General features: G+C 66.0%; 48 protein-coding genes and 1 pseudogene (2 of these 49 running past the window's edge). 22 read left to right on the plus strand and 27 right to left on the minus strand.

Translation table 11 applies throughout. The features are described from left to right. A protein-coding gene (locus KVT32_RS09860) for an ornithine cyclodeaminase family protein (protein WP_152383195.1) crosses the window boundary here: on the plus strand, positions 1-438 show its end. 498 nt of this gene lie to the left of the window's left edge; the window shows 438 of its 936 coding nt (coding positions 499-936); the start codon falls outside the window, past its left edge; the stop codon is at positions 436-438. Further along, positions 423-644, plus strand: a pseudogene (locus tag KVT32_RS09865) (alcohol dehydrogenase catalytic domain-containing protein); the annotation flags it as partial. The gene KVT32_RS09860 and the pseudogene KVT32_RS09865, both read left to right, overlap by 16 nt. Before the next feature lie 40 nt (positions 645-684). On the opposite strand, the gene KVT32_RS09870 reads toward KVT32_RS09865, so the two are convergent. Continuing rightward, positions 685-1,620: a LysR family transcriptional regulator gene (locus KVT32_RS09870; protein WP_056319404.1), complete on the minus strand. Its 936-nt coding sequence runs from the start codon at positions 1,618-1,620 to the stop codon at positions 685-687. A gap of 96 nt (positions 1,621-1,716) precedes the next feature. Here KVT32_RS09870 and KVT32_RS09875 point away from each other — a divergent pair, with 96 nt between their 5' ends. Continuing rightward, a complete protein-coding gene (locus KVT32_RS09875; RefSeq protein ID WP_152383194.1) occupies positions 1,717-2,937 on the plus strand; it encodes an MFS transporter in 1,221 nt (406 codons plus the stop codon). 30 nt (positions 2,938-2,967) lie between these two features. On the opposite strand, the gene KVT32_RS09880 is transcribed toward KVT32_RS09875, so the two are convergent. Both KVT32_RS09880 and KVT32_RS09885 read right to left on the minus strand, forming a co-directional pair. After that, entirely contained in the window at positions 2,968-3,861 is an 894-nt protein-coding gene (locus tag KVT32_RS09880) for a DUF4261 domain-containing protein (protein ID WP_152383193.1), read from the minus strand. A 96-nt stretch (positions 3,862-3,957) separates the two neighbouring features. Next, the gene (locus KVT32_RS09885) at positions 3,958-4,860 is read right to left on the minus strand and encodes a LysR substrate-binding domain-containing protein (RefSeq protein ID WP_056319409.1); all 903 of its coding nucleotides are present in this window, start codon (positions 4,858-4,860) and stop codon (positions 3,958-3,960) included. 124 nt (positions 4,861-4,984) lie between these two features. On the opposite strand from KVT32_RS09885, the gene dkgB reads away from it, so the two are divergent. Further along, positions 4,985-5,788: a 2,5-didehydrogluconate reductase DkgB gene (dkgB, locus tag KVT32_RS09890; RefSeq protein WP_152383192.1), complete on the plus strand. Its 804-nt coding sequence runs from the start codon at positions 4,985-4,987 to the stop codon at positions 5,786-5,788. 48 nt (positions 5,789-5,836) lie between these two features. Here dkgB and KVT32_RS09895 read toward each other — a convergent pair whose 3' ends face one another. Further along, on the minus strand, positions 5,837-6,748 hold the full coding sequence (locus tag KVT32_RS09895; RefSeq protein WP_180099614.1) for a LysR family transcriptional regulator: 912 nt from the start codon (positions 6,746-6,748) through the stop codon (positions 5,837-5,839). Positions 6,749-6,868: 120 nt separating this feature from the next. Here KVT32_RS09895 and KVT32_RS09900 point away from each other — a divergent pair, with 120 nt between their 5' ends. Both KVT32_RS09900 and KVT32_RS09905 read left to right on the plus strand, forming a co-directional pair. Then, on the plus strand, positions 6,869-7,861 hold the full coding sequence (locus tag KVT32_RS09900; RefSeq protein WP_152383191.1) for a tripartite tricarboxylate transporter substrate binding protein: 993 nt from the start codon (positions 6,869-6,871) through the stop codon (positions 7,859-7,861). Next, complete coding sequence (locus KVT32_RS09905; protein ID WP_227741332.1) at positions 7,858-9,054, plus strand: amidase; 1,197 nt, start codon at positions 7,858-7,860, stop codon at positions 9,052-9,054. Before KVT32_RS09900 ends, KVT32_RS09905 begins: the two co-directional genes overlap by 4 nt. Before the next feature lie 74 nt (positions 9,055-9,128). Here the strand turns inward: KVT32_RS09905 and KVT32_RS09910 are convergent, their stop codons facing one another. From KVT32_RS09910 to KVT32_RS09920, 3 genes are read right to left on the minus strand one after another with little or no spacing between them, the layout of a single operon-like run. After that, complete coding sequence (locus KVT32_RS09910) at positions 9,129-9,785, minus strand: DUF799 domain-containing protein (protein ID WP_056319418.1); 657 nt, start codon at positions 9,783-9,785, stop codon at positions 9,129-9,131. Continuing rightward, positions 9,785-10,321: a DUF4810 domain-containing protein gene (locus tag KVT32_RS09915; RefSeq protein ID WP_056319421.1), complete on the minus strand. Its 537-nt coding sequence runs from the start codon at positions 10,319-10,321 to the stop codon at positions 9,785-9,787. Before KVT32_RS09915 ends, KVT32_RS09910 begins: the two co-directional genes overlap by 1 nt. Positions 10,322-10,332: 11 nt before the next feature. Further along, positions 10,333-11,010 (minus strand): CsgG/HfaB family protein, encoded by a 678-nt coding sequence (locus KVT32_RS09920; RefSeq protein ID WP_142051699.1) that lies wholly within the window; start codon positions 11,008-11,010, stop codon positions 10,333-10,335. A 367-nt stretch (positions 11,011-11,377) separates the two neighbouring features. On the opposite strand from KVT32_RS09920, the gene KVT32_RS09925 reads away from it, so the two are divergent. The 7 genes from KVT32_RS09925 (at position 11,378) to KVT32_RS09955 (ending at position 24,589) form a co-directional block, all read left to right on the plus strand. Next, positions 11,378-12,685 (plus strand): chloride channel protein, encoded by a 1,308-nt coding sequence (locus KVT32_RS09925; protein ID WP_152383190.1) that lies wholly within the window; start codon positions 11,378-11,380, stop codon positions 12,683-12,685. Between the two features lie 15 nt (positions 12,686-12,700). Further along, positions 12,701-14,968, plus strand: coding sequence for an FdhF/YdeP family oxidoreductase (locus tag KVT32_RS09930; RefSeq protein WP_217618110.1), 2,268 nt, complete (start codon positions 12,701-12,703; stop codon positions 14,966-14,968). Positions 14,969-15,166: 198 nt separating this feature from the next. Further along, positions 15,167-16,618, plus strand: a complete 1,452-nt coding sequence (locus KVT32_RS09935) for a peptidoglycan recognition family protein (protein WP_217618111.1) — start codon at positions 15,167-15,169, stop codon at positions 16,616-16,618. A gap of 26 nt (positions 16,619-16,644) precedes the next feature. Continuing rightward, positions 16,645-18,669: a C1 family peptidase gene (locus tag KVT32_RS09940; RefSeq protein WP_175156408.1), complete on the plus strand. Its 2,025-nt coding sequence runs from the start codon at positions 16,645-16,647 to the stop codon at positions 18,667-18,669. 22 nt (positions 18,670-18,691) lie between these two features. Continuing rightward, positions 18,692-21,526, plus strand: coding sequence for a PAS domain-containing protein (locus tag KVT32_RS09945; protein ID WP_217618112.1), 2,835 nt, complete (start codon positions 18,692-18,694; stop codon positions 21,524-21,526). Positions 21,527-21,552: 26 nt separating this feature from the next. Then, complete coding sequence (locus KVT32_RS09950) at positions 21,553-23,217, plus strand: CHAT domain-containing protein (RefSeq protein WP_180099635.1); 1,665 nt, start codon at positions 21,553-21,555, stop codon at positions 23,215-23,217. 40 nt (positions 23,218-23,257) lie between these two features. After that, positions 23,258-24,589 carry a hypothetical protein gene (locus KVT32_RS09955; RefSeq protein ID WP_217618113.1) on the plus strand — a complete coding sequence of 444 codons (1,332 nt, stop codon included), beginning with the start codon at positions 23,258-23,260 and terminating at the stop codon, positions 24,587-24,589. A gap of 12 nt (positions 24,590-24,601) precedes the next feature. On the opposite strand, the gene KVT32_RS09960 is transcribed toward KVT32_RS09955, so the two are convergent. From KVT32_RS09960 to KVT32_RS09970, 3 genes are all read right to left on the minus strand, one after another. Next, positions 24,602-25,378, minus strand: a complete 777-nt coding sequence (locus KVT32_RS09960; RefSeq protein WP_152383183.1) for a fused MFS/spermidine synthase — start codon at positions 25,376-25,378, stop codon at positions 24,602-24,604. A 79-nt stretch (positions 25,379-25,457) separates the two neighbouring features. Continuing rightward, entirely contained in the window at positions 25,458-25,877 is a 420-nt protein-coding gene (locus KVT32_RS09965) for a universal stress protein (protein WP_152383182.1), read from the minus strand. Between the two features lie 14 nt (positions 25,878-25,891). After that, positions 25,892-26,884, minus strand: a complete 993-nt coding sequence (locus KVT32_RS09970) for a TerC family protein (protein ID WP_217618114.1) — start codon at positions 26,882-26,884, stop codon at positions 25,892-25,894. A 148-nt stretch (positions 26,885-27,032) separates the two neighbouring features. Between KVT32_RS09970 and nhaR the strand changes: the two genes are divergently transcribed. Beyond that, the gene (gene nhaR, locus KVT32_RS09975; protein ID WP_062840040.1) at positions 27,033-27,941 is read left to right on the plus strand and encodes a transcriptional activator NhaR; all 909 of its coding nucleotides are present in this window, start codon (positions 27,033-27,035) and stop codon (positions 27,939-27,941) included. A gap of 13 nt (positions 27,942-27,954) precedes the next feature. Here the strand turns inward: nhaR and KVT32_RS09980 are convergent, their stop codons facing one another. Beyond that, positions 27,955-28,455, minus strand: a complete 501-nt coding sequence (locus KVT32_RS09980; RefSeq protein ID WP_254607186.1) for a DUF2501 domain-containing protein — start codon at positions 28,453-28,455, stop codon at positions 27,955-27,957. A 286-nt stretch (positions 28,456-28,741) separates the two neighbouring features. Here KVT32_RS09980 and KVT32_RS09985 point away from each other — a divergent pair, with 286 nt between their 5' ends. Together KVT32_RS09985 and KVT32_RS09990 are read left to right on the plus strand one after the other, a co-directional pair. Next, positions 28,742-29,539: an alpha/beta fold hydrolase gene (locus KVT32_RS09985; RefSeq protein WP_152383180.1), complete on the plus strand. Its 798-nt coding sequence runs from the start codon at positions 28,742-28,744 to the stop codon at positions 29,537-29,539. A gap of 136 nt (positions 29,540-29,675) precedes the next feature. Beyond that, positions 29,676-30,488 carry a hypothetical protein gene (locus tag KVT32_RS09990; RefSeq protein ID WP_217618115.1) on the plus strand — a complete coding sequence of 271 codons (813 nt, stop codon included), beginning with the start codon at positions 29,676-29,678 and terminating at the stop codon, positions 30,486-30,488. A 171-nt stretch (positions 30,489-30,659) separates the two neighbouring features. Here KVT32_RS09990 and KVT32_RS09995 read toward each other — a convergent pair whose 3' ends face one another. Continuing rightward, positions 30,660-31,115, minus strand: coding sequence for a fasciclin domain-containing protein (locus KVT32_RS09995; protein WP_062840036.1), 456 nt, complete (start codon positions 31,113-31,115; stop codon positions 30,660-30,662). Between the two features lie 171 nt (positions 31,116-31,286). Between KVT32_RS09995 and KVT32_RS10000 the strand changes: the two genes are divergently transcribed. Next, the gene (locus KVT32_RS10000; protein ID WP_152383178.1) at positions 31,287-32,267 is read left to right on the plus strand and encodes a MerR family transcriptional regulator; all 981 of its coding nucleotides are present in this window, start codon (positions 31,287-31,289) and stop codon (positions 32,265-32,267) included. 100 nt (positions 32,268-32,367) lie between these two features. On the opposite strand, the gene KVT32_RS10005 is transcribed toward KVT32_RS10000, so the two are convergent. The 5 genes from KVT32_RS10005 to KVT32_RS10025 all read right to left on the minus strand — a co-directional run bounded on the left by KVT32_RS10005 (position 32,368) and on the right by KVT32_RS10025 (position 40,674). After that, complete coding sequence (locus KVT32_RS10005) at positions 32,368-35,346, minus strand: autotransporter outer membrane beta-barrel domain-containing protein (protein ID WP_217618116.1); 2,979 nt, start codon at positions 35,344-35,346, stop codon at positions 32,368-32,370. 464 nt (positions 35,347-35,810) lie between these two features. After that, a complete protein-coding gene (locus tag KVT32_RS10010; protein ID WP_152383176.1) occupies positions 35,811-37,187 on the minus strand; it encodes a cell wall metabolism sensor histidine kinase WalK in 1,377 nt (458 codons plus the stop codon). Next, positions 37,187-37,852: a response regulator transcription factor gene (locus KVT32_RS10015; protein ID WP_217618117.1), complete on the minus strand. Its 666-nt coding sequence runs from the start codon at positions 37,850-37,852 to the stop codon at positions 37,187-37,189. The genes KVT32_RS10010 and KVT32_RS10015 overlap by 1 nt, the downstream gene beginning before the upstream one ends. A 91-nt stretch (positions 37,853-37,943) precedes the next feature. Next, entirely contained in the window at positions 37,944-39,566 is a 1,623-nt protein-coding gene (locus KVT32_RS10020; protein WP_217618118.1) for a methyl-accepting chemotaxis protein, read from the minus strand. A 184-nt stretch (positions 39,567-39,750) separates the two neighbouring features. Beyond that, complete coding sequence (locus KVT32_RS10025) at positions 39,751-40,674, minus strand: LysR family transcriptional regulator (protein WP_152383173.1); 924 nt, start codon at positions 40,672-40,674, stop codon at positions 39,751-39,753. Between the two features lie 173 nt (positions 40,675-40,847). Between KVT32_RS10025 and msuE the strand changes: the two genes are divergently transcribed. From msuE to KVT32_RS10040, 3 genes are all read left to right on the plus strand, one after another. Further along, positions 40,848-41,429, plus strand: a complete 582-nt coding sequence (gene msuE / locus KVT32_RS10030) for an FMN reductase (RefSeq protein WP_056320695.1) — start codon at positions 40,848-40,850, stop codon at positions 41,427-41,429. A gap of 106 nt (positions 41,430-41,535) precedes the next feature. Continuing rightward, positions 41,536-42,516 (plus strand): DUF1852 domain-containing protein, encoded by a 981-nt coding sequence (locus KVT32_RS10035; RefSeq protein WP_152383172.1) that lies wholly within the window; start codon positions 41,536-41,538, stop codon positions 42,514-42,516. A 25-nt stretch (positions 42,517-42,541) separates the two neighbouring features. Next, positions 42,542-43,570, plus strand: coding sequence for a methionine synthase (locus KVT32_RS10040; RefSeq protein WP_142051778.1), 1,029 nt, complete (start codon positions 42,542-42,544; stop codon positions 43,568-43,570). A gap of 99 nt (positions 43,571-43,669) precedes the next feature. Here the strand turns inward: KVT32_RS10040 and KVT32_RS10045 are convergent, their stop codons facing one another. From KVT32_RS10045 to urtA, 9 genes are all read right to left on the minus strand, one after another. Beyond that, complete coding sequence (locus KVT32_RS10045) at positions 43,670-44,551, minus strand: DMT family transporter (protein WP_217618119.1); 882 nt, start codon at positions 44,549-44,551, stop codon at positions 43,670-43,672. Positions 44,552-44,572: 21 nt separating this feature from the next. Next, positions 44,573-45,529, minus strand: a complete 957-nt coding sequence (locus KVT32_RS10050; protein WP_217618120.1) for a helix-turn-helix domain-containing GNAT family N-acetyltransferase — start codon at positions 45,527-45,529, stop codon at positions 44,573-44,575. Positions 45,530-45,738: 209 nt separating this feature from the next. Continuing rightward, positions 45,739-46,071, minus strand: coding sequence for a zinc ribbon domain-containing protein (locus tag KVT32_RS10055; protein WP_180099676.1), 333 nt, complete (start codon positions 46,069-46,071; stop codon positions 45,739-45,741). A gap of 9 nt (positions 46,072-46,080) precedes the next feature. After that, the gene (gene fmdA / locus KVT32_RS10060; RefSeq protein WP_217618121.1) at positions 46,081-47,310 is read right to left on the minus strand and encodes a formamidase; all 1,230 of its coding nucleotides are present in this window, start codon (positions 47,308-47,310) and stop codon (positions 46,081-46,083) included. Between the two features lie 29 nt (positions 47,311-47,339). Continuing rightward, positions 47,340-48,032, minus strand: coding sequence for an urea ABC transporter ATP-binding subunit UrtE (gene urtE / locus KVT32_RS10065; RefSeq protein ID WP_152383167.1), 693 nt, complete (start codon positions 48,030-48,032; stop codon positions 47,340-47,342). A 14-nt stretch (positions 48,033-48,046) separates the two neighbouring features. Continuing rightward, positions 48,047-48,790, minus strand: coding sequence for an urea ABC transporter ATP-binding protein UrtD (gene urtD / locus KVT32_RS10070; RefSeq protein WP_108696590.1), 744 nt, complete (start codon positions 48,788-48,790; stop codon positions 48,047-48,049). After that, a complete protein-coding gene (gene urtC, locus KVT32_RS10075; protein WP_217618122.1) occupies positions 48,787-49,908 on the minus strand; it encodes an urea ABC transporter permease subunit UrtC in 1,122 nt (373 codons plus the stop codon). Before urtC ends, urtD begins: the two co-directional genes overlap by 4 nt. Positions 49,909-49,918: 10 nt before the next feature. Further along, positions 49,919-50,836, minus strand: coding sequence for an urea ABC transporter permease subunit UrtB (gene urtB / locus KVT32_RS10080; protein WP_056320639.1), 918 nt, complete (start codon positions 50,834-50,836; stop codon positions 49,919-49,921). Between the two features lie 54 nt (positions 50,837-50,890). Then, complete coding sequence (gene urtA / locus KVT32_RS10085; RefSeq protein WP_056320636.1) at positions 50,891-52,153, minus strand: urea ABC transporter substrate-binding protein; 1,263 nt, start codon at positions 52,151-52,153, stop codon at positions 50,891-50,893. A gap of 197 nt (positions 52,154-52,350) precedes the next feature. Here urtA and KVT32_RS10090 point away from each other — a divergent pair, with 197 nt between their 5' ends. Together KVT32_RS10090 and KVT32_RS10095 are read left to right on the plus strand one after the other, a co-directional pair. After that, positions 52,351-55,743: an ATP-binding protein gene (locus KVT32_RS10090; protein ID WP_217618123.1), complete on the plus strand. Its 3,393-nt coding sequence runs from the start codon at positions 52,351-52,353 to the stop codon at positions 55,741-55,743. Beyond that, positions 55,727-56,620: a response regulator gene (locus KVT32_RS10095; RefSeq protein WP_254636834.1), complete on the plus strand. Its 894-nt coding sequence runs from the start codon at positions 55,727-55,729 to the stop codon at positions 56,618-56,620. The genes KVT32_RS10090 and KVT32_RS10095 overlap by 17 nt, the downstream gene beginning before the upstream one ends. A gap of 67 nt (positions 56,621-56,687) precedes the next feature. Here the strand turns inward: KVT32_RS10095 and KVT32_RS10100 are convergent, their stop codons facing one another. Then, positions 56,688-57,671 carry the 3' portion of a PLP-dependent aminotransferase family protein gene (locus tag KVT32_RS10100; protein WP_371825576.1) on the minus strand. It continues 378 nt past the right edge of the window, so the window shows 984 of its 1,362 coding nt (coding positions 379-1,362); its start codon lies beyond the right edge, outside the window; it ends in the stop codon at positions 56,688-56,690.

A 57,671-nucleotide genomic window follows, 5' to 3' on the forward strand; every position in this document is an offset into this window, starting at 1 on the left:
GCCCGCCTGCGCGGCGAGGGCTTCGATGCGCAAGCCGTGACCGACCTTCAGGCCGCCACCGGCCAGGCCGACATCGTCAGCTGCGCCACGCTGTCCACCGAACCGCTCATCCGCGGCGCGTGGCTGCGGCCCGGCACGCACCTGGACCTGATCGGCAGCTTCAAGCCCGAGATGCGTGAGACCGACCCGGCCTGCTTTGACGGCACCACGGTCTACGTGGACACCGACGAAGCGCCCACCAAGTCCGGCGACCTGCTGTCGGCGTTCGAGGCCGGCGTGCTGACGCGCGAGGGCATCGCCGGCAATCTGCACCAGCTGGCCGCGGGCGAACGTCCGGGCCGAAGCAACGATCAGGAAATCACGGTGTTCAAGGCGGTGGGCAGCGCGCTGGAAGACCTGACGCTGGCGACGCTGGTGTACGAATCCGTGAAGGACTGAAAGCCGGGCCCGGCGAAGCGCAGCTGCGCCAGACGGCCATCGGTTTCAACTACATCGACATCTACCAGCGCGCGGGCAAGTATCCGCTGCCCACGCCCACGGGGCTGGGCCATGAAGCGGCCGGCGTGATCGAGGCGGTGGGCGAAGGCGTGACGGACCTGCGCGTGGGCGACCATGTGGTCTACATGAACGCCGTCACCGGCGCCATCGTCATCACGCCCTGACCGGCAGGCGCGACGGCCGGCGTCAGTGTCCGGCCAGCTCCATCGGCAGATGCTCGCGCATGATCTCGATGAAACGCCGCAGCCGCGCCGGCTGAAAGCGCGACGGCGCATAGACCAGAAAAACGGGCAGGGCGTCGGCGCGCCATTGCGGCGCCAGGTGCACGAGACGGCCGGCAGCCAGATCGTCCTGCATGGCCCACGCGGATCCCAACGCCACGCCCAGCCCCTGGATGGCCGAATTACGCAGCGCGTGCAGGCCGTCGGTGGACAGGCGCGGCTGGATATCGAAGCTTTGCCTGTCGCCGCTGCCGCAATGCGTCAGGGTCACCTCGGTGCGATAGAAGGTGCGCAGCGCCAGCCACGGCAGTCGCGCCAGTTCCGGCGGATCCTGCGGCACGGGCCCGCCGGCAAGCAGGTCCGGCGAGGCCACGACGATGCGCGGCACCTCGCCCAGCTTCACGGCGATCACCGACGGATCCGTCACGGCCCCGACCCGGATCGCGCAATCGACGTTTTCGGCGATAAGGTCCGGCATGCGGTCGTGCAGCAGCCATTCCACCCGCATGTTCGGATAGCGCTTCAGGTACTTGGCCAGCGGTTCGATGAACTGGTCCTGGCCGAACACGTGCGGCGCCACCACGCGCAGCATGCCGGCGGGCTCGTCGCCCGCGCCGCGCACCTCGCTTTCGAATGATTGAAAGGTGGCGAGCAGCTCCTTGCCGCGTTCATAGCAGCGCTGCCCGTCTTCGGTCAGGCGGATGGCGTGGGTGGAGCGCTTGAGCAGCCGCACGCCCATCGTGCGTTCCAGCAATTGCAGACGGCGGCTGACGGTGGGTTGCGTGCCGCCCATCTGGGCGGCGGCCGCCGACAAGCTGCCGGCCTCGACGATGCGCACGAAGGTTTCGATGAGCAGCATGCGGTCGGTGCCGGCGGCAACGGGGAGAGCGGGGGTGGTCATACGCCTATCGTATAACGGATGTACCCGAAGGTCGGCTACCAAAACCAGGGGTGAAAGCCCAGAATTTGCCCCGTACCAATGCCACCGGACACGACCATGTCATCCCCCATTTCCCACCCCTCCCTATCGCGCGGCCTGGTTTTCCTGCTGGCCGTGGGCGCCGGCCTGGGCGTCGCTTCCCTTTACTACAGCCAGCCGATGCTCGGCGTGCTGGGCGCGGACATCCACGCCAGCGCCGAGACGCTGGGCTGGATTCCGACGCTGACGCAGCTGGGCTACGCGTTCGGCATCCTGATGCTGGCGCCTTTGGGCGACCGGTATGACCGCAAGCGCATCATCCTGGTCAAGGCCGCCGTGCTGAGCCTGGCGCTGCTTCTGGCCGGCGCGTCGCCCACGATCGGACTGCTGCTGGCCGCCAGCTTCGCCATCGGCCTGTCGGCCACGCTGGCCCAGGACATCGTGCCGGCCGCCGCCCACCTGGCGCCGGCCGAGCAGCGCGGCAAGATCGTCGGCACCGTCATGACGGGCCTCTTGCTGGGCATCCTGCTGTCGCGGGTGGTCAGCGGCTTCGTGGCCGAACAGTTCGGCTGGCGCATGATGTTCGCGGCCGCCGCCGTCAGCATCGTTGCGCTGGGCGCAGCCCTGTGGCGCGGCCTGCCGCGTTTCGAACCGTCGACGCGGCTGGCCTACAGCGCGTTGCTGGGCTCGCTGCTGACGCTGTGGCGCCAGCATCCCGGCCTGCGCCGCGCCGCAACCGCGCAGGGCCTCTTGTCGCTGGGGTTCAGCGCCTTCTGGTCGACGCTGGCCGTGATGCTGCATGACGCGCCGTTCCACCTGGGCGCGGGCGCCGCGGGCGCGTTCGGCCTGGCTGGCGCCGCGGGCGCCCTGGCCGCGCCGCTGGCGGGCCGCGTGGCCGACACGCGGGGCCCGCTGGCCGTGGCCAGCCTGGGCGCCGGCCTGACGATGGTGTCGTTTGCCGCCATGATCTTCCTGCCCTTCCTGCCCCCGCACGCCGCGCTGTGGCTGATCGGCGGCGCCGCCGTCGGCTTCGACCTGGGCATCCAGACCTCGCTGATCGCGCATCAGAGCATCGTCTACGGCATCGACCCGGCCGCCCGCAGCCGCCTGAACGCCATCCTGATGACGGGCGTCTTCATCGGCATGGCCGCCGGTGGCGCACTGGGCAGCCTGGCGCTGGCCCACTGGGGCTGGACCGGCGTGACGCTGACCGCCGCCGGCGCCGCAGCCGCCGCCCTGGCCCTGCGCTTGTGGCCCGCCAATAACCGCAACGGCGAGGCCAGCCGCTACGCGGCGTGAGGATCCCGGGCTGGCGCCGCTTCGCGGTGCTTAACCTGGCGTATTGATCTGGTCGGCCGAGATGATCTCGGCCACCAGCACCTGCCCCGGGCCGTCCAGGAAATACTCTTCCTTGGCCGGCTCGCGCAGCTTCATGTAGGCGTCCTCGCCGATCTGCATGGTGTGGCCGGCGGCCAGTTCGGCGCCGCTTTCCAGCATGTAGCTCATGATGTTGTTGAACGTCGTCGAGTAGACCTCGCCTTCGTCGTGCCCTGCCGCCAGCGCGGCGAAGTCCGGCAGGCCGAAGGCATCGCCGCCATACGTGCGCATCCATACGCCCTGCACGCCTTCGACTTCATACTTCACGAAACCGCAATACAGCATGTTCAGCGGCAGCGTGCGCAAGAGGTCCATGCTTTCCTCGCCCAGCGACTCGGCGGCGAACACGCCGGCTGGAAGCGACGTGTGCGCATGCTCGTTCAGGACCGCCAGCGCCTTGAAACCGGTCAATGCGCCGGCCACCGCCGCCAGCGCCACGTACTGCTCCAAGGGATCGGTTTCGAATCCCGCGTAGTACAGGATGATGTGGCTGGCGTGGGCGCGGACCTCGTCCTTCATCGCGGCGGGATAGTGCGATGGCGCGACGCAGGTCTCGAGCGCATCCTTGGGATAGGGCGCATTGAAGCCCACCAGCCGCACGACGTGCTTGTCCCAGCCGGCCATGCCCAGGAATTCCGGCATGTCGGGCGCGATTTCCGCGCGCGCCTTGGCCATCGTCGGATGGTAGGCGCGCAGCGCATCGGCCAGCGCCGCCTCGGTGATCGCGAGCGGTTCGGCGAACAGGACCTGCAGGCTCAACGGCTGCGCAATGTCCGGGTTGGCCAACAGGGCGGCGGAATCGGCGGATTCCTCGTTGCGGCCGAAGAAGCGGGAGAAGATGCTCATACGTATCCAGGGTTCAACACAAAACGGGGACAGTATAAGGACGCGCCCCGCGCGCCTGCCGCCGGGGTCGCCATTGGATACATCTTCGTTGGTCCGCTATTCCTCGAAGCCGCGCGTACCCACCGTTTCGACCACGAAGTCGATGAAGGACTTGATGCGCGAGGAGATCGCCGTGTTCCGGTAGTACACCGCGTTGATCGGCTGCCGGACTTCAAGCAGCTGCTTCACGAAGAGCGGCTGCAGCGCGCCGCTTTTGCGGTCCGCGCGCGTCATGAAGTCGGACAGGCACACGATGCCGCCGTCGTTCAGCGCCAGCTGGCGCAGCGTCTCGCCGCTATAGGCGCGCACCTGCGGCTTGACGTGCACCGGCTGCCCGTCGGCATCGAGCAGCGGCCATTCGTTCAGCGCTTCCAGTTGCGCAAAGCCCAGCAACACGTGCGAGGCCAAGTCCGCCGCGCGGCGGGGCGTGCCGTGCCGCGCCAGATAACCCGGACTGGCCAGCACGCGCACCCGGCTCGTGCCCAAGGCCACCGCGTGCAGCGACGAGTCCTTCAATCGCCCGATCCGGAACGCCAGGTCGGTGCGCCGCTCCAGGAGGTCGATATTGCCTTCGTTGCTGGTCAGTTCCAGTTCCACCTGCGGATAGCGCGTGCGATAGGCCGGCGCCAGCGGCGCGATGACATGCAGCATGAAGGGCGAGGCCGCATCCACGCGCAAGAGGCCCGCGGGCTGGTTGCGCCGCAGGTTCATCAGCTCTTCGGCCTCCTCGACCGACGCAATGATGCGGCGCGCCTGCTCCAGGTAGGCCTTGCCTTCTTCGGTCAGCGCCAGACGCCGGGTCGTGCGCCGCATCAGCGTGGTCTGCAGCTTTTCTTCAAGCCGGCTCATGGTGCGGCTGGTGGCGGAAACGGTCTGGCCCAGCACCTCGGCGGCAGCGGTGATCGAGCCGCTGTCCACGATGGCGATGAAGACCTGCATTTCGTCGAGGGTGGTTTTCATAGTTGACGTTTTATCAAAAGTCTTTCGCCGATACCGGTATTTTTTTGCAAGGGTACGGCAGGCACACTACCGCCATCCCCGGACCTCGCCGGTCCGGCCCCAGTACATCCCCCAGGAGTTTTCCATGCCCATCCCCGCCTTTGGCGTCGGCACCTTCCGCCTGCAAGGCCAGACCGTCATCGATTCCGTGCGCAACGCGCTGGACGTCGGCTACCGCGCGATCGACACGGCGCAGATCTACGAGAACGAGGCCGACGTCGGCCAGGCCATCGCGGAATCGAACGTGGCCCGCGCGGACCTCTACATCACCACCAAGATCTGGGTGCCCAACTACGCCAAGGACAAGCTGGTCCCCAGCCTGAAGGACAGCCTGGCCAAGCTGCGGACCGACTATGTGGACCTGACGCTGATCCATTGGCCCGCGCCGGACAACGGTGTGTCCGTCGACGAATTCATGACGGCGCTGGCCGAGGCCAAGGCGCAGGGCCTGACGCGCCAGATCGGGATTTCCAACTTTCCCATCGCCGAGACGCGGGCCGCCATCGCCGCCGTGGGCCGCGACCAGATCGCCACCAACCAGATCGAGCTCAGCCCCTACCTGCAGAATCGCAAGCTCACCGCGTTCCTGAAGGAAGCGGACATCCCGGTGACCTCGTACATGACGCTGGCCTACGGCAAGGTGCTCAAGGATCCGGTCATCGGCAAGATCGCGCAGCGCCACGCGGCCACGCCCGCGCAGGTCGCGCTGGCCTGGGCCTTGCAACTGGGTTATGCCGTGATCCCGTCCTCCACCAAGCGCGAAAACCTGGCCAGCAACCTGCTCGCCCAGGACCTGCGCCTGACGGACGAAGACATGGCGCAGATCGCCGCGCTGGAGCGCAACGGCCGCGAGGTCAGCCCGGACGGTCTGGCGGCGGACTGGGACTGAACCATCAGCACCGGCAAAGGCGCATGCAGCGCGCGCCATGCGCCGGCGTCACGACAGCGCCTTCTGGCGCGGCTGCTGCTTGGTGTCCCGCATGATCGCCACGAAAGCATCCACCGCGGGATTGCGGTGATCCGGGTGGCGCGCGGCAGCCAGTTCGGCGCGGAACGCGCCGCGCCCTCGGATGCCGACGTAGGCAAGGATGTCCATGCGCATCCGCGCCAGCGACGCCGGCACCACGGCCGCGCCAAATCCCGCTTCCACCAGCGTCAGGATCGTCGGAATCATGCTTTCCTGCACGATGTTCGCGGGCTTGCCGGCGGCTTCGATCATCTGCCGCAGCACCTGGCTGAAGTAACGCGACCGGTCGCGCGCATACCCCACGATCGGCAGATCCAGCACCTGCTCCATGGTCACCCAGCGTTTCGCCGCTAGCGGATGGCCGCGGCGCAGCGCCAGCACCATGGGCTCGGAGTACAGGGGCACGGGCGACAGGTCCGCATCCGCAAAAGGCGGACGCAAGAGAGCCAGGTCCAGCCGCCGCTGATGCAGCGCCTCGGGCATCTCGCTCGAATTCATTTCCTGCAGATCCAGCACCACACCCGGATAGCGCTGGCGGAACACGAACAGCGCCTGCGGCACGTTCGAATAGGCGGCGCTGGGCGTGAGACCAATCGTGAGCTGTCCGGCTTCGCCGCTGGCCGCCTGCCGCACGTGCCGCACCGTGGCGTCGTGTTCGGCGGCCATCTGCCGAACGCGGCGCTGCAGCTCGGCGCCGGCCGCCGTTAGTTTGACCGTGCGCGTGGTGCGTTCCAGAAGCTGCACGCCCAATTCCTCTTCAAGCTTGCGCACGCTTTGGCTCAGCGGAGGCTGGCTCAGATGCAGACGCTGCGCCGCGCGGCCGAAATGCAGCTCTTCGGCCACCACGGCAAACACCTGAAGCAGACGGCTGTCGATCAGCATTTATTTTCCTGGCGAATCAATAGCGGGAGAATAAGGTATTAGACATCCTAATGGCAGCTTCCTACCATGCAGGCACAATCCACGGGCCCATACTGCGGCCCTCATGACAAGGGAAATGCCATGCCTGCTGCGTCCTTCACCCTCAAGCTTCTGGCCGGCGCCTTCGCGGCCGGTCTCTGCCTCGCCTCGCCCGGCGCGCTGGCGCAAGCCGCCTATCCGGCGCAGGCAATCAAGTTCATCGTGCCGTACGCGGCCGGCGGCAGTTCCGACACGCGCTCGCGCCAGTTGGCGCAGAAGCTCAGCGATTCGCTGGGCGTGCCCGTCGTGGTCGACAACAAGCCCGGCGCCAGCGGCAACATCGGCACCGCGCAGATCGCGTCGGCCAAGCCGGACGGCTACACGATCGGCCTGGGCAACTTCGCGCCCATGTCAGTGAACAAAGCGCTCTACACGATGCCTTTCGATCCGGCCAAGGACATCGCGCCCGTGGCCCTGATCGAGCGGGGCCCGATGGCGCTGGGCGTCAGCAGCAAATCGCCTTATGCCGACCCCGCCGCGCTCATCCGCGATGCCAAGGCCAATCCGGAAAAGCTCAACTACGCCTCCACCGGCGCGGGCAGCGCCTCGCACTTGAGCACGGAACTGTTCAAGGAGCAGGCGGGCGCCAACGCGACCCACGTGCCGTACCGCGGCGGCGCGCCGGCCGTGAACGACCTGATCGCCGGTAACGTGGATTTCTACATCGAACTGCCCAGCCTGTTCCTGCCGCACGCGGCGGGCGCCGACGCCCGCATCAGGATGCTGGCCGTCGCCGCGGACAAGCGCGCCCCCGGCCTGCCGGACGTTCCCACCTTCAAGGAACTGGGAATGCCGGACATGGTGGTCTCGAACTGGTTCGGCGTGATCGCGCCCGCCGGCACGCCGCCGGACGTCATCAAGACGCTGAACGAGCACATCAACCGCGCCCTGCAGGACAAGCAGTACCGCGCCGTGGTGGAGTCGCAGGGTGGCGAGGTTGCCGGCGGCACGCCGGAGCAGTTCCGCGACTTCATTGCCAGCGAAAACGCGCGGTGGACGCAGTTGATCCAGCAAAAGCAGATCAAGGTTCAATGATGCAGGCAGCGCACGAAGCCCTTGCGCGCAGCAAGGCGGGGGATGCGCAGGTCCAGGCCTGGGTCTGCCTGGCCGACGAGGCCTCGGTCGCCGCGCCAGCCTGCCAGGGTCCGCTGGCCGGCGCTGCCTTCGGGGTCAAGGATGTGATCGACGTCGCCGGCCTGCCGACGCGCTCGGGCTCCGCTGCGGAATCGGCGGAACCGGCGCGGCGCGACGCAAGCTGCGTCTCGCAGTTGCGCGATGCCGGCGGGGTGCCCATCGGCAAGACGGTCACCGCCGAATACGCCTACGTCACGCCGGGCCCGACCCGCAATCCGCGCCACCTGGCGCATACCCCGGGCGGCTCATCAAGCGGCTCGGCGGCGGCCGTCGCGGCGGGCATGGTCGACCTGGCGCTGGGCACGCAAACGGGCGGGTCCATGATCCGTCCCGCCGCGTTCTGCGGCGTGGTGGGGTTCAAGCCAACCTTCGGGAGGGTGCATCGGCAGGGCATGCACGTGCTATGCGATTCGCTGGACACCATCGGCTGGTTTACGCGCGACGTGAAACAGTCGCAAGCGGTGGCGTCCGTGCTGCTTCCCGGGTTGGCCGCGCATCGCCCGGACCGCCCGCCACGTGTTGCGTTGCTGACCTGCAGCGCGATCGGCGACCTGAGCGGCGCCGCGCGGCGAGCGCTAAACGACTGCGCGGCCACGCTGCGCGAGCACGGCGCCCATATCGACGCGCCGGACGTTGACGCGGACCTGCAGGCGCTCCTGGATATCCACGCGCAAACCATGCTCGCTGAACTGGCGCGCGGCCTGCTGCCGGTGGTTCGCGGGCCGCACGGCCATCTGCTGTCGCCGGCGCTGCGCACGGCGATAGACCGGGGATTGGCCATTACCCATGCCGAGTACGCAGCGCTGCAGCGACGCCGCGCGCGGCTGGGCGGCGAGTGGCTCGAGCGCTTTGGCGCCGTGGACTTCATCGTCACCCCCAGCGCCCCGTCCGAGGCGCCCGAAGGCACGCGATCGACAGGCTCGTCGCTGTTCAACCGCGTATGGTCGCTGTTGGGCTGGCCGGCGTTGCACCTGCCCACCGCGCATGCGGACAACGGTTTGCCGGTGGGCGTGCAGTGGGTGGCGCGAACCGACGAGGATCAGGCCCTGCTTGGCTGGGCCCGGAAACTGCACCCGCTCGTGCAGCGCGCTTGATCGCGCAGGCGTCGAAAAAAAAATCGCCCGCGCGCCGAAACTGGCGCGCGGGCGTAAGCCGTCATCCGGCGGGTTTACTGTGCTTCGTAACGCGGCGAGCGCGGTCCGTACAGGATGCCGCCGGGGGTGCCGGCGCTGAGCAGCAGGTTGTTCGTCATGCCGGCCACGCTGTAGCTGCGGTCCGTCAGATTGTTGATCACCTGATCCACCACGGCCTGCACCAGCATGCCGATCAGGCCGCCGTTGCTGTTGTTGTTGGCGTGCACCACCTGCTTCGTGCCGCTCCACAGCTTGGCGCCGTTGCGCAGGTCGAGCAGTTCCGCGTCGATCGAGACCGTGACCGTGCTGGACAGGACCGCGTAGCTGGACCCGTACTGCTTGACGGTCATGTACAGCGCCGCATCGGCGCCGAAGATCTCGCGCAGCTTGATGGCCGGCAGTTCATGGATGTCGTCGGGCGAGGTCAGGCCATTCTGTTTGAACGTCTCTTCCATGACGCCGACCGGAATCACGTAATAGCCGGATTCAGCGAGCGGGCGCGTGGCCTGCGAGAGCACGGCCGAGGTGGCCGCCACATCCACCGACGTGTTCAGCGGCGGCAACACCAGGATCGACGCCGGCTTGCTTTCGCGAAACGCGGTGTAGTCGACATGCTTCTGCGGCGGCGCCACGCAACCCGTCAACAGCGCCGCGAGGGCCACGAGGCCGGCGCGCATGAGTGTGTGCATCATCACGATCCTTTCTTCAACGTGCCAGCTTCGGCGGGCGCGGCGGGGCTGGCGGCGGCGGGGCTGCCGGTAGTGGGCGACCCGGCGGCGGGCGATCCCGCGGCGGGCGCCCCCGCTGGCAAGCCTTCGCCCGTTGCGGCGACGGTCTGCGGCTTGCCCGCGTTGCGCAGCAGGAAGTCCATGAACGGCGCGGCTTCCGGGAAGGCGGCCTTCTCGCCCTGCATTTGCTCGACGCCCTTGTCGCCTTCGCCCATCTTCAGGTAGAGCATGCCCAGATGCGCGCGAAAGCCGGGCGGCAGCTCGGCGTTGGCCGCGCGCGCCGTCTCGATGTTCTTCTCCATGGCGAGCGTCTGCGTCGCGTAATCGCCGCCGTCGTCCTTCAGGTACGCGTAGACCGAGCCCTCGTAGGACTGCCAGCTATACATGGACTTGGGCTGCTGCACGCAGGCCGACAGCACGCCGGCCAGGCCCACGATGGCCAGTGCGCGGACGACGCGCGCGCAGGTGGCGCCGCCGCGGGGATTGAAATGGTTTGCCATGCGCGCCTCTCTTAGTTGCGTGCGGGCTGCCAGGCGCCCTGCTCGATGCCGTCGACCAGACGGTCCACGGCTTCACGGATGGCCAGGTCCAGCACCTTGCCGTTCAGGGTGGAGTCGTAGCCGGCGGTGCCGCCAAAACCGACGACTTCGCGGTTGGACAGGCTGTATTCGCCGGCGCCCGAGGCGGAATAGACCACTTCAGAGGTCGTCGCATCCACCACGTTCAGGTCGACCTTGGCGTAAGCCACCTGCTCCTTGCCGCGCCCCAGGATGCCGAACAGTTGCTGGTCGCCGGTGACCTTGCGGCCGAAGGCCGTCACATCGCCCGTGACGACGTAGCGCGCGCCCTTGATCTGCGCGGCCTTCTTGTTGAACGCGGCTTCCTGGGCGATTTCGGACAGGTTGTCGCGGTCCATCACCTGGAATCGGCCGCTGCGCTGCAGGTGGCTGACCAGGATCGTCTTGGCTTGGCCGCCCAGCCGGTCCACGCCATCCGAGAACACGCCGCGCAGGTAGTTGGTGCGGTTGTCGAACTTGCCGACCGAAATGGGGCTGCGCACGCCCGCGTAGGGCTTGCTGGCGGCGGCGACGGCCGGCACGGCCAAGGCTTGCGAACGCTCGGTCGCGCAGCCGGCCATCACACCCGACAACAGCGCCAGCGCACCGATCTTCATCGCCTTGTTCAACATCGTTCTCTGGTAAAGCGCCACTTCTTCACTCCCGTTACGCCTGGGTCATCGAGGACGCGACGGTAGCAATGCCTCGAATCGGTTGAAATCGGACTGGGACGACATGCTCCGCGTTGCTCTGCGTGTCGCCCGTCCATTGAATGGAACGGGAAGTATAAGTACTGAATCACTTGGATACTATTTGAAATAAAGCCGAAGTTTGGGCGGTATTTGACGGCAAGCAAGAGAATTCGGGATTAATGCCTAACCAATAGGTATGGGTTTCCGGCTGGTAATGGCCGCTTTGAAAGGAACGGCCCCTACACTGCCTCATCGCAATGCGCGCCTCGATGCGTCGGCGCGCCAAACGACAGGAGCCCATCCTGATATGAACGACCTGAAGCCCGATGATCCGTCCTGGCTGCGCCCGCGTTTTCTGCTCGCGGTGATCCTGACCGGCCTGTTCGCGGGGCTGGGCGGCATGTTGCTCGGCATGCTGCTCCATGCCGTGCAGCATCTGATATATGGCTACTCCGAGGGCCAGATCGTCAACCACGAGACCTTCCTGGAAGGCGTGCAAGCCGCCAGCGGCCAGCGCCGCGTGATGGCGCTGGTGCTGTGCGGCGTGGCGGCCGGTGGCGGATGGTGGCTGATCCAACGCTATGGCCGTCCTCTGGTCAGCGTGAAGGCGGCAGTGTCCGACGCCACGCGCGGGATGCCTGCGCTGACGACGATGGCGCATGCCATCCTGCAGATCGTGACGGTGGGGCTGGGCTCGCCGCTGGGGCGCGAGGTGGCGCCGCGCGAAGTCGGCGCGTTGGCAGGCGGCCGATTGGCCGCGCTGCTGCGCCTGCCGCCCGCGCAGCACAGTCTCGTCATTGCCTGCGGCGCGGGCGCGGGGCTGGCCGCCGTGTACAACGTGCCGCTCGGCGCGACGCTCTTTGTCCTGGAGGTGCTGGTGGGGTCGTTCGCCTGGCCCGCCGTGGCCGCGGCGCTGGCGGCTTGCTGCATCGGCGCGGTGGTGGCCTGGGCGGGCTTGGGCAACGTGATCCAGTACGCCGTTCCCCCCATGCAGATCAGTTCCAGCCTGGTCGTCTGGGCCATCGTCGCCGGGCCTGTCTTCGGCGGCGCGGCCCACGTCTGGCAGCGGCTGACCGACGCCGCGCGCCGCAATGCGGCACGGGGCTGGCGGCTGCCCGTGGCGTGCCTCATCAATTTCACCCTGCTCGGGCTGCTTGCGATCTACCTGCCCGCGCTGCTGGGCAATGGCAAGGGCCCGGCGCAACTGAGCTTTGACAATGACCTGACCCTCGCCCTGGCGGCCACGCTGGCGGTGATGAAAGTGGCCGTCGTCGTCTTCACGCTGCGTGCCGGCGCGGCGGGCGGTCTGCTCACCCCGGCCGTTGCCGTGGGCGCGTCGATGGCGGTCGTGCTGGGCGGCCTGTGGAGCATGGCCTGGCCCGACTCGCCGCCCGGCGCGTTTGCCGTCGTGGGCGCCGCCGCCTTTCTGGCCGCGTCGATGCGCATGCCGCTCACCGCGGTGGTGCTGATCCTGGAGTTCACCCGGGTCGACCAGGCCTTTCTCGTTCCCGTCATCGTCGCCGTGGCCGGCTCGGTGCTGGCAAGCCGTTACTGCGACGTTCGCGGCGCGCGGCTTGCTCCCGCCCCCGACGCCGCCGCGCGCAACGCACCCTGAGTTCCGGAGATTCGCATGACCCAAGGCAAACCCGCTGGCATCCGCCCCTACGACGCCCCCGCAGGCGGTTGGGGCGCCCTGAAGGCGACCGCGCAGGCGGTGGCCAACCAGATGCGCATCGCCGAGGCGCCCGCGCTGCTGTTGCGCACCAACAAGCCGGACGGCTTCGATTGCCCGGGCTGCGCCTGGCCCGACAAGGCGCATACGTCGACGTTCCAGTTCTGTGAAAACGGCGCCAAGGCCGTGACGTGGGAAGCCACCCGCAAGCGCGTGACGCCCGAGTTCTTTGCCGCGCATCCCGTGGCCGAGCTGCTGACCTGGAGCGACCACGACCTGGAGAACGCGGGCCGCCTGACGCATCCGCTGGCCTACGACGCGGCCAGCGACACCTACCAGCCCATCGAATGGGACGACGCGTTCGCGCGCATCGGCCAGACGCTGGCCAGCCTGCCCGACCCGGACATGGCTGAGTTCTATACCTCGGGCCGCGCCTCCAACGAAGCGGCGTTCCTGTTCAGCCTGTACGCCCGCGAATTCGGCACCAACAATTTTCCCGACTGCTCCAACATGTGCCACGAGGCCACCAGCGTCGGGCTGCCCCAGGCCATCGGCATCGGCAAGGGCACGGTGTCGCTGGACGACTTCGATGTGTGCGACCTCATCATCTCGATGGGACACAACCCCGGCACGAACCATCCGCGCATGATGGGAACGCTGCACGAATGCGCGCGCCGCGGCGTGCCCATCATCGTGTTCAACCCGCTGCGCGAACGCTCCCTGGAGCGCTTTGCCGATCCGCAGGATCCCATTGAAATGGGCACGCTGGGCTCCACGCCCATCGCATCCACGTACTTCCAGGTCAAGGTCGGCGGCGACGCCGCCGCGCTCAAGGGCATCATGAAAGCGCTGATGAACGCGGACCGCGACGGGCGCAACACGCTGGACCACGAATTCATTTCCCGGCACACCAACGGCTACGAAGCCTTCGCCGAGGACCTGGACGCCACGAGCTGGGCCGACATCGAACAGGCAAGCGGCCTGCGTCAGCGCGACCTGGAGCAGGTGGCCGACGCCTATGCGCGATCCAACGCCACCATCGTCACGTATGGCATGGGCATCACGCAGCACGAAAAGGGCACGAGCAACGTGCAGCAGATTGCCGCGCTGCTCTTGATGCGCGGCAACTTCGGCAAGCCGGGCGCGGGCATTTGCCCCTTGCGCGGGCACTCGAACGTGCAGGGCAACCGCACGGTCGGCATCACCGAGAAAATCGACCACACCATGTTCGACCACGTCGAACAGACCTTTGGCTTCCGGCCGCCGGAGCGGCACGGCCACGATGCGGTGGAGGCCATGAAGGCCATGGCCGCGGGCCGCGCCAAGGCGCTGATCTGCCTGGGCGGCAATTTCGCGATCGCGCTGCCCGACACCGACGCCTGCGAGCGCGGCATGCGGCAGCTGGACCTGGCGGTGCATCTGAACACCAAGCTGAACCGCTCGCACCTGTTGATCGGCAAGCAGTCGATCATCCTGCCGGTGCTGGGCCGCACGGAAAGCGACGTGCAGGCGGGCGGCGCGCAATCGGTCACGGTCGAGGACTCGATGTCGATGGTGCATGCGTCGCGCGGCAAGCTGCTGCCGGCATCGACGCACCTGCGGTCGGAACCGGCCATCATTGCCGGCATGGCGCAGGCGACACTGCCGCGCAGCCGCGTCAACTGGGCGCATCTGATCGAGGACTACGACCGCATCCGCGACCTGATCGAAAAAATCTACCCGGACTTCCGCGACTACAACGCGCGCATCCGCATCCCCGGCGGCTTTCGCCTGCCGCTGCCCCCCACCGAGCGCATCTGGAAGACGGCCTCGGGCAAGGCCGAATTCATTCCGTTCGCCGGCCTGCGCGAAGATCCCGACATCGTGGAAGGCAACATCCTCAGGCTCACCACGCTACGCAGCCACGATCAATACAACACCACCATCTACGGCCTGGACGACCGCTACCGCGGTGTGTTTGGCCGGCGCGACGTGCTGTTCATGAACGCGGCCGATCTGGCGCGCCATGGCATCGCGCACGGCGACGAGGTTGAAATCGTCACCATCCTGCCGGGGCAGACGCACCGTCGCCTGCGGTTGACAGCCATCAAGCACGACATTGCGGCCGGCTCGGTGGGCGCGTACTACCCGGAGGCGAACAACCTCTGCCCGCTGGATTATCAGGACACGGCGAGCGGCACGCCCAGCTACAAATCGATTCCGGTGCGCATCCGCAAGGCAGCGTGAACGCCGCGCCTCATCCGTCTGGACGAGCACAACCGGGGCCAGATGATGCATAAGCACCATTGCAAATTCAAGGATTAATACTTTCGGCTACTAGCAAGGCGGATGAGGTCCGCATATATATCCCTGCAATGGGCGCCGCATCATCGTCGTCATGTCGTCTTGCCAAGAACACCCGCGCCCGTTCCGAGGAGACCATCGATGGCACGATGTCCATTCGCGACGTGGCGGCCCATATCGGGATCGTCCGGGCCGCACCTTGGCGGCCCTTTCAAGATCGTCCATCACACCACGGAAGGCAGCACCGCGCAGGGCGCGATGGACGCGTTCCGCCGCAACCGATCCGATCCCCACTTCACGGTCGACGCCACCACGATCTTCCAGCACGTCGACACCGCCGAAGGCGCGCGGGCGCTGCGCAACGATGCGGGCGGCGTCCAGACCAACCGCGATTCGGCCGTGCAGATCGAGCTGGTAGGCTTTGCGCACCTGCCCAAGGACAGCCGGGCGCTGACCAACTTGGCGCGTCTGTGCCGCTGGATCGAAGCGCAGCACGGCATCCCCCGCAAGTGGCCCTCGGGCCGCCCGTTGCCGGCCAAGAACGGCAAGGACCCCGGCGGCCATAACCGCGATGCCGCCGTCTGGGACTCGCAGAGCGGGCACTACGGCCATTGCCATGTCCCCGAAAACACGCACTGGGACCCAGCCTACTCCGCTGCGGAAGCCGAGTTCATCCTGGCCGCCACGTTCTCCGAGGACGGCGCGCTGGTATCACCTGCCCCGCCGCCGCGCCCCGCGGGCCGCGCATCCAAACGCGCCGCGCCCCTGTCCACCATGCCGGACCACGGCGTCAACGCGGTTGGTATCCACGGTTATCTGAACGACCTGGCGGTGCAGACGCTGGAGCCGCCCGGCATGCCCGTCGCGCGGCGGCGCACGCCCGCCAAACGTTCGGGCGCCGTGCTGCGTGCCGGCGCCGCGGGCAAGACAGCGCGGCAGGCGCCGCAGGCCAGCATCAACGCCGGCAGCGTGCTGTCGTTTGCAGCGGGCCTGCAGGAACAGGAACGCGGCGACGTGCTGTATTCGCTGCAGCTGGCGCAACGCGCAGCCAGCGCCGCCCACGACCGATTCACCCAATCGCAGGCCTGGTATCAGACTTACGTGGAAGTGCTGGAGAACCTGGGGTGGACCAGCGGGCAAATGCACTTTACCCATCACGAGGAAGACGAGCGTGAGTTCCGCATGGACCAGGTGGCCGTCGACCTGCTGCTGGCCGTCGCGCGGCGCGATCAGCTGGCGGTGCTGGACCAGGCGGTGTCCGCGCTGGGCCAGCTGGCCGAAGACGACGACACCGTAAAGCTCTTCGACTTTCACGCGTCGTCGCAGTCGGGCGGCAACTTCCAGCTGGGCGCGGTGCAGCGCGATCGCGGCGGCGGGCTGTCGATGGCGCTGGGCGCCTACTACTTTCGCGCCGTGGACAGCCGCAAGCGGTTCCTGTTTGCGCAGTGGGGCGCGCGGCAGGTGAACTTTTGGGCCTGCGCGCAGCGCCTGACGCTGAACGCCGCCCTATATGAACAGCTGCGCGACGACGTGCAGGCCAAGCTGGCCGCCGACGCGCCGCGCTACATCGCCAGCTTGAAGCTGGCGTCCTAGCCGGCGGCCGGCATTGGGAGAACGACATGGCGACCCGAAAGGCGGCAGCGCGCACGGCGGCCAAGCCCGCGGCCAAGAAGAAGGGCAAGCGCGTGGCGCAAGCGTCCGCCGCGGCGCCGGAAGATCCGGCCCCGAAGGCCCGCAAGCGCCGCAAGCAGGATGACGCCCCGGCCGCGCGGCGCTTCGAGCGGTCCGCCAAGCCCGATGCCTTCGACGCGCGCGACATCCTGTTCCGGCCCAACATTTCCGTCACGCCCAAGGCAGAGATGATCCCCGTGATGGGGCTGACCGTGAAGCACCAAGGCGAAACGTCGGCCTGCACGGGATTTGCGCTGTCCACGGTGGTCGAATACCTGCTGCGCAAATCCGAACGCGACACGCGCCCCGCGATCTCGCCATTCATGCTGTATTCCATGGCCCGGCGCTATGACGAGTTTCCGGGATCGGTTGACGACAGCGGCTCCAGCCTGCGCGGCGCCTTGAAGGGCTGGTTCCGGCACGGTGCCTGCGCGCAGGCGCTATTCCCCACGCTCGACATGCCGCCGGCGGCCAAACGCCCCGAAGACGACTGGTGGCTGGACGCGGTCAAGCGCCCGCTCGGGGCCTACTACCGCATCGACACGCGCAGCATCGTCGAGATGCACGCCGCGCTGAACGAGGTCGGCATCCTGTACGCCAGCGCGGGCTGCCACGACGGCTGGGACGACGGTCACGGCGTCACGCCGCACGACGATGAACCCACGCCCGTCACGCGGCCGTTCTGGGTGATTCCGGCCACCGGCCAGGAAACGGCGATGCAGGGCCACGCCTTCGTCATCGTGGGCTACACGCAGGACGGTTTCCTGATCCAGAACTCCTGGGGCGAGGAATGGGGCACGCACGGCATGGCCGTGCTGACCTACGACGATTGGCTGCGCAATGCGATGGACTGCTGGGTCGTGCAACTGGGCGTGGTCACGCACGAGCACGAGCGGATCTCGAACAGCATCAGCCTGCGCACCGAAGGGCGGAAGGTGACGCTGGCCGCCGGCAAGGTGCTGCGCGACCGGGAACTCACGCCGTTCATCGTCAACGTGGGCAACAACGGCAAGCTCAGCAACAGCGGCGCGTTTCGCACCACGCCCGACGACCTGCGCGCCATCGTGGACGTGCACATGAGCGCCGCGCGCGAGCGCTGGAACCTGAAGGACAAGCCGATGGACGTGTGCGTGTACGCGCACGGCGGGCTGGTCGGCGAGAACGATGCGGCCGAAGCCGCCGCCGAATGGATCCCGCTGCTCTACGACAGCCAGATCTTTCCCGTCTTCCTGATGTGGGAAACGGATTTCATCACCACCGTCAGGAACATCATCCGGGACGCCGCGAGCGACGTGCCGCGCACCACCGGCGGCATCGGCGAGCGGCTGGAACGCTGGTGGAACCAGCGGCTTGAACGCTGGCTGGCGCGGCCCGGCACGGTGATCTGGGGCGAGATGAAGCAGAACGCCGAAGCCATGAGCGAGCCCGTCCGCGACGGCGGCGAGGAGGCCGCGATGATCCTGCTGTACAAGCACTTCAAGGCGCACGTCGCGCGCGGCCGCGTGCGCCTGCACATCGTGGGGCATTCGGCCGGCGCGATCGTCGCCAGCCACTTCGTCAAGCGCCTGACCGCCGACGGCGGAGAGCTGGAGTCGCTGAGCCTGATGGCGCCCGCCGTCAGGCTGCAGACCTTCAAGGACCTGGTCGTGCCGCACCTGGGCAGCCGCGTAAAGCGCTACCAGCAGTTCCATCTGTCGGACCGCGCCGAAGAGGACGATCCCACCTGCGGCCCGTACCGGCGCTCGCTGCTGTATCTGGTCAGCGAATCGTTCGAGGGCGGCACCACGACACCGCTGCTGGGCATGGAGCGCTATTTCCGGGATGCCGGCATTGCCTGCGACGCGCTCCACGTATCGCCCGAGGGTAGCGCGCCGGCCAACGCCCGTGTCCTGCCCGTGGCGTCCAGCACGCACGGCGGATTCGACAACGACAAGGGCACGCAACAGCAGGTCATCGCGTTCATCAAGCGGTGACCGCGGGTGAAGAGGGCTTGTCATGACAGAGATGGAGCCGAAACCCTATCGCGACGCGCCGGCGCTTGCCCAGGGCGCGGCACTGCCCGAGTTCTCCCTTTTTGGCGAGCCTGCCGAGGTGGCGCGCGTGCTGTCCCAGGTCGGCGTGCCCTGCCTGGTGCTGGCCCGATCGGGCGAGATCGTCGCGGCCAGCGCCGTCCTGCCGCTGGCGCGCGAGGCGCTCGTCAACCGGCACGTGAGCCAGGTCTACGGGCTTGCCAAGCCGCTGCGCATGGGCGATGGCGCCGTCGACGTCGTGTACCGGAGCCCCGGCGGCGCACGCGTGCCCGCGCAACTCATCCCGTTGTGCACGCTGGACAGCGGCGAACTCATCGTGCTGGTCAACGACGGCGCGCCGTTTCGCGAGGCCGAATCGCATCGTTTCGAGCGCACGCCCTACGCCGTGTTCCGGCTGGACACGCAGGGCGTGATCCGCTTTGCCAACCCCGAGGCGGCGCGCACGCTGGGCCTGCCGCGCGAGGCCCTGTGCGGCACCCGGCTCGCGGCGCGCTTTCGGCCATCAGACGGCGGCCCCGTGCAGCGCGCCATTCTGCGCTGCGTGCAAGACACGGAAGGCGATGCGATGGTCGCGGTGACCATCGCCATCCCGGTTCCCGATGACGCCGACCGGCAGTTCGAGCTGGTCATGACGCCCGATCCCGCCCCCAACGGCGAACTGCTGGGCGTCATTGCCGTCATTCAGTCGCGCACGCTGGAGTCCGCCCGCGACGAAATCCGGCGCATTGCCCTGGATCCCGCAATCGGCGGCTGGCGGCTGAAGCTGGACCGCATCCTGGAGCAGATACGACGCCTCATTCCGTTCGAGCACGCGGTCTTCGGCATCTATGGCAATGACGTGTCGCTGTTTCGCGCGATCGCCGTGCGCCCGGAGGGCGTGGAGCTGTGGCCCGCGCGCTGGATGGATCTGCCGCCCACGATCCGCGCATTCCTGGATTCCGGCCAAACCTGGGTCGACGAGATCGGCGCCTTCGTCCAGAAGAACATGCCGCAGCCCGGCAACGAGGTCGTGCGGTGTTATCAGGACCTGGGCATCGAAGCTTCCGTCACGCTGCCCGTCACACGCCCGGACGGCTACAGTTCGGCGCTCAGCCTGTGCTCGCGCCAACCGGGCGCTTACGGCGAGCGGCACCTGGAGATGCTGCGCGCGCTGGACCTGGAACCCGTGCTGATGCGCTTTGAAAAAGAGCGCGACGACGAACGCGCCGAATTTGCCGATTCGCTGCGGCGCAAGGTGATGGCCGCCGCGTCGCTGCGCCAGGCCGCCGAAGAGATCATCGTCCAGCTTGCGCAGCATTTTTCGTGGGACCACGTGGCGCTGTATCGCGTCAACCGCCAGGACAAGCGCTTCGAGGTCGTCACCCAGCACAGCCTGGCGCCGGCCTACGCGCTGCCGCCCGCATACCAGCAGCCCACCTCGCAAGGCATGCTGGGCGCCACGCTGGCGCAGGGCTGCCTGCTGGCGGTGGACGACATCGGCAACCCGGCCTATGCGCAACACGGCTACGGAGGACCGAAGCGTCCGCTGCGCTCGGCCATGACCGTGCCCATTCACCTGAACGGCCGGATACGGTGGCTGCTTGACGTGGAATCGTCGGTCTCGCACGCCTTCAAGGGGCCGGACATCGACGACCTGCTCCAGATCATCGCGTCGCTGGAAGAAGGCCTGGCGCAGCATCTGCTCAACCAGACCAAGCAAAGCCTGATGGCGGAAACCGAACAGGCGGTGGTGTTCGTGGGCCGCGAGGGCGCCGTCATCGAGATGAACCGCGTGGCAACGGACATGCTGGGCGCTGAGCCCCGGCGCGGGCGCAGCCTGGACGAGGCCCCGGCGATCACGGACTACGCGATTGCGGGCGACGAAGCCACGCTGGGCATCCTGACCGCTCCCTTCACCGTCAAGCGCGAACGCATCGAACTGCTGGACAGCACCGGCCAGCCCCGCTCCGTCCTGGCCACGCGCACCGACCTGGATCCCAGCCTGGACATGTCGATCTGGTTCTTCACCGACATCGCGGACCTGGGGTGGGCGCGCGACCTGCGCTACCTGCGCGAGACCGTGGCCGAGGTGGCGCGGCAGACGCGCACCTCGTTGTCGCTGGCGTGCAGCCTCACATCGCAGACCGTGCTGCTGCACGAGGACGCCCGCCAGGGCATGCCGGCCGAGGAGGTTGCGGCCCAGGCGCAGGACCTGAGCCAGCGCATCGTGGCCGAGATCGGCAAGGCCGACATCACCTTCGAGCGCCTGGCGGGCGCCAGCGAATCGCGGCGGCGCGCCCGCGCCATGCACAGCGATGTCGAACTGGGCGCGCGCCTGCAGGACGTGGTGGCCGCCATGCCCGCGCGCGACCAGCGCCGGATTGCGCTGACGAATCACACGGCCTCGCGGGACGGCCCGACCGTCTCCGGCGATGCGCAGGCGCTCTCGGCGGCGTTCCGGTCGATGACCGATTACCTCCTGCGCTGCCGCAACGCGGACGACGCCCGCGTGACGATCGACCTGGATGCCGGCCCGGACGGCTGCACGATCCGCTTCGGCCTGAGCAAGGAGCAACGGTGGGAGGCCGATCCGCCCGCCCACGCCGTGCCCGACGACGCCTTGCTCAGCGCCGAACGCGCCGCGCACGACGGCGCCAGCATCGCCATCACCCAGATACAGGAAACCGTGATCGACCACGGCGGCGCGCTGGTCACCGACCCGCCGCTGTCAGCTGCGCCGCTGCACCCGGACAAAGCCTACGCGACGGTCACGCCGCCGTGGCGCGCGTTCACGCTGATCCTGCCGCTGCGGGCGGGCTAGGGCATCGGGAACCTGGGACAGCCATCATGGAACACGACCCCGCCGGACCCAACTTCATCCTGCTGGCCAGCATGAACGACGAGCACGAGGACGACTGGGCCAACAACCTCGCCCAACTGCACCGCCACCTGCAGCAGTACCCCGCGATCGCGCCGTTCGTAGGCGCGGAGCTGCGCCGCCGCACCTCGCTGGAAAGCGCCAAGACGCAGATCGAATCCTGGGATCTTTCGACGCCCCGCATCGAACCGCGGCTCGTCATCATCGACGCCCGGCTGGGCTCGACCGCCAGCAAGCGCGGCAAGCCCGGCGCGGCGGCGGTGGAACTGCTGGAATGGATAGCGCGGCGGTCTTCGGTGCCCTTGCTGGTCCTGGCGGTGGACCCGCCCGAGCTCGTGCAGCGCTACGTGCTGGAGCGCCCGGAAGTCTTCATGTGGACCAACGACGCGAAGACCGCCGTCAACAGCGGCGCGGAGGTCGCCACCGTGCTCACGTGCCTGACGCCGCTGGCGCCCAAGCGCCGGCGGCGGCTCATCATCCGCGTGGGCGAGCATTCGATCACCTACCGCATCCAGATGGGGCGGCACGAATATTCCTCGCAAGACATGCCCTACAAGGAGCGCGACCGGATCTCCGCGCTGGTGGGCCGCATCGAGACCTTCAGCCCGTATCTGGGCGAGACCAAGGCGCCGCAATGGCTCAAGGACCTGAGCGGGGTGGGCGAAGACGTCTTCAGCGCCATGGTCACGCACAGCCTGGGCGCGCCCGTCGCCAAGCTGATCCAGCGGGCGCGCGACGAGGAAGTATCGCCAGGGGCGGGCGCCTTTGCGGGACTGGACCTGCGCTTTGAATTCAACCTGGCCAGCCAGGAGGTCTCGCGCCTGTTCAACCTGCCCTTCGAGATGGGCCGCGAGTTCGGCGCCGACAGCGGCCGCTACCTGTGCCTGGAGCTGCCGATGGCGCGGCGCCTCCATCTGGAAGGCACGGCGCCCGCGCCGCGCTGGGAGCCGGACGCCCGCGCGCCCGGCCAGCCGGTGCGGATGCTGTTCATGGACGCCAGTTCGGTGTTCGGCACCGTCACCTTCCGGCGCGAGGACGGCGGCCCGCCGCTGCCCGCCATGGAGTTCGGGCCGCTGCAGTCCGTCGCGAAGGAACGCGAGCACCTGGCCGAGCTGGCGGCGCGCGCACCCGGTCACCTCATCATCGATCACGTGCGCGCCGCCGACGAAACGGGCCTGGTGGGCGCGGACCTGCAACGCCGCATCGAGGAACGGTTGCGCACGGGCAACTACGACATCTTCCATTTCGCCGGCCATTCGGTGTCCGAGGGCGAAAGCACGATGCTGGTGCTGCCCGGCGAGGACGGCGAAGCGTGGCAGTTGTCGATCCGGCTGATCGGCCAGTGGATGGAAGCGGGCAAATGCAAGCTGCTGGTGCTGTCCTCGTGCAGCGGCGCGTCGGTGCGCACGGCGCTGGAAGTCATGCGCGCCGGCGCGGCCGGCGTGCTGGCGTTTCGCTGGCAGGTCGAAGAGGAATCCTGCGCGCGCTACATCCAGCGCTTCTACGACGTGTACCTGGACGCGGCGCAGCCCAAGGACCTGGCGGAGGCCTATCGCTACGCGTGCAAGGCCGCGCAGGGCGACGCGGGCGACCTGCCGACCTGGGCGTCGGCCGTGGCCATCGTGCGCGACTGAGCGCAAAGCCGCTGCGCGCGGCCCAGAACAAGGAGCTGACATGGATGGGTTATTCGGCGTGCTGCGCGGCATCGGCGGCAAGGCGGCAGGCGGCGACGGCGCGGGCGCCCTCCTGCCCACCGTCCCCGCGGGACGCAACTTCTATGCGCAGATCGAGCCGCCTGCCGGCAACACCGCGCTGGCCGAGGGACTGGACGGCGCCGCCTTCGTGCCCGGCCAGTGCTACTTCAGCGTCCGGCTGGTCGAAATGCGCCTGTGCGAGGCGGGCAATTACCTCAGCCAGTTCCTGCCGCTCTGCACGTTCTTCCTGCGATACGGCGCGGACGGCGTCCGGCGCGAGATTCCGTACATCGTCGGCTACGACCTCATCCAGCAGGCGCTGGGCGCGGCCGCGGCGGACGCCGGCGCCCGCCGCGTGGCGTTTCGCGACGTCTATGTGGCGCGCAACGTTCCTTACGCCAGCGACGGGCTGGAGATGTATGCGGCGCTGTGCCGTTTCGCCGACAGCAGCCTTTCCCGCGGCATCCTGGATTTCGTTTCCACCGCGGTCACGATGCTGGGCGGCCCGGTGGGCGGCGCCATCGTCAAGACGGGCGAAAGTTTGCTCACCCCGCTTGCCAAGCTGTTCGGCACCGATGGCGTCAGCGTGCGCTTCGGCGTCTACGACGGCGATGCGCTGAGGCGTAGCGGCTATCGCGTCCTGGCGGGCGCGGACTCGCAGGACAAGCTGGCGGGGTTGCAACTGGTGGACGGCGTGCTGCACCGCCAGCAAGGCGCGGGCAAGCCCGAGCCCGTGAACGACGTCGATTATCTGGTCCTGGCCTTCGAGCAGCGCGCGACGCTGGGCACGGACATGTTCGCCGCGGCCACCACGCTGCCGTTCCATCATCTGTGGAAAGACGTCTCCAAGGCCCTGATCGGCAACGATGCCACGGCCGCAAGCGCCGCCTACCAGTCCCTCCTGATCGCGGTGGCCGAATCGCCGCTGCTCATCGACGCGGACCGCTTCGCGCTGCTTACCGCCTACGCCGCGCAGCGCGGCGCCTGGGAGGCCGCCAGCGAGCGGTCCGGCCTGCGGACCCGCGGCGGGGGCAAGAGCCTGGCCACCGCCATGACCGACCGCGTCAACGCGCGCGGCAAGACCGATCCGGTGGCGGACCTGCTCAAAGCGGCCAGAAAACACATCACGCCGCCGCCCGTGCCAGCCGCGGGCGCCGGACCTGCGCCCACGATGCTGGACGACGAAGCCGTCGCGCAGACGGTGTCCAGCCTGACGACAACGCTGGGAGAAAAGGGCGAGGCACCGGCGCCCCGCGACCTGTCGCGCGCGACCCGCGAACTGCTGTCGATCATGCTGGGCGATCCGGCGTAGCCGCCGCCCCGCCTACCGCAATTCCAACGTCGCGCCGATCACGCGCATCGTCGGCATGAGCTGGCGCCACGCGTCCTTGGGCATCGATGCCGGGCGCTTCACCTGCGCCGCGGCGGGGTCGTTCAGCAGATCGCCCTTGCAGGCGAACACGATGCTGTTGGTCATGTCGTCGTCCACCACCTCGAACATCGACGAGCCGAACGACGCGCGCACGCGGTCCAGGTATTCGTGATGCATAGGGTGGTTGACGTGGAAATTGATCACCAGGATGCCGTCGTCGCGCAAGGCGCGGTGGCAGTCGGCGTAGAAGCCGGCGCTGCACAGCGGGTCGGGGATGCCCCCGGCCACGAATCCATCCAGGAAGATCACATCGGCCTGTTCGGTCAGACCCGCGAGGTGCCGGGCCGCGTCGGCCTCGATCACCTGAAAGCGCTCGCCGTCCGGCGGCACCATGAACGCGTCGCGCAGCGCGATGACGGCCGGATCGATCTCCACCACCGTGATGCGCGCCCCCGTCAGATAGCGATGGCAGAACTTGGGCAGCGATCCGCCCCCCAAGCCCACCATCAGGATGTCCGCCGGTTCCGGCTTGAACAGCACGAAGCCCATCATCATCCGCGTGTATTCGATCTCCAGCGCGTCCGGATTGAGCAGCGACATGCTGCTCTGGATCTCCTGCTGCGTGAAATGCAGGGTGCGCCGGGTGCCGGCATTCTGGATGAAAGGCCGGTGCGGCGCCGCCGGCGCGTCGGTAACGGGCGAATCGGCGGGAGCGGTAACGTCGGACATGAGCGCGGGTTTGGGGCGAAAGATCCGCAGAAGATACCACTGCCCGCGCCCATGCGGCACGAACGGCGCCGCCGCCACGTCAGACGAGCATGACCGGACAGGGCGCATGCGCCAGAATCCGCCCGCACACCGAGCCGCGAATGGCGTTGAGCAGCGGGCTGTGATGGTGCGACCCCAGCACGATGGCCGCCGCGTCGACCTGCTTCGCATACTCGACGATCTTCTCTGGCGTGAAACCCACGAGCTCGTGGCATTCGTGGCTGACATTGGCGGCGGTCAGAATGCCGACCACCGATTGCATCGCCTTGCCGCTTTCCTCGTGGTGCCAGGCTTCGATGTCCGCCTTTCCGATGAAGGACTTCACGTCCCCGCCCACGTCGGGCTCGCAGTGCACCACATGCACGACGAAATCCCGGTTCAGCAAGGGACTATCCACCAGAAATCGGGCCGCCGCGTCGCTGTGCAGCGACCCATCGGTAGCAAGAATGATCGTGTTCATGGCAGACCTCCGGGTCATGACTTCCTGGTTTCGGAGCGCGCGGGCTTATGCGCGCCCCTTCCCGGCATCACCCAGCTTGCGCCCACCGACGCCAGCAGGATCACGCCAACCACCCCAAGCGACCAGTGCACCGGCACGTGGACCCATTGTTCGGCAAGCATCTTGCCGCCGATGATGACCAGCACCGTTGCCAGGCCATACTTGAGATAGTGAAACCGCGCCACCATGTCCGCCAGCAGGAAATACAGCGCCCGCAGCCCCATGATGGCGAATATGTTGGACGTGAAGACGATGAACGGATCGGTCGTCACGGCAAAGATGGCGGGGATACTATCCACGGCAAACACGACGTCGGTCGCCTCGATCATCACCAGCACCACGAACATCGGCGTCGCGTAGCGCAACCCGTCGATGCGCACAAAGAATGACTGCCCGTGATAGTCCTTGGTGATCCGCATTGCCGACCGCAGGAAGCGCACCAGCGGATTGCGCGAGATATCCGGCTGCCGGCCTGCGGTAAACAGCATCTTCAGCCCCGTGAAGACCAGGAACGCGCCCAGCACGTAAAACAGCCACGTAAATTGCGACAGCAGCCACACGCCGGCCAGGATCATGCTGACCCGCATGACGATGGCGCCCAGCACCCCGTACAGCAGCACGCGCCGCTGCAGCTCCAGCGGCACCGCGAAGTACGTGAAGATCAGCGAGAAGACGAACATGTTGTCCACGGACAGGGACAGTTCAATGAGGTAGCCGGTAAAGAACTCCAGCGTCTTCTGATGTGCCACCGCCCGCCCCAGCGCGGCGTCCAGATACCACCACATCAGGCCGCCGAACAACGTGGCAAGCGTCATCCACGCCAGCACCCAGCACATCGCTTCGCGCGAGGACACGCGGTGCGCGCGGCGTCCGCCGAACGCATACAGGTCCAGCGCCAGCACGAGCAGCACGAAACCCACGAATCCCGCCCACATCGGCAGCGTCGCAAAGGTTTCGACCCGGTTCATGAAAGGCGCCTCCTTCCCTCGCGCCACGCGAGCCGCGCAAGGGGCGCACAGGGACTGCATTCGCACGAGGCCAGTCTAGTGCGGCGCGATTGCTCCAACAATTCGCATTAAGATGACCCGATAGTCAGATTTTTTGGAGCGATCAGCCATGGTCACGCTCAACTACAAGCATCTGCGCTATTTCTGGACGGTGGCCAAGGCGGGCAGCATCGCCCGCGCGGCGCAGCAATTGCAGCGCACGCCCCAATCCATCAGCGGCCAGATCCAGGATCTGGAATCCGCGCTGGGCACCGAGCTTTTCCGGCGCGCCGGCCGAGGCCTTGAACTGACCGACGTGGGGCGCCATGCGCTGCTTTACGCGGACCGCATCTTCACCTTGGGCGACGAATTGCTGGATGACCTGCGTGAGCGTCCCGCGCGGCGCGCGCTGGAGTTCAAGGTGGGGGTGGCCGAAGGCATGCCCAAGGCGATGGTGTACCGGATGATCGAACCCGCATTGCAGCTGGCCGAGGACGTGCGGCTCATCTGCCGCGAAGGGCGTCTTCCCTTCCTTCTAGCTGATCTGGCGGTGCATCGATTCGACATGGTGATCGCCGACCGCCCGATGCCCGGCAACCTGAACGTGCGCGGCTTCAGCCATCTGCTGGGCGAGTGCGGACTGACCTTCTTTGGATCGCCGCAACTGCTGGACACCCTGCCGGGCACGTTTCCGGCGCTGCTGGACCAGGCGCCGTTCCTGCTGCCGGGCGAAGACGCCGCCATCCGGCCGCGGCTGCTGCGCTGGTTCGACGAACAGGACATCCGCCCGCGCATCGTGGGCGAGTTCGACGACAGCGCGCTGATGAACTCCTTTGGGCAGACCGGGACAGGCCTCTTCGTCGCGCCCACGGCGACCGCCGCGTACCTGTGCAAGCAGTACCGTGTGCGCGCCATCGGACACGCACCGGCGGTGAAGGAACAGTTCTACGCCATCACCACCGACCAGCGGCTGGAGCACCCGGCGGTGGTGGCGCTAAGCCGCGCGGCGCGGGAGGATATTTTCGGGGCGGCGAAGTAGCGATGGGGCGCCGCTAGAGGAACGACTTGGCGTGCTTGAGCACCTGATCGCACGCCTTGCGGGTCAGTTCCTCTTTCAGCCCGCCGCCGCTCAGGTCCACCGACTTGCCGTCGCTGCCGTTGAGCAGCCCTTGCAGGCCGGCAAGGTATCCCGAATCCGACTTGGCCTTCTGCGTCGAGCCGCCGCCGATCTTGCCCATCAGCTTGTCTTTCAAGGCCTGCGCATCGCCACCGGCCAGGTAGTTGTTCTTCATGCAGAACTCCAGCACGCCGGCCGCGTTGCCGGCCGAGGCCGGGGTAAGCGAAGACAGCGGCAGGCTATTACCCAGGCCCTGCAGGATTCCGCCTTGCCCGGCATTGCTTTGGGCGCCGCCGCCTTGGGTTGCACTGCCTTGGCCCGCGCTTTCCATCTGTCCCTTTACGGCATCGAGCCACTGCGCGGAGGCGGTGCCTGCGTAGCACTGCGCCGCGATGAGGGCGGCGGCGCCGGCGAGGTGGCGGAAAGGGATTTTCATGACTTGCTCCTGGTGCGGTAAATAACTGCGGCCATCGTAGTGGCGCGCCGGCGAAAATCGGCGCGCGGGCAGGGCACGTAATGCGACAAATGATGTGCGTGCGGACACGGTCCGCCGTGGTGCAGTAGCAATTGCATTCGTAACGTCACGCCTTTGATACCGGCGCGCAACGCCAGCAAGCGCCTGCGCGCGCCTACGCTACTATTTCGAACTGTCCCCGGGAGGCGGCTGGCGTGCTGCCGCGCCCCAGAGGCGTCCCGTGCCATCTGATCCGTGAGAACCCGTGATGTCGTCCGTCGAATTCCAAGATGTATTCGTCCCCGCCGCCAGCGGCCAGCTTTTCGTGCGGCGCTGGACGCCCGCCGCATCCGCCACGTCTGCCGGCAGCGGCGCGCCCATCGTGCTGATGCACGATTCGCTGGGATGCGTGGAGCTGTGGCGAGACTTTCCGGAACGGCTGGCCGGCGCGACGGGGCGCGAGGTCATCGCCTACGACCGCCTGGGATTTGGCCGGTCCGACCCGTACAAGGGCACCCTCGGTGTGGACTTCGTGGTGCGCGAAGCCATCGAGGGATTTCGCGCCGTGCGCGAAGCGCTGGAGCTGGACCAGTTCGCGGCGTTTGGCCACAGCGTGGGCGGCGGCATGGCCATTGCCAGCGCCGCGGCGTATCCGCAGTCGTGCCGCGCGCTCATCACCGAATCCGCGCAGGTCTACGCAGAGGAACGCACCCTGGAAGGCATCCGCCAGGCACGCGAGGCTTTCGCGCAGCCCGGACAGCTTGACCGCCTGAAGAAGTACCACGGCGACAAGGCGGCCTGGGTGCTTAGCGCCTGGATCGACACCTGGCTGTCGCCGGACTTCGCGGACTGGACGCTGGACCCGCAGCTGGCGCAGGTGAAATGCCCCGCGCTGGCGCTGCACGGCGACAACGACGAATACGGCTCCACGGTGCACGCCGAGCGCATTGCGCAGCTGGCCGGCGCGCAGCCCGTCATCTTCGAGAACTGCGGCCACGTGCCGCACCGCGAGATGCCCGAGCAGGTCCTCGCGACCGTCTCGGACTGGCTGCCGCGCGCCGGCTGATCCCGGCGCTGCCGGCGCGCCGATACACAACGACATAAAAATCCTGCGAAACCCGCAGCGCCGGGGCTGGAGACGGGCGGGCGCCGCCTTTACTATCAGCATTAGCCGGCACACCCGCCTGCCGGGGAAGAACCGCATGAGCACACTACCTGCTGCAACGCCCCCCGGCCTGAACACGCGCCGCTTGCTTCCGTGGACAGTGGTGATCCTGGTCGCCGTGGGCCTCGCGCTGCACGGGCCGATCGCCCAGCTCGAGCACTATCACGACTTTGCCGACAAGCGCGCGTGGCTGGGCATTCCCAACGCGGGCGATGTGCTCTCCAACCTGGGCTTCGCGGTGGTCGGCTGGTATGGCTTGGCGCTGGTCATGCACTCGCGCCACCTGCGTGCGCTGGACGCCATCCGCCCCGGCTACACGGTGTTCTTCCTTGCGCTCATGCTGACCGCCTTCGGCTCCGGGTGGTATCACCTCTTGCCCGACAACGCGCGCCTGATCTGGGACCGCCTGCCGATCGCGCTGCTGTGCGCCGGCATCCTGTCGGCCGTCTGGCGCGAAACCGTCGGCGACGGCCGCTGGGTCGATGTGCTGTGGACCGCGCTTGCCGTGGGCAGCGTGGCGTGGTGGTGGTACACCGACCATACGTCCACGGACGATCTGCGTCCGTACCTCTTCGTGCAGTTCATGCCGCTGGTGCTGGTGCCGCTGCTGCAATGGAGAAACGGCACCCCGCTGCGCGAACGGCTGTACTTCGGCGCGGCCATCGGGTTCTACGTGCTGGCCAAGGCCGCCGAACTGCTGGACTATCAGATCTACCAGACGTTCGCGTTCATGAGCGGCCACACGCTCAAGCACCTGTTCTCGATGGCAGCGGGGCTGATGGTGACGCTCAATTTCGCGCATCGCAAGCGCGAGACGGACGCATCGCCTGGCCGGCACATTTTCCGCTAAACGGGCAGCGTCGGCGCGGCGGCCTTGAATATCATCCCGGACTGAACTGATGCCGGGACCGGCAAGCCGGTAAGGCGGCTTGCCGGTCATGAAGAAAAAAGATAGGCCACGCACCGTCAAGGTGGCCTATCAAGGCCGGACATCGGTACGGCCTGCTACCTGCACAAACCCCTACTTCGGCATCAGCACCGTGTCGATGACGTGGATGACGCCGTTGTCCGCCGCGACATCGGTCTTCACGACCTTGGCGTTGTCCACGGTGACGTTGCCGCCATTGACCGCGATGGTCAACGAGCTGCCTTCAACCGTCTTCACCTTGCCCGGCTTGACGTCCTTGGCCATGACCTTGCCCGGCACGACGTGATAGGTGAGCACCTTGGTCAGCGCGGCCTTGTCTTTCAGCAGCGCGTCCAGCTTGTCCTTCGGCACCTTGGCGAAGGCTTCATCGGTCGGCGCGAACACGGTGTACGGGCCCGGACCCTTCAGCGTGTCGACCAGCCCGGCCGCTTGCACGGCGGTGACCAGCGTATTGAACGAACCGGCCGACTTGGCGGTGTCCACGATGTCGGCGGCGTGCGCGGTGCCCAGCGCCAGGGTGAGCGAAATTCCTGCCAAAAGACGTTTCATGATTGACTCCTTGTCCAGTGACCTCCCGCGAGCGCGGGTTCCGAAAGCGGCCTCGAATAGGGGGAAGTTGAACCGCTTGATGAAGGAATTTACGCGGCTGCCTTCTTCTCGTCGACGATTTGAACCGCTATTATGCAAACATATCGGTTCAATACCGGGTCAAGGAAAACAATGGAATCCAAGCAATCCGACGACGGCCGCATCACGTACCGCAGCGGCGTGGCGGCGCGCCTGGCGGGGCTCTCGCCCGAGACGCTGCGCGTCTGGGAGCGCCGCTACAACCTGTCCGATGTTGAACGCTCGGCGCGCGGCCAGCGCTTGTATTCCGCCGAACAGGTGCGCCGTCTCAGCCTGCTCAAGCAACTGGTCGATCAGGGGCATGCCATCGGCGTGCTTGCGCCCATGTCCATCGAACAGCTGCAGGAACTGGCTGGCGCCGCCGCGCGCCAACCCGCGGCGCAGGGGCCGCTGCGCTTGGGCGTGGCCGGCGCCAACCTGGCCCGCCGCATCGCCGGCAGCGGACGCGACGGCCTGGACGTGATCGTTCAACAGAGCTGGCCGCACCTTGAACAGGTCGCCCTCACGCCGCAAGAGGCGGACCTCGAGGTTCTGGTGATCGAACTATCCGAGCTGCATGAAAGCGCGCTGCCGCTGATCGTGGCGGCCGCAAAGGCGTGCGGCGACGTCGCCGTGCTGGTGCTTTACCGGTTCTGCGCCAGCGCGACCATCCGCGCCTTGCGCGCCCACGGTTTTCTGGCGGCCCGCGTTCCGGCGGACATCGGCGAATTGCTGCTGCTGTGCCGCTCGGCGCTAGCCGGCGAACGGCTGCCGACCGCGCCTGCCCAGCCCACGCTGGATCTGCGCTTTGACGAGCATGCGCTGTTCACCATCATGGCCTCGGGCAGCGGCCTGGCCTGCGAATGCCCGAAGCACCTGGCCGACCTGCTGCTTATGGTGGGCAGCTTCGAACGCTACAGCGTGCAATGCGCGTCCCGCAACGATGACGACGCGCAGCTGCACAGCGACCTGGGCCGCGCCGCGGGGCAGGCGCGCGCCATTCTGGAAGTCGCGATGGAAAGACTGGCCCGGGCAGAGGGCCTGCCCCTGCCGCCTCCGATTTCCAAAGCAGACCCCGAAAATAAAACGCGCTGAGGGCCGGGCCCGTGGACCCCGAACTCAGCGCGTTGCAGGCGTGCGGGGCCGGCGCGCAATCCTGCCCTGACGGGCAGTCATGCGGCCACGCCGATGCGCCTCAGAAGCGCGTCATCAGCTTGAAAATGCCCGACTGCTGGCGGTTGCCGCTGCCGAACTGCGCGTCGTAAGCCACGCCCGCGGTCGTGCTGCGCGTGATCGCCACTTCGGCGCCCAGGCCCAGCACCGCCGCGTTCTTCGCGATGGGCACACCCGACACCGTGAAGGTGCTGCCGCCTTCAAAGGCCAGTTTCTGCGTGGGCTTCACATCGCCCATCGCGTGGCGCCAGCCCAACGTCGCCGTCAAGCGGCCAGGCGCGCTGTCCGTGCCGATCAGCATGGCGCCGCGCAGGCCCAGCGTGGTGCTCGTCACATCGTCCGTGTTGCTCTGGCCGCGCAGGGCCGCAGAGCCGCCTGTCTCCTGGAAGCCGCGCGTGCGGATCTGGTTCCAGGCCACGCCGGCGAAGGGCTCGATCGCATAGGCGTCCGAAAGCGGCAGCTTGTAGCCAAGCTCCGTGAACAGTTGCGTCGACGACGCGTTGTAGGACGATTCCAGACGCTGGTTCAGGCTGCCCGCCGCGACGTTGCGCTTGGCGTCGATCTCGTGCCAGGTGTAGGCCGCGCCCGCCATGAAGCGCACGTGTCCCGGACCGGCTTCGAAGTTCTTGCCGCCGAAGACCGTCGCCGTGTAGCTGTCCACGCTCATGCGCGAGGACACGTCGGAGATCGAGTTGTGGCTGCCGGTATAACCGACCGCGCCACCCAGACGCCAGCCGCCACCCACGTCGCCATCGCCGCCCACGAACAGGCCGCCCGAGGACTGACGCACGGTGGACGCATTGCCGTCGCCGTTGAAGGTGCTCCAGTTGCCGAACGCCTGCGCCCAGATCGGCGATGCGCCGCTTTGCGGCAGGACGTCGGAGGACGTCGCGCCCAACTGCGCCGTCGGCCGGCCGGCGCGCATCGGCGCGTCCAGATTGCCGCGCAGATGCGACAGCGGCAAGGTGGTGACGGCGTCGCCCTGGGTTTGCAGCACGCTGCCCGTGCTCGCGTACGCTTCGCCGGACAACTGCTTCAACGCCACGCGCGCCTGCCCCGGCGTCATGGCCAGCACGGCATCCGTGACCTGGCTGGCGCCCGTCGCCTTGCCCGCGCCATTGGCGCTGGCAATCAGCGACGAATCGGCGCCGGGCGCAACGGGTTGGGTGACGACCGGTGCAGCGTCGCTGCCGGCCGAGGCCGTACCCGTGCCGGTGGTGGCCGAGCCGGTACCCGTCGGCGCGGAACCATTGCCCGTCGGCGCAGAACCATTGCCGGTCGAAGGCGCGCCATTTTCCGCCGAGGCCGAGCCGCTGCCAGCCTGGCTGGAACCGCTACCCGACGGCGCGGCGCCGTTGCCTGCCGGTGCCGAGCCATTGCCGCTCGAAGGCGGCGCCTGCTGGTCCAGCGCACCGCCCACGTTGGTTTCGTTTTCCGAACCGCCGACGCTGCCGATCGGGACGTCGTTGCGCGCGAGCGTCATGAACGCATTCTTCGCGTCATAGCTGAGCGACGGCGTCAGGAACGCATACGCGCTAGACACGCCCGTGAAACGGCCCTGAATGCCGCCGTCGGCCGTCAGGATGTTGTACGTCGCGCGCGGCGCGTAGTTGCCGTTCGGGCCCACATGCGCCACGGTGCCGTCCAGCGTGGCGACGCCAGTCACGTGGATGCGGTCGCTCAGGGTGCTGGCCGGATCGGCATGCACGCGGTAAACCGTGTCCTGGCCGAAATTCAGGTTGCCGTTGACCGTCAGCGTGCCCATCGGCGTGCCGTCGTTGCCCGGCGAGATGACGGCCGTGGGGTACAGCGTCGTGCTGCCCACTTGGCCGACACCGGCCAGCACCACTTCGCGGCCGATGTCCATCGGGCCATTCAGCTTGCCGTTGATCTCCAGCGCGCCGTCGGCGATGAAGATCGGACCGGACAGGTTGCTGCTGTCGCCGTTCAGGATGATCGAGCCCACGCCGGTTTTCACGAAGCCTTCGGTGCCTTGCAGCGGGTTGTCGATGACGTCCACGAACCTGCCCGCCGCATACGTGCCGTCGCCGACGACGATGACGGGCGGGTTGCCGCCGGTGCCGGCCAGCGTGATCGGCGCGCCCTGCAGGCGATACCGGTCCGTCGCGAATTGCAGTCCCGACACGCGCACCGGGCCCGCGCTGCCATCAACGTTGACTGTGCCCGCCGCGCCCGTGAAGATCGCATAGCCGCCGCTGGGCAGCGCGCCGGTGGCGTTGGTCGGGCTGTTCCAGTTCGTGCTCGCGGCGCTCCACGTGCCGTTGCCGCCGCCCGCGTTTGCCGCAGAGGCCACGCCATTGCCGTTCCACAGGTTGGTCGTGCTGGGACCCAGAACCAGGTTGATGTGCTTGTCGCCCGTCAGCGTCTGGATGGTGGCGGCCGGCACCGAGTCGCCGGAGACCGTGCCCAGCGTCAGGCCACTGCCGCTCAACGTGCCGCCGTACGACATGATGCGGTAGAAGCCCGCGTTGACGCCGTGCGTGCTGACCTTCACGTTCAACGTCGCGTTGTTCAGGGCAACGTTGCCGCCCACCGTGATGTTGTCGCCCGTGCCGGGCTGCGTGATGGGCAGTCCGGCATAGCCGGTCTCGAAATCGAAGACGCCGTTGTTGATGCCCAGGTTGCCATTCACAACGAGATTGCCGTTGGAAACGCCGGTGGGCGTGTCCACCCAGTATCCCGGCGCGACGCGGGCATTGCCCGTCACGTTCAGGTCGCCGTTGATCGCGCCAAAACCCGCCACGGTGCCGCCGGACATGGCGTTGACGTTGCCGCCGATCGTCACGCCCGCGCCGCCCCCATTGCCGCCGATTACCGCCGTCCCGCCATTGACATCGATTCCGCCGGGAAAGTTGGCCGACCCGTCAAACACCTGCGTATTGCCCGCCCCGATGGTCAGGTCCGCAGCGGTGACGCTGCCCACATAGGACGCGCTCAAGGCGAGCGTCGCCGTCAGCCACTTCTTTGTGCCGTGTGCCAAAACTTCAATCCTCCGGATTAATCGAGCTTCCTTTCACCTATTGCCGATATGTTTAAAACGTATCGGCAAGTAATAATGCAGCCGGCGTGAATTTAGGGTCAGCTCTCGAAAAAAGGAGGCACTGTATAACGTTTTTTTTTGCGTCCCCGTTAATAATCAGGGTTATATCCCGTTAATTATCAAAATAGGTCTACGGCATACGCCTGATAATGCTAGGTATACCCGCGAAGATATTATCCAAAGTATTTAATTTGAATTATTGGATACCATCCGAGCGGCAAAATCAGCCGTGACTGGATACCATCTTTTAATCGGCTGAACGCACGGCCCGAGCGCTTGGCGACGCCGCATTCAGTCACAAAATGACACGCGGGCCCGTCCCGCTTTGGCCTTTTTGATTAATCCGGCAAGCGCCCTTTGAATGAAGGCCGCCTCGACGGCCGCGCAACGCGCCGCTGTCCTCGTCACGCAAGCCCGGCGGCTGCTGCGCCGGGCAGCGGGAATACCACGTTGAAGCAGACGCCGCGCCCCTCGGACCCTTCGTCAACGGTCACGCGCGCCTCGTGCGAGCGGGCAATTCTGGCGACCAAGGCCAGCCCCAGCCCGCTCCCGTGGCTTGGCGCACCCGGCCCGCGATAGAACGGATCGAAGATCCGCTCGCGCAATGACCGCGCGATGCCGGGCCCGTTGTCCGCGACCGCCAGCGTGACGCCCTCCGGCTCCCAATGCAGCGCAACGCTGATCGCACTGTTCTCGCCGCTGTACCGGCCCGCGTTGTCCACCAGATTGCGCACCAGAATGCCCAGCGCATCCACCTGGCCCATGATCAGGACCGGTGCGGCATCCACGGTGACCTGCTGGCCGCGATGGATGAACGAGGCCTGCATGTCCCGCAGCACGAAGGCCACCACGGACGCGAGATTCACCGGCTCAAGGCGGATGTCGTTGCGGTCCGTGCGCGCCAGGTCCAGCAGCTGTTCGACGATGCGGGAACTGCGGCGCGTGGTCTGCGCGATCTTCTGCATCAGCATCCTGGCCTTCACGGGATCGTTGACGCGATACGCCGTGTCCGCATACACGGCCAGCACCGCCAGCGGCGTGCGAAGCTCGTGGGCGGCATCGCCGATGAACCGGCGCTCGTTCTCGATCAACGCCGCCACCCGGCGCTGGCGCTCATTGATCGCGCGTATCAACGGCACCAGCTCGGCGGGGACGGCCCGCTCATCAACGGTCACGCCGTCTGTCACGCTAGCCTCGGCAATCTCCCTGGCCACACAGCCAAGCTTGCGCACGGAACGGCAGACAACCAGCATCGTGACGCCCCCGATCCCGGCAAACATCAGCAACGTGATGATCGAGCCCAGTTCGAACCGGGCGGCAAGGCCGGCATAGAACGCTCGCGTCGGCGTGCCCGCGACGATTTCGAAGCGCGCGGACTCGTCCAGCCCCGTGTACACCCGCCACGTATCCCCATCCTGGACGACGCACGAAAATCCAACCGTGTTTCCCTGCACCATCCGCTTGCGCGGCGCGTCCTTGGACGCCAGCACCAGGCGATTCGTCACGCGGTCCCAGACCTGGATCTCGGTCTTGCCGACGGCCTGACGCACCAGGAAGGCGGGCACCGGCAGTTCGCGGGTGATGTCTTGTGTGGCGGGCACCATCGCCAGAAAGAAGGCCATGCTGTCGACCACGGCACTCAATTCATGATCGCGCAACCCGGATTCGGCCCGGGTCACGCTGTTCCAATACAAGCCAAACTGCACCAGCCACGACACGAGCAGCGCGCTGAAGATGCCCAACAGGACCTGTGCGCGCAACGAATTCGTGACCCGCCGCATCAGCCGCTATCCCGGGCCAGCCGGTAGCCTTGACCATGAACATTTTCGATGATGTCCTTGCCCAGCTTCTTTCTCAGCGAATGAACGAACACGGCGATCGTGTTGCTCTCGCCAGGCCGGCCCGCGCCATACAGGTGCACGCGCAGCTCTTCCGTGGACACCAGCCGGTCCGCGTGCCTGAGAAGCATCTCCAGCGTGCGGAACTCGTGCTCCGACAACCGTGTCGGCGCCTCGTCGACGAAGGCTTCGCGCCGGCCCGGATCCAGCTTCACATGACGCCAGGCCAGGATCTTGTCGCCCGGAACGCCGCTGCGCCTGAGCAGGGCGCGCATGCGGGCAAACAGCTCCGCGGGCTCGAACGGCTTGATGACGTAATCATCGGCGCCAATATCAAGCCCCCTGATGCGATCGCTCAACGCGTCCCGCGCGGTAATCAGGATCACCGGCACGTCATCGCCGCGCCGGCGCACAAAACGCAGCACATCCAATCCCGAACCGCGATGTAGCCCGATATCCAGCAGCACGAGCGCGAAGGCGTGCTGCAGCAGCAGCACCTTGGCGGCTTCGAGGTCCTGCACCAGCGTCACCGCGAAGTCCAATTCCTCGAGCGCCAGCGTCAACGCGTCCGCGAACATCGCGTCGTCCTCAACCAACAGAACTCGCATGTCAGTATTCCCCTTCCGTGTGCGTTGACAGCTGCTGCATGGGGCCGCGCGCTCGCCGCCCCAGGCCGCATCATACGGTCAGGTTGCGGCCTCAGGCGTGCGCAGGTGCTGCCAGCGCCAACCGCTCGTAACGCGCGCCGGGCTGCGCCGCGCCAGGCTCCCGTTCCGTCTTGAAGCGCGCCACCGCTTGCAAGAGCTCTTTCGCCTGCGTGGCCATTGCGCCGGCCGCCGCAGCGGACTCTTCGACCAACGCCGCATTCTGTTGCGTCATCGTGTCCATTTGCGACACCGCCACGTTCACCTGCTCGATGCCGGCAGTCTGCTCGGCCGAGGCCGAGGCGATCTCAACGGTCACCTCCTTGAGCCTTGCCACGGCGTCGAGCACCTTCTCCATCTGCCCACCCGCCGTGGCCGCCATCGACTCGCCGCCCTCCACCGCACGCTGGGAGTTCTCGATCAAGCCCTTGATCTCCTTGGCGGCCGTGGCGCTGCGCTGCGCCAGCGCGCGCACTTCCGTCGCCACCACGGCGAAGCCGCGGCCCTGTTCGCCGGCCCGCGCCGCTTCCACGGCCGCATTGAGCGCAAGAATGTTCGTCTGGAAGGCGATGCTATCGATCACCGACACAATCTCGCCCATGCGCTGCGCATCGGCCGAGATCGCCCCGATCGCATCGACCACCTGGCCCACCACGCGGCCCGCTTCAACCGTGAGCTGGCTGCAATCGACGGCAAGGCTGCTGCCGCTGGCCGCATTGTCCTGGTTCATCCGCACCGTCGAGGTCATCTCTTCGATGCTCGCGGCCGTTTCCTCAAGCGATGCGGCCTGCTCCTCGGTGCGTTGCGACAGGTCGGCATTGCCTTCGGCAATCTGCGCCGACGCCGTCGAAATGGATTCCGCCGCGCTGACGATCGTGCCGACCGTCGACGCAAGCTGCCTGCGCATCGTTTCCAGCGAGTACATCAGGCTCGAATGATCCCGCTCATCGAGCTTGAGCGCCGTCGTGAGATCGCCGCTGGCAATAGCGCCCGCCAGCTTTTGCGCGTCGGCGGGTTCTCCGCCCAGCTGCCGCAGGATGCTGCGCGTGACCAGCCACGCCGACAGGACGCCCACCAGCACCGCGATCGACATGATCACAATGATCGTGCTCTGCAGACGCGCCGACGTCGCCGCCGCCTGCTTCGCCGATTCATCGTTGAGCTGGGATTCAAGGTTGGCAAGCGACAGCAACTGGTCGAGCCACGCGTCCTGCTTGGCGCGCAGCTCTTCCCGCAGAATGCGGGCGGCTTCCTGCGTGTTGTTCTGCCGCCCGGCTTCCAGCGCACGCAGGTAGATGGGCGTCGCGTCCTGTTCCGCGCGGCGGGCGGCGGCCAGCAGATCCCTTTCCGCGGCAAGGGTATTGGCATCGCTCGCAAACATCTGCGCAAGACGTTCATTGGCTTGGCGATAGCGCGCCGCCATGTCTTCGGCCCGGGCGATCTCATTGGCCACGGCTTGCGGGTCCGTGTAGAGCACGATGTTGCGCACCACGATCGCCCGGCCCTGCACCAGCTCGCGCATCTGCAGCGCCAGCTTCAACTGCTGGTTGTTCACGTTCACGATGTCGTACATCGACTTGTCCAGCGTCCTCACGGCGTACAGGGACAGGCCCCCGAGCACCACCAACGCAAGAACAAGCAAGAGAAAACCGATCGCAAGACGCGAACTCACTTTCATGGCTGCCAGATTCATCATTCGCCTTTTGTTGTTGTTGGCAACCGGCTCATGACAATTCGCGCTGGACAAGCGCCAGGACCCTGAACGGGCCCGCGCCGGCTGACGAGCGCGACTATAGAGGGCGAAGAATTAATGAATCGTTAATTCTCACCAATCCTTCAAATCGTCGAAGGAATAGGGTGATTCAGCGACCGGTTTTCGCGGCAGATGCCACGCGACGAGCAGCCGCAGGCTGACGCGCCATCTCGATGAACGCTCGCTGGTAATCCAGGGCGTCATCGGCCTCGCGCGATCCCAGAAAGATCTGCTTGGCAATGCCCCGCGGGCCCAAGCGCACCGGCGCCAGGTCCATCTTGACCGCGTACTCCTCGACCAGCCAGCGCGGCAGCGCCGCCACGCCGCGGCCGCTGGCCACCATCTGCAGCATGATGTCGGTGGTCTCGATCGCCTTGTGCCGCTTGGGCGTGACGCCCGCCTTCAAGAGAAACTGGTTGTAGATATCCAGCCGCTCGATATCGACGGGATAGCTGATGAGCACTTCCTGCGTCAGTTGCTCGGGCTTGACGTACGCGACGGATGCCAAGGGGTGGCCCTTGGCCACCACCAACACCTGCTCGTAATCGAACACCGGTTCAAACTTCAACCCCGGCTTGAACAGCGGGTCGGGCGTGACCAGCAGATCGATTTCGTAGCCGAAAAGCGCCCCAATCCCGCCAAACTGAAACTTCTGCTTCACGTCCACATCCACGTCCGGCCACGCCGCCAGATACGGCGCCACCACCTTGAGCAGCCACTGATAGCACGGGTGGCATTCCATGCCGATGCGCAGCGCGCCGCGTTCGCCCTGGGCGAACTGGCCCAGCCGCTCTTCGGCCAGATCCAGCTGCGGCAACACCCGGTTCGCCACTGCCAGCAGATACTGGCCGGCCTGCGTCAGGCGAAGCCGTCTTCCTTCGCGCAGCCAGATATCGGTGCCCAGCTGCTGCTCCAGCTTTTTCATGCTGTGGCTCAGCGCCGACTGGGTCAGGTTCAGCACGCCCGCGGCGGCCGTCAAGGAGCCCTGTTTCTCGACCTGCTGCACGATGCTCAGATGGATGCGCTCAAGCATTTATATGATCCAGATTCATGGATTTGTGAAATAAAACCATTTTACGTCATGGATATTGATCTTTAGCATTGCATTCTTTGTTTGCCGCTGTGTTCCGCAAGTTGACCTGATCAACGCGCACGTTCCATGGCAAGTCGACCCCTTTCGTGCCGATTGGCTCCATGGAAGCAACGATGACACACCCCCTGCGACTGGTCGCCGTTTCCGGCGGCATGCAACGTCCCTCCAAGACCACCGCCCTGGCAGAACAGCTGCTGGCGCTGATCGCCAACGAAATCCCCTGCGAACCCCGGCTGGTCGAAATGGGCCGGCTGGCGCCGCAGCTTGCCGGCGCGGTCTGGCGCTCGCAGTTGCCCGACACGGTCGAGCGCGAGCTGGTTGCGGTCGAGCAAGCCGATGTCCTGGTGGTGGCAACGCCCGTCTACCGGGGCTCGTACACCGGCCTGTTCAAGCACTTCTTCGATTTCATTCATCAGGACGCCTTGATCGACAAGCCCGTCCTCTTGGCCGCGACCGGCGGCAGCCAGCGCCATGCGCTGGTGATCGACCACCAGTTGCGGCCGTTGTTCAGCTTCTTTCAGGCGCGCACCTTGCCGCTCGGCATCTACGCGACCGACGAGGATTTTGCCGACTACCGGCTTCAGAACGACGCGTTGATCCAGCGGGCCGGTCTAGCCGTCCAGCGCGCCCTGCCGCTGGTCGAACTGACGCGGCATGCCCGCGCCGCCGCGGCCGAAGAAGTCCTGGCGGCCTGACGCCAGGCCCCCCTTACCAATCGCCGAACAGGCAGCGTGACAGCACACGCTGGTCGCGCCGGCAACGAATACACGTTTATTGCAGCATTTTTGGCACCCGACACCCATGAGCAACGACTTCACCTTCAGCATCAAGAGCATCCGCTTCGATGAGAACTATCAGCCGTCGGACAGCACGCGCATCACGACCAACTTCGCGAACCTGGCCCGAGGCGCCAGCCGCCAGGAAAACCTGCGCAATACGCTGAAGATGATCGACAGCCGTTTCAATGACCTGGCGCATTGGGACAACCCCACGGGCGACCGCTACGCCGTTGAACTGGACATCATCACCGCCGAGATGACGCTGGGCCAAGACGGAAGCGCGTTTCCGCTGATCGAAATGCTCAAGACCAACATCGTCGACAGGCAAACGGACAAGCGTATCGACGGCATCGTGGGGAACAATTTTTCTTCCTACGTGCGCGACTACGACTTCAGCGTGCTGCTGCCCGAATTCAACGACAACAAAGCCACGTTCAGCACGCCGGAAGGTTTTGGCGACCTGCACGGCAAGCTCTTCAAGCACTTCGTGCAATCGCAGGCCTACCAGGCGCACTTTGCGAAGCCGCCGGTCATCTGCATCAGCGTCTCCAGCAGCAAGACCTACCAACGCACCGACAACCACCACCCGATCCTGGGCGTGGAATATCAACAAAGCGAATTCTCCTCGACCGATCATTACTTCGAGAAGATGGGCCTGCAGGTCCGCTACTTCATGCCGCCCAACAGCGTGGCGCCGCTGGCGTTCTACTTCCAGGAAGACCTCTTGGGCGCCTACACCAATCTTGAACTCATTGGCACGATCAGCACGATGGAAGCGTTCCAGCGCATCTACCGGCCCGAAATCTACAACGCCAATTCCGCGGCTGGAAAGCGCTATCAACCCAGCCTGAAGAACCAGGACTACTCGCTGACGCAGATCGTGTACGACCGCGTCGAACGCAGCCAGCTCGCCATCAAGCAGGGCAAGTTTGCCGAGGCGCACTTCATCAAGCCGTACAAGCACGTGCTTGATCAATGGGCTGCCAGCTACTCCCATCAATAAACCGAAAACAGACGGACACTTCGCCATGAAAAAAATCTTGCCCACCTCGACTGCCGGCAGCCTGCCCAAACCGTCCTGGCTTGCCCAGCCTGAAAAGCTCTGGTCGCCCTGGAGCCTGCAGGACGAGCAACTGGCCGAAGGCAAACGGGATGCGCTGCTCCTGGCCCTGAAAGAACAGGAGCTGGCCGGCATCGATATCGTCAGCGACGGCGAGCAGACGCGCCAGCACTTCGTCACCACGTTCATCGAACATCTGGACGGCGTTGACTTCGAAAAGCGCGAGACCGTCCGGATCCGCGACCGCTACGACGCCAGCGTCCCCACCGTCGTCGGCGCCGTCAGCCGGCAGAAGCCCGTGTTCGTCGAAGACGCCAAATTCCTGCGCCAGCAGACGAAGCAGCCCATCAAATGGGCGCTGCCCGGTCCCATGACCATGATCGACACGCTGTACGACGCCCACTACAAGAGTCGTGAGAAGCTGGCCTGGGAATTTGCCAAGATCCTCAACCAGGAAGCGCGCGAACTGGAAGCTGCCGGCGTCGACATCATCCAGTTCGACGAGCCCGCCTTCAACGTCTTCTTTGACGAGGTGAACGACTGGGGCGTCGCCACGCTGGAGCGCGCGATCGAAGGCCTGAAGTGCGAAACCGCCGTGCACATCTGCTACGGCTACGGCATCAAGGCCAACACCGACTGGAAGAAGACGCTGGGCTCCGAATGGCGCCAGTACGAGGAGTCGTTCCCCAAGCTGCAGAAATCCAGCATCGACATCGTGTCGCTGGAATGCCAGAACTCGCATGTGCCCATCGACCTGATCGAACTCATCCGCGGCAAGAAGGTGATGGTCGGCGCCATCGACGTGGCGAACCACGCCATCGAAACCCCCGAGCAAGTCGCCGCCACGCTGCGCCAGGCGCTCAAGTTCGTGGATGCCGACAAGCTGTACCCGTGCACCAACTGCGGCATGGCGCCGCTGCCGCGTGCCGTGGCCAATGGCAAGCTGAAGGCGTTGAGCGCGGGCGCGGCGTTGGTTCGTAACGAACTTTCGGCTTGATCCAGCCGGTCGCAGACGGTGCGCGGCGATGATGCGCATCCTGCGAGTCCCACGGTGACGGCGGCGCGGCCGCCGTCACCGTCAGATAGAACAGGTTGTTCAGTTCGCCTCAAGCCTTCGTGTCGCAATGACCAGTCCCGCGCAAACCATCGCGAGCGCAACGAGCACCGTCATCGGCGCAAGCCGCTGCGACAGCAGCGACTCAATGAGCGCGGCGGTCACCGGACCCAGGGCTTGAAAGGCCGTGACCTTGCTGGCAGCCAGCCTGCCCAACGCCCACAACCAGCAAAAATAGCCCATCCCGCTCGATAGGCCAATGAACACGACGTTGGCCCACTGAAGCCGATTCAGCGAGGGAAGCAGCGGCTGCGAAGTGAAGACGCAGAAACCCAGCAGAAACACCACCGCGGAAACCATCGCGAGCCGGCAGGTCGCAAGCGCCGGATAGCGGCGCAGATAGGGGCCGTACAGGATGCTCGTCACGGCCCCGACGATCGTGGCGGACACCAGCGACACCATCCCCCAGCCGTTGTGCGCCACGCCCGCCGCAGACGCGGAAGGCGACAGCAGCAGATACGCAACGCCCGCCACCGCCGTGCACACGCCAACCAGGCCTCGGCCACTGTATGGCTCCTTGCCGGTGATCACCGCAAGGCACATCGTCACGAGCGGCATCGTGGCAAACACCAGCGCGCACACGGTTGCCGACACCGTCAACAGCGCTTGGTTGAGCAACAGCACCAGCACGGCGAACTGGAAAACGCCCAGCGTAGCGATGGCAATTGCGTCCTTGACCGAGAAGGTCGTGCGTACGGCCGGGCCCAACGGCAACAGCAGGACCGCCGCACCGATCAGATAGCGCAGGAATGCAAGTGTTGCGGGCGAGACGGCGCTGGACACCACGCTTGTGGAAACCATCGCCGCGCCCACGAGCATCCCCACGGTCGCAGCGGCGGCGATTGCGGTGCGCCCGGTGCGCATGACAGGTCGGCCGCGCGGGGATCAGGCCGTGGGTTTGACGCGGGTGAACTGCTGCTCGGTGACGATGCTGCCCCACTGATGGCCCGCTTCCTCATGCACGAGCTTGAATCCCACGGACTCATAGAGCTTGCGCGCCGCGTCCAGGCCCTTGAAGGTCCAGAGCTGGCACTCGGAGAAACCGAACCGGTCACAGAAGTCCAGCGCCGCCTCGATCAGCTTTCGGCCGGTCCCGCTGCCTCGGCATCCGTCATCCAGGATGAACCAGCGCAAGTGCGCCTGGCGATTGCCCAAGTCTTGCCCATCGATGGCGATGGAGCCGACAATCCGGTCGTTCTGAATCGCCGTCCACACCCCATTGCACGGCTCGCCGAGCCGCCCCGCGAACTCGGCGATTCCCGTGGCCACCTGGCTTTCGAAGAACTGGCCAAAGCCCGAGTGCCGCGAATAGAAGGCGGCATGCATCTCGGCCACGCGTCCCACCAGACCGGGCCGATAGCCGGGCGCGATCTGCACGGTATCGCGGGCCGCGGCGGAGTGCGCGCCGCGGCTCGCCTTGAGCGCCCTGGCGTATTCCGACAACCCTTGCGCGACTGCCTGCTGTTGCGAGGGATTCAAGTGCGCCATTGCCGAGGTGACCTGATTGCGGCCGTATGCATGGATTTTCTTGACCAACGCCTTGCCTTGGCCGGTCAGCGTCAGCTGCTTCAGACGTGCATCCTCTGCGCTTGCCGACTCGGCGATGTCCCCGGCCGCGATCAGTTTGGAAAGCATGCGGCTCACGCTGGATTTCTCCAGGCCAAGCGCAGTGACCAGGTGGGCCGCCGACACCCCGCCTTGGGCATCGATTTCCAGCAACGCGTGCACGGCCGAGGCGGAGTAGGCGGTGCCCGCCAGCGTCGGCCGCATGAAGCCCAGTTCGCGCACGATGGTGCGCGATGCGGACCGGATTTCGTCGATTGATTTGGCGGGCATCTGCATGGCGCGTCCGTTAGGTTGTATTGCACAACCATAATGTTGCTCACTACAACCAACCTGTCAAGCCGCGAGCGATGCCGGGATTACCCGTAATAACAAAACTCTCTCAATTCGGCCGTGCCGCAACTGGCGCTGTGGTTGCCGGGGCAGAGGTCGACGCTGTGAGGGCGGGGCGTGGCAAGGCCAGCCCCGGTTTGCCTTGCCATCCGTCTTCAGTGGCTGATCATCCAAGGCCGGGCGCCAGCGAAAGTTTTGCCGCCGTCCGCGGTCTGGCGCGTCCGACCCGCGGCTTTCGCGCCTGAGCAACAACCGCACCCCATGCCGTGGCCGCCCCGCGTGCTGCGGGGTTCATGGGCGGCGCGTTCGTTGGCGGCGCGGGCGCGGTGCATTGCCGAGGACAGCGCCGAGACCGCGGGTGCGCCGCTGACGAAGCGCTCGCAGGAGACGCCGCAATCGGGGCAGGACGCAAGGTCACGCCATTGCGATAACGGCCTCAGAACCGAGAACTCGCCGCAGTCCGGGCAACGATAGTCATAGAGCGGCATGCGGGCTCCTTAAAGGTCTTCGGCGATGGGCATGTCCATGCCACGCTTGATCTGCGGCACGTCGCCCAGCGCGTTGGGCTGGATGTCGATATCGAAGATCTCGGTCGGCAGCCACAACGTCGCGCACGCATTGGGAATGTCCACCACGCCGCTGATGTGGCCGTGCACCGGCGCCGTGCCCAATATCGAATACGCCTGCGCGCCCGAATAGCCAAACTTCTTCAGATATTCAATGGCGTTCAGGCAGGCCTGGCGATAGGCGATGTGCACGTCCAGATAGTGCTGCTTGCCGCCTTCGTCGACCGAAATGCCTTCGAAGATCAGGTAGTCCTTGTAGTTGGGCGTGATGGGGCTGGGTTTGAAGATGGGGTTGCGAATGCCGTACTTGGCCATGCCGCCCTTGATGAGCGACACCCGCATGTGCACCCAACCCGCCATTTCGATGGCGCCGCAGAAGGTGATCTCGCCATCGCCCTGCGAGAAGTGCAGATCGCCCACCGACAGGCCGCCACCTTTGACGTAGACCGGAAAGAACACCCGGGATCCGCGCGACAGGTCCTTGATATCGCAATTGCCGCCGTGCTCGCGCGGCGGCACGGTGCGCGCGCCTGTGGCGGCGGCACGATCCCGCTCGGCGCCCTTGAGCTTGCCCATGTGCGCCGTCTTGGGCGCGGGGGGATTGGCCAGCGGCGGCACGCGATCGGGATCGCTGTCTATCAGCTTCTGTTCGCGCTCATTCCACTTGTCCAGCAGCGCCTGATCCGGCAGGCAGCCGATCAGGCCCGGATGAATCAGGCCAGCGAAACGCACGCCGGGGATATGGCGCGAGGTCGTGAACATGCCTTCAAAATCCCAGATCGACTTTTGCGCCGACGGGAAGTGTTCGGTCAGGAAGCCGCCGCCATTGTTCTTGCTGAAAAAGCCATTGAAGCCCCACAGGCTTTCCTCTTTGGCGCCGATATCCAGCAAGTCCACCACCAGCAAGTCACCGGGCGCGGCGCCTTCGACGCCGACCGGGCCCGACAGAAAGTGCACCGTGGAAAGGTCCACGTCGCGCACATCGGAGGCATCGTCATCGTTCTTGATCGCGCCGCCGGTCCAGTCGTAGGTTTCGAGCACGAAATCATCGCCCGGCCGGACCCACGTCGCCATGGGAATATCGGGATGCCAGCGATTGTGCACGCCTTCGTTTTCGTAGGGGGATTGGGCCAGGTCGACCTTGATCAGGGTTTCAGGCATGTCATGCTCCTTTTGGATGGACAACGGCTTCAGACAGACAGGTATTTGCTGATCGTCTTTTCGTCCACGCGCCCGCGCGGGTCTTCGTGCACGAAGCGGCCCTTGTCGATCACGATGAGCCGGTCGGCGATCTGCATGGTGAAACTCAAGACTTGTTCGGACACCACAATGGCCAGACTGCGCAATTTGCGGATCTCCAGCAGGCTGCGGGCGATGTCCTTGATGATGGACGGCTGTATGCCCTCGGTGGGCTCGTCCAGCAGCAGCACGCGGGGGTTGGTGACCAGGGCGCGCGCGATGGCAAGCTGCTGTTGCTGCCCGCCTGACAGATCGCCGCCCCGCCGGCCGCGCATCTCGTGCAACACCGGAAACAGCGCGTAGATGTCCTCCGGAATGGAGTTGCGCAGTGCTCGCCCGCGCATGCCGGTACGGATGTTTTCCTCGACAGTGAGCGTCGGGAAGATCATGCGGCCTTGCGGCACATAGGCCACGCCGCTGCGCACGCGCTGATGGCTTTCCAGGCGTTCGAGCGCCTTGCCGTCGAGCGAGATCGAGCCCTGCATGGCGGGCAGCATCCCCATCATCGTCTTGAATAGCGTGGTCTTGCCCATGCCGTTTCGTCCCATAACGGCGACGATTTCACCAGGGGCCACGGCCAGGTCGACACCGTGGATGACTTTGCTTTGCCCATAGCCCGACACCAGGCCAGCGATATTGAACATATTGCCTCCTGGCCTTAGTGGCCGAGATAGACTTCAACCACGCGCGGATCGGACTGCACCTTGTCCATGCTGCCCTCGGCCAGCACACGGCCCTGGTGCAGCACCGTGACCTTGTGCGCGATGTTCTTGACGAACTCCATGTCATGCTCGATCACGATCAGCGATCGATTCCGGCTGATTCGATTGAGCAGTTCCGCGGTGCGTTCGCGCTCGGACACGCTCATGCCGGCCACGGGTTCGTCCAGCATCATCAGCTCGGGCTCCTGCATCAGCAGCATGCCGATCTCCAGCCATTGCTTCTGGCCGTGCGACAGCAGCTCCGCCGAGCGGTCGAGCTGGTCGGCAAGAAATATCTCTTCGGCCACCTGTTCCACGCGCTCGATCACGGCCGCGCTGCGCCTGAAGGTCAGCGCGCCCAGCACGCTGCGCCCGGCCGGAAACGAGACTTCCAGATTCTCGCGAACAGACAGGGTTTCGTAGATGGAGGGCGTCTGGAATTTGCGGCCCACGCCGGCGCGCACGATTTCGTACTCCGCCAGCCCGGTCAGCTCGGTATCCTTGAATCGGATCGAGCCCGCGGTCGCCTTGGTGCGGCCGCAGATCAGATCCAGCAGCGTGGTCTTGCCGGCACCATTGGGGCCGATGACCACGCGCAGTTCTCCCTGATCGACATACAGGTTGAGGTCGTTGACCGCGACGAAGCCGTTGAACGACACGGTCAGGCCTTCGATGTACAACGCGAATTCTGACGGGTTCATGCTGCCTCCGCGGCGCCATCCGCCTGCTGGCGCGATGCTTTGCGCGCCATGCGCTTCTGGGTGTATTGGTGATACAGACCGGCCAGTCCGTTGGGAAACGCCATCACGACCGCAATGAACAGCCCGCCCATCAGGAACAGCCAGAGCTGCGGAAAACTCTCGGAGAAATAGCTCTTGCCGAAGTTGACCAGCAGCGTGCCGTAGACCGCGCCCAACAAGGACAGGCGGCCGCCGACCGCGGCAAAGATGACCATTTCAATGGAAGGCACGATCCCCACGAAGGAAGGCGACATGAAGCCGACCTGCAAGGTGAACATGGCCCCGCCGATCGCCGAGAACACGGCGGCCACGCAGAACACGAAGACCTTGAAGCTGGCGACGTCATAGCCCGAGAAGCGCACGCGTTCCTCTTTGTCGCGCATGGCCATCAGAAGCTTGCCCAGTTTGGACGACAGCAGGTATCGGCCGAACAGGATGCACGCGAACAGCAGCACGCCGTTGATGAAGTACAGCACCAGCCGGGCGCTGTCCGTGCGGATATCCCAGCCCAGCAACGTCTTCAGATCGGTGATGCCATTGACGCCGCCCGTCCAGCCTTGCTGGCCGATGATGAGCACCGACAGAATCAGCGCCACGGCCTGCGTCACGATGGCGAAATAGGTGTCGCCCACGCGGCGCTTGAACATGGCCGCGCCCAGAATCAACGCCAGCAGGCAGGGCAGCACCGGCACTGCCATCACGGTGAACCAGAAGCTCTTGAAGGGCACCCAGAACCAGGGCAGCGACGTCAGCTGGTTCCAATCCATGAAATCCGGAATACCGGGCGTGGACTGGATCTTGGTGGCCTCCGGTGTCGAGGCTTCCAACTTCAGAAACATCGCCATGCAATAGCCGCCCAGCCCGAAGAACACCCCCTGGCCCAGGCTCAGGATGCCGCCATAGCCCCAGCACAGCACCAGGCCCAGCGCGACGAAGGCATAAGACAGGTACTTGCCGATCAGATTGAGCCGGAAGACGTCCAGCGCCAGCGGAAACACCACGAACAGCAGCAGCGCCAGAATGGCCAGCCCTGCAAGCCCTTCGCGCCCGCCGATCACGTTGTGAAAGAATTTCTGCATGATGCGCCCCCTACCTGCGTACCTTGATGCTGAACAGGCCTTGCGGGCGCAGCATCAGAATGATCACGATGGCCGACAACGTCAGCACTTTGGCCATCGAACCGGTCATGAAGAACTCCGAGATCGATTGCGTCTGCGCGATGACGAAGGCCGACGCGATGGTGCCGAACAAGCTGGCCGCGCCGCCAAACACCACCGTCAGGAACGTATCGACGATGTAGAGCGAGCCGCTGGTCGGGCCGGTGGAACCGATGGTCGTGAACGCGGCGCCGGCAATGCCGGCAATCCCGCAACCCAGCGAGAACGTCACGCGGTCCACGCGCTTCGTATCGATGCCCACCGCGCCGCTCATGGCGCGGTTCTGCACCGTGGCGCGCACATGCAGGCCCCAGGTCGACCGGAACAACGCCAGAAGCAGCGCGCCAGTCAGCACGATGCTGATCGACATGACGAACAGGCCATTGATCGGGATGTCCACGCCGTCCAGCGGCTGCCAGGAGCCCATCAGCCAATCGGGCAGCGTCGGGCTGACTTCACGCGGACCGAACAGCGAACGCAAGGTCTGCTGCAGCACCAGCGACAAGCCCCAGGTCGCCAGCAGCGTGTCCAGCGGCCTGCGGTACAGATGACGGATCATCAGCCACTCGGTCAGCCAGCCCAGGCTGAAGGTCACCGCAAAGGCCAGCAGGATGGCGACAAAGAAATAGGCCGGCATCAGGCCCGGCGCGTACTGCTGGACCAGTTCGGAACAGAGATAGGTGCAATAGGCGCCCACCGCCAGGAACTCGCCATGGGCCATGTTGATGACGCCCATCTGGCCAAAGATGATCGCCAGGCCCAGGGCCATCAGCAACAGCACGCTGAAGACCGATAAACCATTAAAGCCCTGCATCAGCAGGATGGCCCCAAGATCGGAGAAGGATTCCATGGATGGCTCCCGGCAGTGGAAAGGGCGTCGCGCGCGGCGCCCGGATCGACGTGATTACTGATAACCCTTGGGGAAGGGGTCGGGCTTGATCAGCTCCGGGGTTTCGAAGATCACGTCGAACTGGCCGTCCTTGCGAATCTGGCCAATGCGGGTCTTGCTCCACAGGTGGTGGTTGGGGTCGATCTTGACGTAGCCTTCGGGCGCTTCCTTGAATTCCAGTCCGGCCGACGCGGCGACCACCTTGTCGACATCGAAGCTGCCCGCCTTCTCCACCGCCATCTTCCACAGCCAGGGTCCCAGATAGGCCGCCTGGGTCACATCGCCGATCACGGCGTCGGCGCCATACCTGGCCTTGAAGGCTTCGACGAATTTCTTGTTGTTGGCGTTGTCCAGGCTCTGGAAATACTTCATGCAGGACCAGAAGCCCTCGGCGTTTTCACCGCCGATGCCCAGCAGTTCATCCTCGGTCACCGAGATGGTCAGGAGCTTTTGCTTGCCGCTCGTGACGCCCGCCGCCTTGAGCTGCTTGTAGAACGACACATTGCTGCCGCCCACCACCACGGCGAACACCACGTCGGGCTTTTTCAGCTTGATCTTGTTGATCAGCGAGCCGAACTGCGTGTGGCCCAGCGGGTAGTATTCCTCGCCGACCACTTCGCCCTTGAGCACGTTCTCGATGTGCTTGCGGGCGATCTTGTTGGACGTGCGCGGCCAGATGTAATCAGAGCCGATCAGGTAGAAGGAACGCGCCTTCTTCTCGCGCGCCAGCCAGTCCAGGCTGGACAGGATCTGCTGCGTGGCCTCCTGGCCGGTATAGAACACGTTCTTGGACTGCTCCAGGCCTTCATAGAAGGTCGGGTAGTAGAGCAGGCCGTTTTCTTTCTCGAACACCGGCAGGACCGCCTTGCGCGACGCCGAGGTCCAGCAGCCGAACACCGTGGCGACCTTGTCGCTGACCAGCAGTTTGCGGGCCTTTTCGGCAAACGTCGGCCAGTCCGAGGCGCCGTCTTCCTGGATGATCTTGATCTTGCGGCCCAGAATGCCGCCCATCGCATTGATCTGCTCGATCGCCAGACGCTCGGATTGAATCGACCCCGTCTCGCTGATGGCCATGGTGCCGGTCGCCGAGTGCAATTGGCCCACCGTGACTTCGGTGTCGGTAATGGCCAGGCCGGTGGTGTTGATGGCCGAGGTGGCCGGCGCAGCGGCCCGCGACAGCGCCGGTATGCCCAGCAGCGGCAGAGAGGCAAAAGCCAGGGCCAGGCGCCGGCGCGAGGGCAGCTCCGGGGCATTATCAAAAGGGGTTTTGCCAGACATCGATGACTCCTCAATGGATCACGACCAGGGAAACCGAGCATGCGCGGCACATGCCGCAGCCCGGAGGGTGAGGGCATACTAGGAGCCTATGACGCACTGCAACATACGTTGATTGACGTAGAGCCACCGCCGCCCCCCGGGCGTTACAACGGCACCTACGTTCAATGACGTATCCCCCCCATTCCGCGGAGCCCGATTTGTCTGCCAGCGCGCCCCAACGCATCGTCAAGATCCGTCGCGACTACAACACCTGGGTCGCCAATGAGACGCTGGAAGACTATGCGCTGCGTTTTACGCCCGTGTCGTTTCGCAAGTGGTCCGAGTTACGGGTGGCCAATACCGCGCTGGGCGCCGTGTCGTTCCTGGCGCTGGAAGCCATCGGCGGCGCGCTGGCGCTGAACTACGGCTTCGTCAATGCGTTCTGGGCCATCATCGCCGTGGCGATCGTCACCTTCCTGACCGGGTTGCCGATCGCCTACTACGCGGCGCGCCATGGTCTGGACATGGATCTGCTGACGCGAGGGGCCGGCTTTGGCTACATCGGTTCGACCATTACCTCGCTGATCTACGCCTCCTTCACCTTCATCTTTTTCGCACTGGAAGCGGCCATCATGGCGCTGGCCATCGAGCTGGCGACCGGCCTGCCGCTGTCCATCGGCTATCTCTTGTGCGCCGTCGTCATCCTGCCCATGGTGGCTTATGGCATTACCTTCATCAGCCGGCTGCAATCCTGGACGCAGCCGATATGGCTGGTGCTGCTGCTCTTGCCCTATGCGTTCATCGCCTGGCGCGATCCCGGGACATTGCAGGAGTTCCTGCGGTTTCCGGGTTACGACGGCCGGGGCGGCAATTTCAATCTGCTGATGTTTGGTTCGGCCGTTGCGGTGGCCGCCTCGCTGGTCACGCAGATCGGCGAGCAAGTCGACTTTCTGCGTTTTCTGCCCGAACGCACGGCCGCCAACCGCACGCGCTGGTGGCTCGCCCTGGTCTGCGCGGGTCCCGGCTGGATCATGCCCGGCGCGGCCAAGATCCTGGGCGGGGCCTTTCTGGCCTGGCTGGCCCTGTCCCTGGGCACGCCGCCCGACAAGGCGGGCGACCCCACGCATATGTATCTGGCGGCTTATACCTATGTCGTCAGCCATCCCGGCCTGGCGCTGGCCTTGGTAACGACCTTCGTGGTGATCTCGCAGGTCAAGATCAATGTGACCAATGCCTATGCCGGCTCGCTGGCCTGGTCCAACTTCTTTGCCCGCATCACGCATAGCCATCCCGGGCGGGTGGTGTGGCTGGTCTTCAACGTGCTGATCTCAGTGGTCCTGATGGAAATGGGCGTGTTCGGCGCGCTGGAGCACGTGCTGGCAGTGTTCTCGCACGTTGCACTGGCCTGGATAGGGGCGCTGGTGGCCGATCTGGTGATCAACAAGCCCCTGGGGCTGTCCCCGGCCCGGATCGAATTCCGCCGCGCCTATCTGTATGACATCAATCCGGTGGGTGTGGGCAGCATGCTGATCGCCATGACACTGGGCCTGCTGGCCTTTGCCGGCGTGTTCCCGGGCACGGCGGGCGCGCTGGCGCAGGCCTTGTCGCCGTTCGTCGCCTTGCTGGCGGCCTTTGTCTGCGCGCCGGTCATCGCCTGGCGCACGCGCGGCCGCTACAACCTGGCGCGCACGCCGGTCGATGTCGCGGGTTCCGATCATGTCTGCGTGATCTGCGCCAATCGCTTCGAACAGCCGGACATGGCGCATTGCCCGGCCTACAACGGGTCCATCTGTTCCTTGTGCTGCACGCTGGACGCCCGCTGCCAGGATCGCTGCAAGCAGCAGGGACGCTTGAAGGATCAGGTGCAGGCGGTCCTCGCCCGGGTGTTGCCGGCGCGGGTCACACCGCTCTTGCATAGCCGCCTGGGCCACTACCTCCTGATTGTGATGGGGATGGGCGCACTGCTGGCCGGCATTCTGGGCTTGATCTACTACCAGGAATACGCCAGTCACATGCGGGGCGGGCTGGACCCCGCGGGGTTGCGGCCAACTTTCCTGAAGCTGTATGCCGCGTTGCTACTGATCGGCGGCGTGGCGGCCTGGTGGCTGGTGCTGGCGCACGAAAGCCGGCGCGTGGCGCAAGAGGAATCAGATCGCCAGACCCACCTGCTGCTGCGCGAGATCCAGGCGCACAAGCAGACCGACGCGCAGTTGCAACAGGCCAAAGAGGCCGCTGAAAGCGCCAATCTGGCCAAAAGCCGATTCATGGGGGGGATGAGCCACGAGCTGCGCGCGCCGTTGAACAGCATTCTGGGTTACGCACAGATTCTGCAGCGCGACCCGAGCTTGCCACCGGCGCGGCGCGAGGCGATCGACGTGATTCATCGCAGCGGCAAGCATTTGATCGGTCTTATCGACGGTCTGCTGGACATCGCGCGCATCGAGGCGGGCCGGCTCAGGCTCGAGAACAGCGAGCTGCGCCTGCCCGAGTTTCTGGAGCAGATCGTGCAGATGTTCAGACCGCAAAGCACGCTCAAGGGACTGGCCTTCTGCTATGAAGCGGCCGAACTTCCCGCCATCGTGCATATCGACGAAAAGCGGCTGCGGCAGATTCTGATCAACCTGTTGAGCAACGCGCTGAAGTTCACCTCGGCGGGACAGGTGTCGATGCGCGTCAAGTCGGCCGCGGATATGGTGTTGTTCGAAGTGGAGGACACCGGCCGAGGCATACCGGCCGAGGATCTCGAACGCATCTTTCTGCCCTTCGAGCGCAGCTGGGCGGGGGTCGAACAGGCCGATTCCGGCACGGGCCTGGGGCTGACCATCTGCCGCATGCTGACCGGCATCATGGGCGGGGAGCTGACAGTGCGCAGCGTCGTCGGCCGCGGCAGTGTGTTTACGCTGAAACTGTTCCTGCCGGAAGTGCGCTCGCCGCGCAGCGACGCCCGGCCGTCCGGGCTGGTGGTGGGCTACCGCGGCGAGCGCCTGAGGATCCTGACGGTGGATGACCAGCCCTCGCAGCGGCACCTGGTTCGCGACCTGCTCGAGCCGCTGGGCTTTGAGGTTCACGAAGCGCCGCATGGCGCCGCGTGCCTTGCCTGCGTGCACACGTTGCGGCCTGCGCTGATACTGATGGACGTCTCGATGCCGGACATGACCGGATGGGAAGTTGTGCGGCGCCTGCGCGATGAAGGCGTGGCCGTGCCCATCGTGATGCTGTCGGCCAACATCCTGGGGCTGGACCCGAAAGACCCGGCACAGAGCGGGCACAACGCCTTCATTGCCAAGCCGGTGATGGTCGAGGATTTGCTGAATCATCTGGGCCGCCTGCTCAAGCTGGACTGGCAAGTGGCGCCGGTCGAAGCGGCGATGCCCGCGGGTGACCTGCATCGGGTGGCGCTGGAACGCGAGGATGCGGAGGCGCTGCTGGAACTGGGGGCCATGGGCTACATCAAGGGTATCCAGGCCAAGCTGGAAGAAATACGGGGCCGCCGCGCCGAAACGCGCGAATTGACGGCGCATCTGCGGGCGCTGGCAGGCGAGTTTCAACTGAGTGAATTCAATCAGGTGCTTAAACACCATGTGCAGCGTCACCATGCCCACGCCCGATAAGAACCTCGTCATGCTGGTCGATGACGCGCCAGACAATCTGAAAATGCTGTCCACCGCACTGGATGCGGCGGGCTATCAGGTGCTGGTGGCAATCGACGGCCAGTCGGCGATCGAACGGGTGGATTTCGTGGTGCCGGATATCGTGCTGCTCGATGCGGTGATGCCGGGCATGGACGGCTTCGAGACCTGCGCCCGCTTGAAAGCGCACCCCGCGGCGGGAGACGTGCCCGTGGTGTTCATGACGGGCTTGACCGAGCCCGAGCACGTGTTGAAGGCGTTTCGCGTCGGCGGCGTCGACTATGTGACCAAGCCGCTGGACCCGGACGTGGTGGTGGCCCGGCTGCGAACGCATCTGCGCAATGCGCGCAGCCTGTCGGCCGCCTTTGACGCGATCGATGCGGCCGCTCGCGCCGTGGTGGCGCTGGATGCGAGCGGGCAGCCGATCTGGAAGACGGGCAAGGCGCGGATCTGGTTGTCGGCGTACTTTGGCTGCGCCGAGGATGCGTCAGAGCTGCCCGCGCCCCTGGCGGACTGGGTGGCGCGCAACCTGACGGCCGGTCCGGCGGCCGGGCCCTTGGTGCTGGTCAGCGCGCGAGGGCGCCTGACCTTGAGCCTGTCGGCCTCACGGCGCAGCGGCGAAACGTTGCTGCTGTTGCAGGAGACGGCGCCGTTGGCCACGGCCTACGGCCTGACGCCGCGAGAGGCCGATGTGCTGCGCTGGCTGGCCAAGGGAAAAACGAATCGGGACATCGCCGAGATACTGGGCATGTCGCCACGAACGGTGAATAAACATCTGGAACACATCTACGTCAAACTGGGCGTGGAAACGCGCGCGGCGGCGGCTGCGCTGGCGGTGCGCCAGGGAGAAGCGTTCTGACGCGCTCGGCGTCGCCAGGTCTCCCGGCACTTCGACGTCGACGCGCAAGACCCGGCACCCAAGCAAATCAAACCCGAGAAACCGACGCCGCAACATCGCCCTTGAGCAGCTCCGCCAACCGGGTCAGACCGTGCGTCAACCGCGTCCGGTCAATCGCCCCGCCCAACGACACACGCAGCGCCAAGGGGCTGGACGCCCCCGTGGAAAATGACGCCGAGTCAGTCACACTCACCCCTTGCGCCAGCGCCGTCTGCTTGAGCCGGTAGCAGTCGATATGACGCGGCAACTCAAGCCAGAGGTGCAGCCCGTTCCGGTCGGCATCAATCTTGCCCGGCAGGATCGACGCCGCGACGGCTTGGCGATGCTGCAGCTCGCTCCTGACCTGCGCCAGCCATTGAACGGCAGCGCCCGACTCGATCAACGTCGTCGCCATCTCCGTCATCCAGGGCGTGGGCATCAGCGCTAGCGAACGCAGGGCGTCCAGCACCGGACTCAACGGCTCGCCGGCAGGCACGACAAGATAAGCGGTTCGAAGGCCGGGCGCGATGCATTTGGACAGCGTCGACACGTAGTACACCGGCGCCGACGTGTTGGCCGCCAGAGAAAACATCGTGCTGGGCGCATGCTCGGCCAACAGCCAGTACGGATCATCTTCAATGACCGGCAGCGCATGTTTAGCCGCGACGCGCAGCAATGCCGTTCGACGTTCCGTGGACAGCGTGATCGCCGTCGGGTTCTGAATCGTCGGATTCAAATACAGCATGGCGGGACGATGCCGTTCGCACACGCGCTCGAGGTCGGCGGGGTCCATGCCGAATTCATCTGACTTCACGCCAACGGCCGAGCGCTGGAGCAGGCGGGCCGCGGCCAGAAAGCCCGGGTAGGTCAATGCATCGCACGCAATGGCGTCGCCCGATTGGCTCTTGGACAGCAGCAGCGCCGCGATCGCGGTTTGCGCGCCCGGGCAGACCACGATCCGCTCGATGTCCGTGTCGCCCGTCATCGGCCGCAGCCACGTCGCGGCTACCGCACGATGCCGGTTGGCGCCGGC

This window comes from Achromobacter sp. GbtcB20 (assembly GCF_019091095.1).
GTDB lineage: Bacteria > Pseudomonadota > Gammaproteobacteria > Burkholderiales > Burkholderiaceae_B > Achromobacter > Achromobacter mucicolens.

Coding starts and splice junctions, on each gene's coding strand:
- KVT32_RS09870 (WP_056319404.1), bottom strand. CDS start 1,620: ATGACCACCCCCGCTCTCCCCGTTGCCGCCGGCACCGACCGCATGCTG.
- KVT32_RS09875 (WP_152383194.1), top strand. CDS start 1,717: ATGTCATCCCCCATTTCCCACCCCTCCCTATCGCGCGGCCTGGTTTTC.
- KVT32_RS09880 (WP_152383193.1), bottom strand. CDS start 3,861: ATGAGCATCTTCTCCCGCTTCTTCGGCCGCAACGAGGAATCCGCCGAT.
- KVT32_RS09885 (WP_056319409.1), bottom strand. CDS start 4,860: ATGAAAACCACCCTCGACGAAATGCAGGTCTTCATCGCCATCGTGGAC.
- dkgB (WP_152383192.1), top strand. CDS start 4,985: ATGCCCATCCCCGCCTTTGGCGTCGGCACCTTCCGCCTGCAAGGCCAG.
- KVT32_RS09895 (WP_180099614.1), bottom strand. CDS start 6,748: ATGCTGATCGACAGCCGTCTGCTTCAGGTGTTTGCCGTGGTGGCCGAA.
- KVT32_RS09900 (WP_152383191.1), top strand. CDS start 6,869: ATGCCTGCTGCGTCCTTCACCCTCAAGCTTCTGGCCGGCGCCTTCGCG.
- KVT32_RS09905 (WP_227741332.1), top strand. CDS start 7,858: ATGATGCAGGCAGCGCACGAAGCCCTTGCGCGCAGCAAGGCGGGGGAT.
- KVT32_RS09910 (WP_056319418.1), bottom strand. CDS start 9,785: ATGATGCACACACTCATGCGCGCCGGCCTCGTGGCCCTCGCGGCGCTG.
- KVT32_RS09915 (WP_056319421.1), bottom strand. CDS start 10,321: ATGGCAAACCATTTCAATCCCCGCGGCGGCGCCACCTGCGCGCGCGTC.
- KVT32_RS09920 (WP_142051699.1), bottom strand. CDS start 11,010: ATGTTGAACAAGGCGATGAAGATCGGTGCGCTGGCGCTGTTGTCGGGT.
- KVT32_RS09925 (WP_152383190.1), top strand. CDS start 11,378: ATGAACGACCTGAAGCCCGATGATCCGTCCTGGCTGCGCCCGCGTTTT.
- KVT32_RS09930 (WP_217618110.1), top strand. CDS start 12,701: ATGACCCAAGGCAAACCCGCTGGCATCCGCCCCTACGACGCCCCCGCA.
- KVT32_RS09935 (WP_217618111.1), top strand. CDS start 15,167: ATGGCACGATGTCCATTCGCGACGTGGCGGCCCATATCGGGATCGTCC.
- KVT32_RS09940 (WP_175156408.1), top strand. CDS start 16,645: ATGGCGACCCGAAAGGCGGCAGCGCGCACGGCGGCCAAGCCCGCGGCC.
- KVT32_RS09945 (WP_217618112.1), top strand. CDS start 18,692: ATGACAGAGATGGAGCCGAAACCCTATCGCGACGCGCCGGCGCTTGCC.
- KVT32_RS09950 (WP_180099635.1), top strand. CDS start 21,553: ATGGAACACGACCCCGCCGGACCCAACTTCATCCTGCTGGCCAGCATG.
- KVT32_RS09955 (WP_217618113.1), top strand. CDS start 23,258: ATGGATGGGTTATTCGGCGTGCTGCGCGGCATCGGCGGCAAGGCGGCA.
- KVT32_RS09960 (WP_152383183.1), bottom strand. CDS start 25,378: ATGTCCGACGTTACCGCTCCCGCCGATTCGCCCGTTACCGACGCGCCG.
- KVT32_RS09965 (WP_152383182.1), bottom strand. CDS start 25,877: ATGAACACGATCATTCTTGCTACCGATGGGTCGCTGCACAGCGACGCG.
- KVT32_RS09970 (WP_217618114.1), bottom strand. CDS start 26,884: ATGAACCGGGTCGAAACCTTTGCGACGCTGCCGATGTGGGCGGGATTC.
- nhaR (WP_062840040.1), top strand. CDS start 27,033: ATGGTCACGCTCAACTACAAGCATCTGCGCTATTTCTGGACGGTGGCC.
- KVT32_RS09980 (WP_254607186.1), bottom strand. CDS start 28,455: ATGAAAATCCCTTTCCGCCACCTCGCCGGCGCCGCCGCCCTCATCGCG.
- KVT32_RS09985 (WP_152383180.1), top strand. CDS start 28,742: ATGTCGTCCGTCGAATTCCAAGATGTATTCGTCCCCGCCGCCAGCGGC.
- KVT32_RS09990 (WP_217618115.1), top strand. CDS start 29,676: ATGAGCACACTACCTGCTGCAACGCCCCCCGGCCTGAACACGCGCCGC.
- KVT32_RS09995 (WP_062840036.1), bottom strand. CDS start 31,115: ATGAAACGTCTTTTGGCAGGAATTTCGCTCACCCTGGCGCTGGGCACC.
- KVT32_RS10000 (WP_152383178.1), top strand. CDS start 31,287: ATGGAATCCAAGCAATCCGACGACGGCCGCATCACGTACCGCAGCGGC.
- KVT32_RS10010 (WP_152383176.1), bottom strand. CDS start 37,187: ATGCGGCGGGTCACGAATTCGTTGCGCGCACAGGTCCTGTTGGGCATC.
- KVT32_RS10015 (WP_217618117.1), bottom strand. CDS start 37,852: ATGCGAGTTCTGTTGGTTGAGGACGACGCGATGTTCGCGGACGCGTTG.
- KVT32_RS10020 (WP_217618118.1), bottom strand. CDS start 39,566: ATGAAAGTGAGTTCGCGTCTTGCGATCGGTTTTCTCTTGCTTGTTCTT.
- KVT32_RS10025 (WP_152383173.1), bottom strand. CDS start 40,674: ATGCTTGAGCGCATCCATCTGAGCATCGTGCAGCAGGTCGAGAAACAG.
- msuE (WP_056320695.1), top strand. CDS start 40,848: ATGACACACCCCCTGCGACTGGTCGCCGTTTCCGGCGGCATGCAACGT.
- KVT32_RS10035 (WP_152383172.1), top strand. CDS start 41,536: ATGAGCAACGACTTCACCTTCAGCATCAAGAGCATCCGCTTCGATGAG.
- KVT32_RS10040 (WP_142051778.1), top strand. CDS start 42,542: ATGAAAAAAATCTTGCCCACCTCGACTGCCGGCAGCCTGCCCAAACCG.
- KVT32_RS10045 (WP_217618119.1), bottom strand. CDS start 44,551: ATGCGCACCGGGCGCACCGCAATCGCCGCCGCTGCGACCGTGGGGATG.
- KVT32_RS10050 (WP_217618120.1), bottom strand. CDS start 45,529: ATGCAGATGCCCGCCAAATCAATCGACGAAATCCGGTCCGCATCGCGC.
- KVT32_RS10055 (WP_180099676.1), bottom strand. CDS start 46,071: ATGCCGCTCTATGACTATCGTTGCCCGGACTGCGGCGAGTTCTCGGTT.
- fmdA (WP_217618121.1), bottom strand. CDS start 47,310: ATGCCTGAAACCCTGATCAAGGTCGACCTGGCCCAATCCCCCTACGAA.
- urtE (WP_152383167.1), bottom strand. CDS start 48,032: ATGTTCAATATCGCTGGCCTGGTGTCGGGCTATGGGCAAAGCAAAGTC.
- urtD (WP_108696590.1), bottom strand. CDS start 48,790: ATGAACCCGTCAGAATTCGCGTTGTACATCGAAGGCCTGACCGTGTCG.
- urtC (WP_217618122.1), bottom strand. CDS start 49,908: ATGCAGAAATTCTTTCACAACGTGATCGGCGGGCGCGAAGGGCTTGCA.
- urtB (WP_056320639.1), bottom strand. CDS start 50,836: ATGGAATCCTTCTCCGATCTTGGGGCCATCCTGCTGATGCAGGGCTTT.
- urtA (WP_056320636.1), bottom strand. CDS start 52,153: ATGTCTGGCAAAACCCCTTTTGATAATGCCCCGGAGCTGCCCTCGCGC.
- KVT32_RS10095 (WP_254636834.1), top strand. CDS start 55,727: ATGCCCACGCCCGATAAGAACCTCGTCATGCTGGTCGATGACGCGCCA.